Source organism: Promicromonospora iranensis, assembly GCF_028994805.1.
GTDB lineage: Bacteria > Actinomycetota > Actinomycetes > Actinomycetales > Cellulomonadaceae > Promicromonospora > Promicromonospora iranensis.
Map to the genome: position 1 here is coordinate 224,956 of NZ_JAJQQP010000002.1, position 57,491 is coordinate 282,446.

Consider the following 57,491-nt stretch of genomic DNA (forward strand, 5'->3'; position numbering starts at 1 on the left):
GAGGGTCACCCCGGCGGACACCAGGCCGACCACCTCGCCGTCGTCGGCCACCACGGGGACCACGGCGCGCACGGACGGGCCGAGCGTGCCCTCGTAGACCTCCGTGAACGTCTCGCCCCGCAGCGCGGGGGCGGTGGTGCCGACGAACGGGCGGCCGATCTGCCAGTCGTTGCGGTGCGTGTAGCGCGTCCGGTCCGTGTCCAGGACGGTCAGGTAGTCGATGCCGGTCGCCGCCATCACCCGCTCGGCGTACGGCTGCAGCTCGCCCGACGCGTCGGCGACCGAGCCCGCACGGTCCGTCGCCGCGGCGTCGTGCGCCCGGGCCACCGTGTCGATCACCAGCGCCTCCGCCGCGACGGTGGCCGCCAGGTCGGTGCTCTCCTCGGCGGCGTGCGTCTCGGCCGAGGCCCGGGCGTCGAGCGCCAGCAGCCCGAACACGACGACGGCACCGGCGAACAGCAGCGCGGTGTGCACCGCGAGGAACCACCTCGCGATGCTCGCCCCTCGTCGCTGCGTCACCGACCCATTGTGGCGCGTGCCCGCGCGCCCGCCGTCCGCCCGGACGAACGGCTCGAGAACAGAGCCGAGAACACTATGTACGCAATGGTGGGTTCGACCGGGACCGCCAGCACTCTTGCAGCTGACCACACAGCGTTGTGAGAGGAAGAACCATGGCGGTAACGAAGCCCGCCGGCGCCGGGACCACCCCGCGCCGCCGGCTCGACAAGAGTCACTACCTGTACATCGCGGTGATCGTCGCCGTCGTCGCCGGCGTCATCGTCGGCCTGGCGTCCCCCGGCACCGGAGTGGCGCTGAAGCCGCTCGGTGAAGGGTTCGTCGACCTGATCAAGATGATGATCTCGCCGGTGATCTTCTGCACCATCGTGCTGGGCATCGGGTCCATCGCGAAGGCGGCGACGGTCGGCCGGGTGGGCGGCCTCGCGCTGCTCTACTTCCTCGTCATGTCCACGTTCGCCCTCGTGATCGGCCTGGTCGTCGGCAACCTGCTGCATCCCGGCGAGGGCCTGTCCGTCACCGGCACCACCTACGAGGCCGAGGGCGAGGCATCGTCCCTGGTGGACTTCGTGCTCGGGATCATCCCCACCACTCTCGTCTCGCCGCTCACCGGTGAGTCCGTGCTGCAGACCCTGTTCGTGGCGCTGCTGGTCGGCTTCGCCATCCAGCAGCTCGGCGCTCGCGGCCGGCCGGCCCTGGAGGCGGTGCGGCTGATCCAGGCGATCGTCTTCCGCGTCCTGACGATGATCCTGTGGGTGGCACCGGTCGGCGCGTTCGGCGCCATCGCGGCGGTCGTCGGCGAGACCGGCTGGGGCGCCGTCGTCCAGCTGGGCACGCTGATGCTCGGGTTCTACGTGACGTGCGTCCTGTTCATCGTGCTCGTGCTCGGCACCGTCCTGAAGCTCGTGTCCGGCGTGAACATCTTCCTGCTCATGAAGTACCTGGCGCGGGAGTACCTGCTGATCGTCAGCACGTCCTCGTCCGAGGCCGCCCTGCCGCGCCTGATCTCGAAGATGGAGCACCTGGGCGTGTCCAAGCCGGTGGTCGGCATCACGGTGCCGACCGGGTACTCGTTCAACCTGGACGGCACGGCCATCTACCTCACCATGGCGTCCCTGTTCATCGCGTCCGCCCTGGGGACCCCGCTGTCCGTGCCCGAGCAGATCGGCATGCTCGTCTTCATGATCATCGCCTCGAAGGGCGCTGCCGGCGTCACCGGCGCCGGTCTGGCGACCCTCGCCGGCGGCCTGCAGACCTACCGCCCCGACCTGGTCGACGGCGTCGGGATCATCGTGGGCATCGACCGCTTCATGTCCGAGGCGCGCGCCCTGACCAACTTCACCGGCAACGCCGTCGCCACGGTGGTCATCGGCACGTGGACCAAGGAGATCGACCGCGACCGGGTGAGCGCGGTCCTCTCAGGCGGCCTCCCGTTCGACGAGAGCGCGATGGACGACCCGCACGGCGCTCCCGCCGCCGAGGATCCCGCCGGCCGCCGCGCCGACGGGCAGAACACCGGCTCCCGGGAGAAGGTGGTCGAGCCGGCCGCGGTCTGAGGACCGCGGACCTACCGGCGGCGGTCCAGGCACTCTGGGGGTGCCTGGACCGCCGTCCTTCCCGTGCCCGACGGCGGCCGCCGCGCCCGGGCGGCAGACTGGACAACATGCATCCGATCCTGCGACGGCTGGCGCCGCTGGTCGCCTCTGCCGCCCTCGTCCTGACCGCCTGCACACCCGGCGCCGCCGACCCCGCGCCGAGCTCGACGACCCCGGCGTCCTCCGGACCGACGGCCTCGGACCCACCAGCCCCGGCGGTCGACGTCACCGCGGGGATCACCCGCCTCGAGGAGAAGTACGACGCCGTGGTCGGGCTGTACGCGGTGGACACCGGCACCGGGACGGAGGCGACCCACCGCGCGGACCGCCGGTTCGCGTACGCCTCCACGTTCAAGGCGCTGGCGGCGGGGGCCGTCCTGGAACGCAGCAGCCCGGAGGAGCTGGAGCGGGTCGTCACCTACGACGCCGGCGACCTTCAGGAGTACTCGCCGGTGGCCGAGCAGCACGTCGACGAGGGCATGACGATGTACCAGGTCATCGACGCCGCCGTGCAGCAGAGCGACAACACGGCGGGCAACCTGCTGCTCGACGCGCTGGACGGCCCGGCCGGTCTGGAAGCCGCGCTGCGCGCGATCGGGGACGAGACCACGATGCCCGCGCGCTACGAGCCCGAGCTCAACGACGTGGCTCCCGGGGACGAGCGGGACACCAGTACGGCCCGGGCCCTTGCCCACGACCTGCGCGCCTACGGCCTGGGGGACGTGCTCGACGACGACGCAAGGGCAACCTTCGTGGAGACGCTGCGCGGTAGCGTCACCGGCGACGAGGCCATCCGCGCCGGCGTGCCGGACGGCTGGGTGGTGGGCAGCAAGACCGGTACCTCGGGGAACGGCGGCCGCAACGACATCGGCCTGCTCTGGCCGCCCGACGGCGAGCCGGTGGTGCTGGCGGTCCTCACCGAGAGCGAGGACCGCGAGGCGGAGCCCGACGACGCCCTCCTGGCGGAGGTCACAGCGGTCGCCGTCGAAGCCCTCGGCTGACGCCGCTTCCCACCTGGCCGGCGAGCACCAGGTACCTGCACGACGAACAGGGATGGCACCCTGAGCCCATGACCACGCATCTCGTCGTCGGCGCAGGGCCCGTCGGCGCCGCCCTCGCGCACCGGCTGTCCCAGGCCGGGCGCACCGTCCGGGTGGTGACCCGCTCCGGCAGCGGGCCCGACCTTCCCCGTGTCCAGCGGCTCGCGCTGGACGCGACCGACGCCCCGGCGCTCGCCGCGGCCGCCCGCGGCGTCGGTGTCGTGTACAACTGCGCGAACCCCGGGCCGTACCCGGAGTGGGAGCGCGGCTGGCCGCCGCTGGCGAAGTCCGTGCTCCAGGCGGCCGAGGCCTCCGGCGCGGTGCTCGTCAGCCTCGGGAACCTCTACGGCTACGGGCCGGTCGACGGGCCGATGACGCGCCACCGGCCGCTCGCGCCGTCGGGCATCCTGGGCGAGGTCAGGGCGCAGGTCTGGCAGGACGCGCTCGCGGCGCACCAGGCCGGACGCGTGCGTGTCACGGAGGCGCGCGCCTCGGACTACATCGGGCCGACGGTGCCCGCCTCGCACGGGCTGCTGCCCAGGTATGCGGCGTCGACGCTGGCCGGGAAGACGGCGGCGGTCGTGGCGGACCCCGACCAGCCGCACACCTGGACCGCCGTCGACGACGTGGTCTCCACGCTGATCGCGCTCGGCGCCGACGACCGGGCCTGGGGCTCGCCGTGGCTCGTGCCGTCGAACCCGCCGGCATCCGTCCGTGAGGTGCTGCGCGAGCTCGGGTCGCGGGCCGGCACGGGGGAACCCCGGCTGCGGCAGGTGCCGCGCGTCGCGCTGCGGGCCGGCGGCCTCGCGATGCCGCTGGTGCGGGAGGCGCTGGGGGTGCTCTATCAGTTCGACAGGCCGTTCGTCGCGGACGCCGCGGAGACGAGCAGCGTGCTCGGCGTCCGCCCGACGCCGTGGCGGTCCGTGCTGGACACCACGGCGCCCGCCTGGCGCGCCCGCGCGAAGCCCTGACCCGGCTGTTAGCATCGCCGTATGGCGATGACAGAGACATATGGCGATCATGCCCCGGATGGTCCCGCGGCGATGGCGGTGGCGGCCTGCCTGTTCCACGGGTTCTCGGACCCGTCGCGGCTGGCGATCCTGCGGCACCTCGCTCTCGGTGAGCATCGCGTGGTCGACCTGACCGGGCACCTGGGCCTTGCGCAGTCCACGGTGTCCAAGCACCTGGCCTGCCTGCGGGACTGCGGGCTGGTCGAGTCCCGGCCGCAGGGCCGGGCATCCGTGTTCTCGCTGACCCACCCGGAGGCGACGCTCGCAGTCCTCGAGTCCGCCGAGCGGCTCCTCGGGCTGACCGGCGACGCCGTGGCGCTGTGCCCGGTCTACGGGGTCGACGGCTCCGCGGCGCACGCGCCCGTGCCCGAAGGTGCGGTGTCGTGAGCTCGCAGCCGCAGCCGGCTCCCGAGATGCGGCCGCACGTGCAGCCCGACCCGCAGGCGACGGAGCGGCTGACGCGGCGTGGTCTGCGGCTGGCCCAGTTCACCGTCGCCTACAACGTCGTCGAGGGTGTCGTCGCGATCACCGCGGGCGTCCTGGCCGGGCTGGTCTCGGTGATCGGGTTCGGCATCGACTCCGGCATCGAGTCGATCTCTGCGGTGCTGGTGGGCCTGCGCCTGTCCGCGCGGCTGCGGCACGGCGCGGCGGACGAGCGCAAGGAGCGGATCGCGCTGCGGCTCGTCGCGATCACGTTCTTCCTGCTCGCGGGCTACGTCACCGTCGAGGGCGTCCGCAGCCTCGTGGTCGGCGAGACCCCGGAGGGCTCGCCGGTCGCCGTCGGGCTGCTGGTCGCGTCGCTCGTCGTCATGCCGCTCCTGGCCGAGGCCAAGCGCCGTGTCGGAGTGGCCCTCGCCGACCCGCTGATCCTGGCCGACGCCGCCGAGACCCGGATCTGCGTGCTGCTCTCCGTGTCCACGCTGGCGGGCCTCTTCGTCTTCGCGCTGACCGGGGCCGGCTGGGTGGACGCAGTGGCCGGGTTCGTGATCGCGGCGTTCGCCATCCACGAGGGTCGCGAGGCGTGGGAGGGCGAGCTGGAGCATGATCACAGCCAGGGCCATCACCAGCACACCGATCATGACCACGACACCGACCACGGAAAGACTGCCGTCGATGACTGACCACCAGCACCACCACGGCGCCCACGGCGGGGCGGGGGACGAGAGCAGCCGGCGGCGTCTGGCGGTCGCGTTCGGGATCACGGCGACCGTCTTCGTGGCGCAGGCCGTCGGGGCCGTGCTCACGGGCAGCCTCGCGCTCCTCGTCGACACCGCGCACATGCTGACCGACGTCGCGGGCCTGGCCATCGCGCTGTTCGCCGCGTCGCTCGCGCTACGGCCGCCGTCGCCGCGCCGGACGTGGGGGTTCCTGCGGGCCGAGGTCCTGGCCGCGCTGGCCCAGGCCGCCGTGCTGCTCGCCGTCGGTGTCTACGCACTGGTTGAGGGGGTGGGCCGCCTGGTCGGTCCGACGCAGGCGCCCGGCCCTGGCCTCCTGGTGTTCGGCGTCGTGGGCCTGGTCGGGAACGTCGTGGCGCTGCTGGTGCTGGCGGGCGGCAGGTCGGCGTCGCTGAACCTGCGCGCCGCGTTCCTGGAGGTGGTGAACGACGCGCTCGGGTCGGTGGCCGTGATCGTGGCCGCCGTCGTGATCGCGACCACCGGCTGGCAGCGGGCCGACGCCGTCGCCGGGCTGGCCATCGCCGTCCTGATCCTGCCCCGGGCCGCCAAGCTGCTGGTCGACTCGGCGAACGTGCTGCTGGAGTCCACGCCCGCGGGGATCGACCTGGAACAGGTCCGGGCCCGGCTGCTCGAGGTGGAGAACGTCGAGGCGGTGCACGACCTGCACGCCTCCCTCGTCGCCACCGGCGTGCCGACCATCAGCGCGCACGTCGTGGTGCGGGACGCCTGCTTCCGCGACGGGCACGCGCCCCCGGTCCTGGACGCCCTGCAGCGGTGCGTCGCCACCGAGTTCGACGTGTCCGTGGAGCACTCGACCTTCCAGCTCGAGCCGGCCGAGCACGCGCGGCACGAGGCGCCGACGCACGCGTGACGCGGGGCGGGACGACGTCGGACCGGCACCGACCTGGGCCGCGTCGCGACGCCGGTCAGCCCGCCGTCGTGCCCGTCGAACCGCAGACGCGCTCGACCAGGTAGCGCCAGCCCACCTCGAAGCGGGCGGTGAGCGCGGACCGGTCCTGCTCGGGGGCGTCGAGGAGCTGGAGCAGGAGCGGCGCCTCCAGCGCGGACGCGAGCTGGCCGGTGAGCACGTCGACGTCGGCGCCCGGCAGGTCGAGCTCGCGCAGCAGCACCCGGATGTGGATCTGGGACATCGGCGGGCGCCGGCCGCCCGGCCGGCGGCCCTCGGTCGCGGCGCGGGCGATGTCCTCGTTCTCCGTGAGGAAGCGGATGCGGGCGGACCCGTAGGCGGTGAGGCGGTCGACCGGCGCAGCTCCGGGGCCGAGCGGCGGCGGGCCCGAGAGGATCTCGTGCTGCAGCGCACGCTCGTTGTCGTCCAGGAGCGCCTGGAAGATGCCCGCCCTGGTCCCGAACCGCCGGAACACCGTGCCCTTGCCCAGCCCGGAGCGCTCGGCGAGCCGGTCCATCGTGAGGCTGTCCGGTCCCGCCTCGGACAGGAGCTCGCGGGCGGTGGTGAGCAGCCGCTGACGGTTGCGCGCCGCGTCGGCGCGCTCGGGGTGCGGGGGACCCCAGGACAGCGGTGAACTCATTCCCGGATGCTATCGGGAATCGCGTAAGCGGGGTAAAGTCCGCTTATGTCGACCGGCATGGCCGACCGAGACTGTGGAGGATGAGATGGCAGACATGAACAGCGAGGTCATCGACGCGTTCCGCGCCAACGCGGGCGTGCTGGGTGACGACATCGCGGGCGGGCACTTCACCGGCAAGCGCCTGGTGCTGCTGCACCACGTGGGCCGGGTCAGCGGCACGGAGCGCGTGACCCCGCTCGTGGCCGCGACCGACGGCGACGCGTACCTCGTCGTCGGGTCCTTGGGCGGCGCGCCCAAGGACCCCGCGTGGGTGGCGAACATCGAGGACGGTCCCGGCGAGACCACCATCGAGGTTGGCGACACGACGCTTCGCGTGGCCACCACCGTGGTGCGGCCCGGGCAGCCCGACTGGGAGCGCCTCTACGGCATCTGGGCCGAGTACTGGCCGGACGCCAAGGAGTACGAGAAGAAGACGGACCGCCCGTTCCCGGTCATCCGGCTCGAGCCCCAGGCCTGATCTCCCGGTCGGCCCTCGCCTCAGCCGACCGAGCGGACGAACTCCCGCACGCGCGCCGCCATCTCGGCCGGCACCTCGGCGACCGTGAAGTGACCGCCCTCCTCGAGACGGTCGAACACGCGCAGGTCGAGATAGTGGCGGCGTGCGAGCACCTCGGGGTAGGCCGCCTCGTGCCGCTGGATCAGCACGGCGGCGGGCACGGTCGTGGGCGGGATCGGGTCCGGCTGGTCGGCGCCCTCGTAGTACGGCCGGAACGACGATCCGATCGTCTGGGTGGCCCAGTAGATCGTCGCCTCCGTGAGGATGCGGTCGCGGGAGATGCGGCGTTCTACCGCCCGCGGATCGCCCGGCGGCGTGTCGCTCCACTCGACCAGCTTCTCAGCGAGCCACCTCAGCAGGCCCGCGGGCGAGTCGTTGAGTGCCGTCGCGAGGGTGTCGGGCCGGGTGGCCTGCACGTGGCCGTAGGCGCCTTCGGTCTGGTGCTTCGCGGCGATGCCGTCGAAGAACTCCGTGACCTCGGGGTCGTCGAGGGCGGCGCGCTCCTCGCTGGTGGGGAAGTGGGCGTGCGTGGCCACGATCCCTGCCACCTGCTCGGGGTAGCGGGCGGCGATGAGGTCGCTGACGTTCGCGGTGACGTCCTCGCCGTACGTGAAGTACCGGTCGTAGCCCAGCACGTCCGTCATCAGCGCGTGCATGGTGGCGGCCAGCCGCTTCTCCGACATCGGCCCGGCGGCGTACGGCGAGGAGAAGCCGAACCCGGGCAGGCTCGCGACCACCACGTCGAGGTCGGGCAGCAGGTCGGCGAAGTCGAGCTGCAGCGCGAACGTGTGCGGCCAGCCGTGCAGCACCAGGAGCGCCGGGGCATCCGGCCGGTCCGAGCGCAGATGGGCGAAGTGCAGGTCGACGTCGCCGACCTCGGCGACGAACTGCGGGTGCTCGTTCAGCCAGGCCTCTCTCGCGCGCCAGTCCCAGCTGATCCAGTGGTCGACGAGCTCGCGCAGGTACCCCGCGGTCATGCCCGACGCCGGGCGCCGGGGCGAGTCGTCCGGGATCCGGCTCCGGGCGAGGCGCTCACGCAGATCGGTGAGGACCTGGTCGGGGACGTGGACCGTGAAGGGGCGTGGTGCGGTCAGCGGCTCGCTCATGAGGACGACGCTATGTCGAGCCACTGACATCGGCCGGGCGGTCCTGCCGCCCGGGAGGCCCGTGGCCTACGGGGTCGGTGGTGCGGCCCGCTCGAGGAGCGCCTGGGTCGCGGCGTCGACGTTCTTCACGAGCTTGTGCACCCCGTCGAGGAAGATGACGAGGCCGACCAGGAAGAGCACCACCCCGATGATCACGGCCAGCGCTGAGACGGCGGGGCCCCACAGGGCGAGCAGAGCCCCCAGGATCAGCCCGCCCAGACCGAGAGTGATCGGACCGGCGGACCGGTGGGCCGTCGTCGGCCAGGGCTTCGCCGGCTGTGTCGCGTCGGTCATGCCTCACATCGTCGTGGCCGGCGAACGCCCTGGCCAGAGGCTGGACGGGTGAAACCCGCCGGCAGGTCGGCCGCAGTCGCGGCTCTCGCCGGAAGGGCTGGCGTCATCGCCGACACAACCCATCAGGGGGCCTCGTGTGGTGGGTCGGCGGGCGGCAGCTCGAGGGTCCGGACCGGCTCCTCGTTGCCCGCCCGGTCGGTGGCGGTGAACTCGATGACCTGGGACTCGTCGCCCAGAACGTGTCCGGTCCCTTCCACCGGATGCTGTCCACGCCGGAGACGTCGTCCGGGGCGGCAAGGTTGACCTCGACCCTGATCTGGCTGACGACGTGGCGCTCGCGGTCCACGGCCCGCACGGTGACCGTGTGCACGCCGTCGCCGAGCCGTAGCGGCTCCGGCCCGGCCGCGACCCAGGGTCCGTCGCCGACGCGGACCTCGACGGTGGGCTCGCCGGCGTCGGCCCGTGCCGTGAGGGTGAGCTCGGCCGGCTGGTGGTACCAGCCCGAGACGGGTTGCATGTTCCGGAGCAGCGCTCCGTGCTATGTGATGCGTGATATTTTACGTAGGATGACGGCGGTATCGACGGGGTGAATGTAGACGGCGTGTTTCCTTGCATTCAAGCCGCTCCGGGCCCTGTAGGGGCCGTCTGGCCAGGCATGCCCAGGTACCCTCGGGTGCATTGACGATGGGATTCCCGTCTCGTGTAATATACTACTAGCGTTGCCTGACCATCCAGGAGCCATCATGAGCGCAGCATCCCCGACCCCGTCGGTCCGTCGTCTCCCACCGGTCGCGAGCCTGCGCGAGCAGGTGCACCGCGCCCTCGTGGCGGCGATCGTCGCCGGCGAGCTGGAGCCTGGCGAGCTCGTCTCCGTGCCGACGCTCGCCGCCCGGTTCGACGTGTCCGCGACGCCGGTGCGCGAGGCGGTGCTGGACCTGGAGCGCCGGGGGTTCCTGGAGGCGGTGCGCAACAAGGGCTTCCGCGTGACGCGCGTGAGCGACCAGACGCTGCGGCACGTCGCCGCCGTCCGCCTGGTGATCGAGCCGATCTGGATGGAGCGGCTGGCCAGGTCGTTCCCGGTCGGGCAGCTCGCGGAGTTTCGCGCGCTGGCCGACGAGATCGTCGAGGGTGCGCGGACCGGCGACCTGATCGCGTACCTGCAGGCGGACCAGTCGTTCCACCTGCGGCTGATGGGGCTCCTGGGTAACCCGGTGGCCAGCGAGATCGTGTCCGACCTGCGGGACCGGGCACGTCTGCTCGGGCTGTCGACCATGGTCGCGAGCGGCACGCTCGCGAGCTCGGCCCAGGAGCACCACGAGCTGCTCGACCTGCTGGCCGCCGGCGACGGTCCGGGCGCCAAGGCGCTCATGGAGCGGCACATCGGGCACTCGCTCGGTACGTGGGCGGGCAAGCCGGAGGACTGAGCCCGACGAGCAGGCCGGCTGGTGGTGCCGACCAGTGAGGCCGGAGAACGTGCAGCAGCGACCGAGGGGGTGGATGTGGCGGCGGACGTCGTGATCGTCGGCGCCGGGATCGTCGGTGCGGCGTGCGCGCGAGCCCTCGCCCGGGCGGGTGCCCGCGTGACGGTGCTCGACCGTGGGGCGGCCGCCGCCGGCACCAGCGCCCACGGTGAGGGCAACCTGCTGGTCTCCGACAAGGGGCCCGGTCCGGAGCTGGAGCTCGCCACGGTGTCGCTCCGCCGGTGGGCCGCGCTCGCGGAGGAGCTGGCGGACGAGCTGGGTCCGCGGTTCCCGTCCGTCGAGCACGAGGCCAAGGGGGGCCTCGTGGTCGTCACCTCCACCGAGGGCCTGTCCGGGCTGCGCCGGTTCGCCGACGCGCAGCGCGCGTCCGGCGTCGAAGCGGTCGAGATGGGCGCCGAGCAGGCACGCGAGCTCGAGCCCGACCTGGCGCCCGGCGTCGTGGGCGCCGTCCACTACCCGCACGACGCCCAGGTGCAGCCGGTGGCTGCCACCGAGGCGCTGCTCGCTTCCGCGCGCCGCGCGGGCGCCGAGGTTCGCACCGGTGTGGAGGTGACCGGCCCGCTGCTCGGCGCCGGCGGCCGGCTCGCGGGCGTCGTCACGTCGCGGGGCGAGGTGGCGGCCGACGCCGTCGTCGTGGCCGCGGGTCCCTGGTCGGCGGAGGTCGCCGAGCGGCTGGGCTCCTCGATCCCCGTGCGGCCCCGCCGTGGCATGGTGCTGGTGACCACCCCCATGCCGCAGCGCATCCGGCGCAAGGTCTACGACGGCGACTACTTCGCCGCGACGCAGTCGGCGGGCGCGGAGCTGCAGACGTCCGCCGTCATCGAGTCGACGCAGGGCGGGACGGTGCTGATCGGCTCGAGCCGCGAGCAGGTCGGGTTCGACGAGCGCTTCCGCGCCGCGGTGCCCGCCGAGATGGCGCGGCGCGCGGTGGCGGTGTTCCCGTTTCTCGCGCAGACCAACGTGATGCGGTCCTACGTGGGCTTTCGCCCGTACATGCCGGACCACCTGCCGGTGATCGGCCCCGACCCCGTCCGTGCTGGGCTGTGGTTCGCCACCGGCCACGAGGGCGCGGGTGTCGGGCTGGCTCCGGCGACCGGTGACCTGCTCGCCGCGCAGCTGCTCGGCCTCGATCCCGCGCTCGACCCCCGCCCGTACGCCGTCGACCGGCCGACGCTCCTGGAGACCCAGTCATGACCTCGTACCGCGTACCGGCCGCGAGCGACCCGGCCCGGCCGGCCGCCGACCGCCCGCTCACGATCGTGGTGGACGGCGAACCCGTGGCCGGGACCGCCGGGCAGACGATCGCCGGCGTGCTGCTGGGAGCCGGACGGCGCGAGTGGCGTACCACCGCGGCGGGCGGCGCGCCGCGCGGCGTGTTCTGCGGGATCGGTGTGTGCTTCGACTGCCTCGTCGAGGTCAACGGCCTGCGGGACGTGCGCGCCTGCCTGCGGCGCGCCCAGGACGGCGACGTCGTGACCCGTCAGGGCGGTACCCGATGAGGGACGTGGTGGTGGTCGGGGCCGGTCCCGCCGGGCTGGCCGCCGCGCGGGCGGCCGCGTCGGCGGGAGCCCTGGTCACCCTGCTCGACGCCGCTGACGGGCTCGGTGGCCAGTACTGGCGTCACCTGCCGGCCGAGCGGCCGGCCGGTCGCGAGGGCCTGCTGCACCACAAGTGGGCCACGTTCGGCGAGCTCAGCGACGTGCTGCGGGAGCACCCGGCGGTCACGGTGCTCCCGTCGGCCCAGGTGTGGTCGCTCGAACGGCACGACGGCGGTATCCGCCTCAATATCCTGGTCGGAGAGCCCGACGGCGCGGGGCGGCAGGCCCTGGTGCTCGAGCCGGACGCCCTGGTGCTCGCCACCGGCGCCCACGACCGCACCCTGCCGTTCCCCGGCTGGCAGCTGCCCGGCGTCTACTCCGCCGGTGCGGCACAGGCGCTGGCGAAGGGGGAGCGGGTCGCGGTCGGGCGCCGCGTCGTCGTCGCCGGGGCCGGGCCGTTCCTGCTGCCCGTCGCGTCGTCGCTGCTGCAGACCGGCGCCACCGTCGTCGGCGTGCACGAGGCGGGCCGGATCGGCTCCCTCGCGCGCGGCTGGCTGAACCGGCCCTGGGAGCTCGCCGGGGCTGCCGGCAAGGCGGGCGAGCTGGCCGGGTACGTCGGCGACCTGTTGCGCCACCGGGTGCGGTGGCGACCCGGCGAGGCGGTGGTCGCCGCGCACGGCGACGGACAGGTCGACGCCGTGACCGTGGCCCGCCTGGACGAGCGCTGGGCACCGGTCGCGGGCACGGAGCGGCGGGTCGAGGCGGACGCCGTGTGCGTCAGCCACGGCTTCACACCGCGGCTGGAGCTGGCGATCGCCGCCGGGTGCGACCTCTCGTCGAGCCGGTTCGTGCTGGTCGACGACACCCAGGCCACCTCCGTGCGCGGAGTGTGGGCCGCCGGCGAGATCACGGGCATCGGCGGCGCCGACGCGGCGCTGGCCGAGGGCACGGTGGCCGGCACGGCAGCGGCCGGTGGGAACGCCGGCACCGGAACGGCCCGCGCCGCGCTCCGGGCCCGGTCCCGGGCGCGGGGTTTCGCAGCGCGCATCGAGGCGGCGCACGGTATCCGCCCCGGGTGGACCGGCTGGCTGCGCGACGACACGGTCGTCTGCCGCTGCGAGGAGACCACCTACGGGCGCGTGCGCGAGGTGGTCGAGCTGACCGGTTCGCACGAGGCGCGCTCCGTGAAGCTGACCAGCCGGGCAGGCCTCGGCCCGTGCCAGGCGCGGATGTGCGGACGGACGCTCCAGGAGCTCCTGGACGGTCCGGGTGCCCGTGGTCGCGCGGCAGGAGGCGTCGAGGGTGGTCCGGCGCCGACCGTGGACCGCCGTCCGTTCGTCGTCCCGGTCCGGCTCGGCGAGCTGGCGGCTCTGCCGGCGACCTCGACTTCCCGAACAGCCACGTCCCGCACAGCTTCTGCTCTACCGACAGCGTCATTCCCCAGTGCATCCCAACCCGGAGGAGACCGGACATGAACCAGCGTTTCGACCTCGGCGGCGTGATTGTCGCCACCACCCTTGCCTTCAAGCCCGACGACTCCGCACCGGCCGGGCTCGCCGTCGACTACGAGCGCTTCGCCGCGCACTGCGAGTTCCTGATCGACAACGGCTGCCGCGGCGTCGGGCCGAACGGCTCGCTCGGCGAGTACTCGTCGCTCACCGACGACGAGCGGCGCAAGGTCGTGCAGACCGCCGTCGCGACGGTCGGCGACCGCGGTCTGGTCGTCGCCGGTGTGCACGGCGTCGGGTCGCACCAGGCCAAGCACTGGGCCGAGATCGCCCAGGAGGACGGTGCGGACGCCGTCCTGCTGCTGCCGCCCACCATCTACCGCGCGAACCGGTCCGAGGTGATCGAGCACTACACGCGCGTCAACGAGGTGGGCATCCCGATCATGATCTACAACAACCCCTTCGACACGAAGGTGGACCTCACGCCGGACCTCCTCGCCGAGCTCGCCCAGCTCGAGAACGTCGTGGCCGTGAAGGAGTTCTCCGGCGACGTACGGCGTGTGCTGGAGATCAAGGAGCTGGCCCCCGACCTCGACGTCATCGCCGGCGCCGACGACCTGCTCTTCGAGTCGCTGGTGGCGGGCGCCACCGGCTGGTTCGCCGGCTACCCGAACGCGTTCCCGCGCGAGGCCGTCGAGATCTACACGCTGGTCAGCGAGGGCAAGATCGTCGAGGCCCGCGAGCTGTACAAGCACCTCGTTCCCGCGTTCCGCTGGGACTCCCGGACCGAGTTCGTGCAGGCGATCAAGCTCTCGATCGACATGGCCGGGCAGAGCTACGGTGGGCCGACCCGCCCGCCCCGCGGCCCGCTCAGCGCGGAGCACGCGGCGCAGGTGCGCAAGGACACCGAGGCGGCGCTCAGCTACATCGCGTCGCGCTGACCGGCCGGACACAGGCGACCGGACACAGGGAGGGACCATGCGCACGAGCAGGACCATCACCGCCGTCGACTCGCACACCGAGGGTATGCCCACGCGCGTGATCACGGGCGGCGTCGGGCCGATACCGGGCGACACGATGAACGACCGGCGGCTGTACTTCATGGAGCACATGGACGAGCTGCGGCAGTTCCTCATGAACGAGCCGCGCGGGCACGCCGCGATGAGCGGCGCCATCCTGCAGCCGCCGTCGCGACCCGACTGCGACTGGGGCGTCGTCTACATCGAGGTGTCCGGCTGCCTGCCCATGTGCGGGCACGGCACCATCGGCGTGGCCACGGTCCTGGTCGAGACGGGGATGGTCGACGTCGTCGAACCGGTCACCGAGATCCGGCTCGACACACCGGCCGGGCTCGTCGTCGCGAAGGTGGCGGTCAGCGACGGCCATGCGGACGCCGTGACCATCGAGAACGTGCCGAGCTTCGTGACCGCCCTCGACCAGAAGGTCGAGGTGCCCGGCTACGGCACCGTCCCGTACTCGATGGCGTTCGGTGGCAACTTCTACGCACTCGTCGACCTGGACGACCTCGGGCTGCCCTTCGACCGGGCCCGGCAGCAGGACCTGCTGGCGGCCGGGCTCGCGATCATGGACACGATCAACGAGACCGCTCTGCCGAAGCACCCGGCGCTCGACGGCGTGGCGGCCTGCCATCACGTCGAGCTGATCGCCCCCGGCTCGGACGCGCGGCACTCCCGCCACGCGATGGCGATCTGGCCGGGCTGGTTCGACAGGTCACCGTGCGGCACCGGGACGTCCGCCCGCATGGCCGAGCTCTGGGCCCGCGGCGAGCTCGCGCTCGACACCGACTTCGTCAACGAGTCCTTCATCGGCAGCCGGTTCGTCGGCCGCCTGGTCGCCGAGACCACCGTCGCGGGCGTGCCCGCCGTCGTGCCGACCATCACCGGGCGCGCCTGGGTGACCGGCACCGCCAACTACCTGCTCGACCCCAGCGACCCGTTCCCCACGGGCTTCGTGTTCTGAGCCCGCCCGCCGTACCTGCCATCTGCTGAGGAGCCGAACCCATGACCGCCACCGCGGCCCCCGAACACCATGACCGCACCGTCGACGACGTCGCCCGCCGCGCCCAGGAGGTGTTCGACAGCCTGAGTCGCACAGTCCCCGGGGTGCGCGCCGCCGCTCTGCGCGGCGCGGCCACCGCCCTCGCCGACCACGCGGACGAGCTCGTCGCCCTCGCCCAGGAGGAGACCGGCCTCGCGGAGGCCCGGCTCCGCGGTGAGCTCAAGCGCACGCAGGTCCAGCTGCGCCTGTTCGCCCACGTGGTGTCCGACGGCGCCTACCTCGACGTCCGCCTCGACGAGGCCGACCCCGACTTCGTCCTCGGTCCCCGCCCCGACCTGCGCCGCAGCCTCTGGCCGGTCGGACCCGTGCTGAACTTCGCCGCGAGCAACTTCCCGTTCGCCTTCTCCGTCGCCGGCGGGGACACGGCGGCGGCGCTCGCGGCGGGCTGTCCCGTGATCGTCAAGGCGCACCCCGGGCACCCGCGGCTGTCGGAGCGCACGGCCGAGATCGTCGCCGCCGCGCTGACCGAGGCGGGCCTGCCGGAGGGCACGCTGCAGCTGGTCGCATCCCAGGACGCGGGGGTCGCGCTGGTCGAGCACCCGGCGGTCCGGGCGGCGGCGTTCACCGGGTCGCAGCGGGTGGGGCAGCTGCTCGCCGCCCGGGCCGCCGCACGGCCCGACCCGATCCCGCTCTTCGGCGAGCTGGGCAGCGTCAACCCCGTGCTCGTCTCGGCGCAGGCCCTGCACGAGCGCGCCGACGAGCTGCTCGGCGGCTACGTGGCGAGCGTGTCCGGCTCGGCCGGCCAGCTCTGCACCAAGCCGGGCTTCCTCCTCGTCCCCGAGGGCACCGACCACGACGACGCGGTGGCCCACGCCGCCGTGCAGGTGCCTGAGCACCGGCTGCTCAACCCGTCGATCGCCGACGGGTACGAGCGGCGGGTCGCGCAGGTGCTGGGGGTGGACGGAGTGCGCGTCGTGCACGCCGGCGGCGTCCGGCGCGGCGACGCCGGTGACCCGGGCAGCCCTGCCGACGGTGCGGGCCAGGCCTGGGTGACCCCGACGTTCGTCGCCGTCCCGCTCGACCTGCTTCGCCGCGCGGGGGAAGCGCTGCTCGACGAGGTGTTCGGGCCGTTCTCCGTGATCGTGGAGTATCCCGACGGCACGGACCTGGCCGCCGTCGTCGCCGAGCTGTTCCCCGGCAACCTGACCCTGACCATGCACCTGGGGGAGCGCGAGTCCTCCGAGGAGCAGGCCGCCCTCGTGGCGCGCCTGGGCCGGCACGCGGGAAGGGTCCTGCTCGGCGGCTGGCCCACCGGTGTGGCGGTCACGCCGGCGATGCAGCACGGTGGGCCGTGGCCGGCGACGACCACGGACGGGACGTCGGTCGGCACCGCGGCGATCGGCCGGTTCCTGCGCGGAGTCGCCTTCCAGGACGCCCCACAGGAGCTGCTGCCTCCGCCCTTGCGCGACGACAACCCCTGGGGCGTGCCCCGGACGGTGGCCGCGCGTGGTGAGTCGCTGGGCTGGTGACCGCAGGCCGGTTCGAGCGCCCCGGTCGTTCCCGCCCGAGAGCGGCGACCGGGCGCCGATACCGCGATACCGATATGACCACCGATCGAGCTACAGCCCCGTCATGCGGAGCATCGCCTCGCCGTAGCGCTCGCCGCTGACCTGGATCCGTTCGGCACCGGCCGCGATCTCGGCGAGGTCCTCGGCGGTGAGGTCGACGGCGGCCGCCGCGATGTTCTCCTCGAGCCGGCCGAGGCGGCGCGTGCCGGGGATCGGGACGATCCACGGCTGCTGGGCGAGCAGCCAGGCGAGCGCTACCTGCGCCGTCGTGCAGCCCTTGCGGGTGGCGACCTCGCCGAGCAGCTCGACGAAGGCCAGGTTGGCCTGACGGTTCTCCTCGCTGAAGCGCGGCATGCCGGCGCGCATGTCGTCGTCGGCCAGCGTGGTCTCGAGGGCGCCCGTCAGGAAGCCTCTGCCGAGCGGGCTGAAGGGCACGAACCCGATGCCGAGCTCCTTGAGCGTCGGGAGGATCTCGGGCTCGGGATCGCGGGTCCACAGCGAGTACTCGCTCTGCAGCGCCGTGACGGGCTGGACCGCGTGCGCTCGGCGGATGGTGTCGGCTCCCGCCTCCGAGAGCCCGAAGCGGCGCACCTTGCCGGCCTCGATCAGCTCGGCGACGGTGCCTGCGACGTCCTCGATGGGCACTTCCGGGTCGACGCGGTGCTGGTAGAAGAGATCGATGACGTCCGTGCCGAGCCGGCGTAGCGCCGCGTCGGCCACCTGCCGGATGTGCTCGGGGCGGCTGTCCGTGCCGATGCTGCGGCCCTCCTCGTCGATCTTGAAGCCGAACTTCGTGGCGATGACCACCTGGTCGCGCACCGGGGCGAGCGCCTCGCCCACCAGCTCCTCGTTGACGAACGGACCGTAGACCTCGGCGGTGTCGAAGAGGGTGATCCCGCGGTCGACGGCACCGCGCAGGACCGCGATCATCTCCTGCCGGGTTCCCGGGTTGGGGCCGTAGCCCTGGCTCATGCCCATGCAGCCCAGCCCGATGGCGGAGACCTCGAGGCTGCTCGTCCCGGATCCCAGTGTTCGTGTCTCCATGCGTGACTCCTCGGTCGTGGGTGGAACGGCGTCGCCCGGTACCGCTTCACGGTCGGCAGCTGCAGTCTGGCAGGCCTCACTGACACGCTCGGTCGCTCGCTGCGGTCTCGTGCCGGTGTCGTGCCGGTCTCGTGTCGGTGAGGCTGCGTACGGTCGGTGGTGCGGCGCGATCGGACCGTGCTCGAAACTGCTGTGCGGGTTGTCCACAACTTCGGATCTGAAGATGCGGTCCGATGAGATCGAACATAGATTCGATGTGATGCTGATGGACCAGATGCTTAGGAATTGGAAGGAGGGCATGCATGGGGCAGGCGAAGAGCTGGAAGACGGGTGGGAGCACCAGCCTGGAGACAGCTGCGGAACGGTCCCTGCGCCGACTGGTCGCAGCATCGGCAGCCGCGTCGTCCTCCGAGGCGCGTGCGGCGATCTCGGGACCTGTCCTGAGCTGGGGTGCGGTAGCACGTGACCGAGAAGGTGTCCTGCCGTCGGCCACCGTGACCTGGACCGGTCACGGCCGCTCCGGCGCTACCTCGACCGCCACCGCCATCGCCGCCATCGCCGCCACCGCCACTGTCGCAGATGTCGCCGCTCCAGCCATCGCTTCAGATGGTGCTACGGCTGGCACAGCTGCCGGCGATGTGGCTGGAGGTGCTCAGGCAGGGCTCGATGAGATGCCGGTAGGTGCCGGCCTGGTGGGTGTGCTGGCGGATGCCGAGGTCGCTGATCTCGCGGACGGTGTGCTGCTCGACATCGCGGCACGGTGGCAGGACGTCATCTCCTGGGCCACCGCGATGCAGTCACGCGCGCTGGGCGAGATCGCCCGGCGCAGGTCGTGGACCGAGGAGCACACCGCCGCGGCCGCGGAGATCAGCGCCCGCCTGCGGTTACCGCAGCGCGAGGCCAACAAGCATCTCGCCCGTGGCGCGGGCCTGGCCGAGCACCCCCAGGTCATGAACGCCCTGTACGACGGCCTGATCGACACCGCCAAGGCCGACATCCTCCTGCGCAGTGGCAACCCCCTCACGCTCGAGCAGCGTGAGGAAGCGATCACCCGGTACCTGCCCCAGGCGCCCGATCGCACCCGCGAATGGCTGCGCAACAAGATGAACGCGTTCGCCACCCAGCTCAGGGGCGCCTTGGCGACCGCCAAGCATGCGAGAGCTCGCCGTGCCGTCTATCTCGACCCGGCCGACAACACCATGGCTTGGATCAGTGCGAACCTGCCCGCCACCGACGCCGCTGCCGTCTGGGACGCGATCGAGCAGGCCGCCCACGCCCTGCGCCGCGCACCGGGAACGACCCGGACCCTGGCGCAGGCCCGTGCTGACGCACTCGTCGCGATCACCACCGGCCGCCTCATCGTCCCGCCCCATCCCGAGTGCGGCTCCACCAGCATCGCCACCGCGGCCGGCAACGTCGCGACGACCAATGTTGCGACACCGACACCGACACCGACGCCGGCACCGGCACTGACACCGGCACCGGCACTGACGGCAACGGCGACGGCGACGGCAACGCCAACCGCAACGTCAAAGCCGGCAAAGCCGGGAACCGCAAAGACAGGAACCGCAAAGACACCAGAGTGTGTCGTGGCGACGAGGGGCGTCGTGCCGACGGAGGCCGCTGCGCCGGTGGGGCCCTCGCTCGAGGAGGTCCTGCCCCGGACGACCGTCCCGTCCACTGGCTGTACCTGCGGGGGCTGCACCTGCGGTGGCGCGACGATTCGAGTCATCCCGGTCAAGCCGCAGATCCGGATCACGATTGCTGCCACCACACTCCTGGGCCTGGACGACAATCCCGGACACCTGGATACGTACGGCCCCATCCCCGCCGACATCGCCGCGCAGATCGCCACCGACGCGACCTGGCAGCGACTCCTGGCTGACCCCGTGACCGGGATCCTGACCGACTACTCCACCACCACCTACCAGCCCGGCAAGCTCCTCCGCCAGGCTGTCATCGCCCGGGACGGGACCTGCACGTTCCCGCAGTGCGACCGACCAGCCCGATGGGCCGACCTGGACCACATAGCTCCCTTCGATCACCACCTCGACCCAGCCGGTCAGCCCCCGGGCGCTCCCGGACAGACCCGTGCGACCAACCTGCAACCCCTGTGCCGCGCGCACCACCTCGCCAAGACCCACCACGGCTGGACCCCGGTACGCGACCCGGCCACCGGAATCACGACCTGGACCGCACCCACCGGGCACAGCTACATCCGGCTCGCCACCCAGAGCGGGCCGGCGAACCCGGAGGGCCAGGCCGGCCCGAACGGGCGAGTCGGCCAGGTGAGCAACGACATCACCAGCCTGACTGACGACACCCGAGCGCGCCTCGGACAACCACCCATCGACGAGACACGCACCACGACCCCCTCTACCGATGGGTCGCCCTTCGACAGGTCGCCCGCCAGCAGGCCGCCCACCGAAGAGGCCGAGGTCGAACGGCCAACTACTGAGCAGCGGCTACGACGCTTCCCCGATGAACCACCTTTCTAGGGCGCGGGCAGCGCAGCGCCGGGAAGCCGGCCGACCCAGCCGGCCGGCCGCATGACAAGCGGTCACCTGAGTCGGTCGTCCCGCCGCACCAGTTGTTGGACAAGGCCCGTCATCGGGATCGAGCAGCTGACGCATTCGCCTGACGGGGGCGGTTGTCGAGGTTGACCAGTCAGGCCGGTTGCCCGTGCGAGCCGGTCACCAGCCCGGTCACCAGTGCCCGTCGGCGGACCTTTCAGCGAGGCCGGTCACCGGTGCGAAAGCCAGTCACCGGTGCGACGCCGTCGGACGCCTCGACCCGTCGACAGGGCCTCGCAGCCCGCGCCCGAGTCGCGGCCGTCAGGCGGCACTGCCCCCGTCGCGGTACGGGCGGAAGAAGTCGCGCAGCTCCTGCGCGTAGAGCTCCGGCTCCTCGAACGCGGCGAAGTGTCCGCCGCGCTCGGGCTCGGTCACGCGCACCGCGTTCGTGGTGCGTTCGAGCCACGCGCGTGGCGGCCGCACCACGTCACCGCGGAACAGCGAGAATCCGGACGGCACCTCCACCCGGCGCGTGAGCTGCTCCGCGGGGATCTTCGAGTTCGCGTGGTACATCCGCATGGACGACCCGATGGTGCCCGTGAGCCAGTAGATGGTGATGTTGGTGAGGATCTCGTCCATGGTGTAGCCACGCCCGACGCCGCCGTCGCTCCAGCCGTGGAGCTTCTCGACGATCCAGGCGGCCAGTCCGGCGGGGGAGTCGTTGAGCGCGGCAGCGACGGTCTGGGGCTTGGTGCGGTGCATCGCGCCGTAGGCACCCTCGGTAGCGGTCCAGGTCGCGGCCTCGGCGAACCAGGCCCGTTCCGCGGGTGCGAGGGTCGCGGGGTCACCGGCGAAGACGGGCAGCCCGCCGTCGGTGCGGTGGACGGCGGCGACCCGGTCCGGGTGGTCGAGTGCGAGGTACCGGCTCACGTGGCTGCCCATGTCCCCGCCCGCCGCGCCGAACCGCTCGTAGCCGAGCCCTCGCATGAGCTCGGCCCACAGCCCGGCGACGGCGACCGAGCTCAGCGGCTGTCCGGTCGGCCGGTCCGAGTACCCGAAGCCGGGCATGTCCGGGACGACGACGTCGAACGCGTCCGCGGGGTCGGCGCCGTGCGCGCCGGGATCGGTCAGGAGCGGCACGACCTTGGAGTACCGCCAGAACGAGTCCGGCCAGCCGTGACTGAGGACCAGGGGCAGCACCGGGCCGACCGGCGCGACGGCGCGGGCGTGCACGAAGTGGATCCCCAGGCCGCCGACCTGCGTGCGGAAGCGGGGGAGCCGGGCCAGTACCGCCTCCTGCGCCGCCCAGTCGAACCCGTCCGCCCAGTACGTGACCAGCTCGCGGAGGTAGCCGAGGTCGGTGCCGAGGGACCACCCCGCGTCCTCGGGCGCGTCCGGCCAGCGGGTCGTCCGCAGCCGCGCGCGGAGGTCTTCGACCGCCTCGGGGGCAGTCCGCGAGACGAACGGCTCGGGGGCAGCAGGGGTGTCCGACACGGACCTCACCTTACGAGGTCCAGGGGGTGCGAGCGGAGCGTCTCGCCGACGGCGTGCGCGCCGGTCACCGTGCGGGTCACCGTGCGGCCCCGCTGGCCAGGGCTCGTCGAGCACCTTTGTACCGGGCCACCAGCTCGGTACGTCAGGGAGCCAGCTTCTGGGCCGCCTTCAGCAGGGCGCCGGTGCCCTGGATGAGCGCGCGCAGGTCGTCGACGGAGAGCAGCGCCAGGAGGTCCGGGGGCAGCTCCTCGTCGTGCGCGACGAGGCGCCGGATCGCCTCGCTTCCCTTCTCCGTGCTGGTCACACGGCGGACGCGGCCATCGGCCGGGTCCTGCGTGCGGACGGTCATGCCGGCTGCGGTCAGCCGGTCCAGGATCCCGGAGACCGTGGCGGCGGAGACGCCGAGCGCCTCGGCGAGCCGTTGCGGTGTCGACTCGCGGTCCACCTGGACGAGCGCCAGAGCGCGCAGCTGCTGCACCGTCAGGCCGGTCTCCAGCAGGGGGCGCAGCCGCGAGGTCAAGAACTCCTCGCCGAGCCGGCGGTGCAGGTTGGCGAGCTCGGCGACGAGCTGGTCGCGGGTCTGGTCGGTCACGCGCTGACTGTAGTCGGCACTTCACCCGCTCCGAACCGGAGTTGCGGGGTGGGAACCCCAGCAGGATCCTTTGCGTTAGGCAAAATACTGCGCCGAAGGAGTCGTGGGCCCGGCGTATCCCCAGATCTGGAGGCAGTGTGTTTCGTCTTGCCCGCATGTCGCTCGCGAACCGTGCGCTCGTCGCACTCGCGACGATTGCCGTCTTCGTCGTCGGCGTCTTCAGTATGGGGCAGCTCCGGCAGGAACTCATCCCGTCGATGAACGTGCCGGTGGTGGCGGTCACGGCCGCCGACCCGGGCACCTCGCCGGAGATCGTCGCGGAACGGGTCACCGACCCGATCGAGTCGGCGGTCCAGAGCATCGACGGGGTCACGGGCGTGACGTCGACGGTCTCCACCGGCGTCTCGATGACGACCGTCGAGCTGGAGTACGGCACGGACGTCGACGCGGTCGAGCAGGAGATCAGCTCGGCGGTCAACGGTCTCCAGGACCTGCCGGAAGACATCGAGCCGCAGGTCATGGCGGGCTCGTTCGACGACCTGCCCGTGATCCAGCTCGCCGTCTCGGGCGACGGCAGCGAGCAGGAGCTGACGGACGCCATCGACTCCGTGCTCGTGCCGGAGCTGTCGGGCATCGCGGAGGTCCGGGACGTCACGGTCACCGGCGCCACCGAGCAGCAGGTGGTGATCGAGCCCGACGACAAGGAGCTCGCCGCGGCCGGCCTCACCACCGCGCAGCTCTCGTCGCTGCTGCAGGAGAACGGCACGGTGACGCCGGTGGGCGCCGTCACGCAGGACGGTCAGACGAACAGCGTCCAGGTGGGCACGTCCGTCGACTCCGTGAAGGAGCTCGAGAACCTGCCGATCGTCCCCGCCGCCGGAGCGTCTGCGCCAGGAGCCGAGGCACCGCAGGCCCCGGACGCCGGGGCGAGCCCCGCCGAGGTCGTCCACCTGGGGGACGTGGCGGAGGTGAGCGTGCAGGACGTGCCGCCCACCTCCTACTCGCGCCTGGACGGCGAGCCGTCGCTCGCGATCGCCCTGACGAAGACGCCGGACGGCAACACCGTGGACGTGTCGCACGCGGTGCACGACGTGCTGGCCGACGTCGACGACGAGCTGGACGACGCCGGCGTGAGCACCGCCGTCACGTTCGACCAGGCGCCGTTCATCGAGGAGTCGATCGAGGGCCTGACGACGGAGGGCGGTCTCGGCCTGCTCTTCGCCGTCCTGGTGATCCTGGTGTTCCTGGCCTCGCTGCGGGCCACGCTGGTCGCGGCGATCTCGATCCCGCTGTCGCTGGCGGTGACGTTCGCGGCCATGAACCTGACCGGCTACACGCTGAACATCCTCACGCTCGCCGCTATGACGATCTCGATCGGGCGCATCGTCGACGACTCGATCGTCGTGATCGAGAACATCAAGCGGCACCTGTCCTACGGCGAGGACCGGGTGCACGCGATCGTCACCGCCGTCCGCGAGGTGGGCACCGCCATCACCTCGTCGACGATCTGCACGGTGGCGGTCTTCGCCCCGATCGCTCTCGTGGGCGGCATGGCCGGCGAGCTGTTCCAGCCGTTCGCCGTCACCGTGGCGATCGCCATGGGCGCGTCCCTGGTCGTCGCCCTGGTCGTCGTGCCCGTGCTGGCGTACTGGTTCATCAAGGTCCCGGCCTCCACCGACGGCGGCGCCGCCATGCGCGAGGCCGCCGAGCTCAAGGAGCGCCGCGGCGCCTGGCAGCGCGCCTACGTTCCCTCGCTCGCCGCCGCGCTGCGCCGCCCGGTCGGCACGCTCGTCGTCGCGGTGGCGCTGCTGGCCGGCACCGTCGCGCTGGTGCCGCGCATGGAGACCAACTTCATCGGGGAGGCCGGGCAGGACACGCTCTCGGTGACGCAGGAGTTCGCGCCCGGCACGTCGTTGGCCGCGCAGGACGAGGCGGCCAAGGCGGTCGAGGACGTCCTCGCGGACATCGACGGCGTCGAGACCGTGCAGACCACCGTCGGCTCCGCGGACGGGATGGCCGCCGCCTTCGGCGGTGGTGCCGGTGGCAGCAGCGCCTCGTTCGCGATGACGCTGGCCGAGGACGCCGACGGCCAGGCGGTGCAGGACGAGGTGAACGACGCGCTCGACGAAGCGGCCCCGGACGGCGAGATCACCGTGGCCGCCGGCGACGCCGGCTTCGCCAGCACCACCGTGGACCTGGTCGTCACGGCGCCTGACGCCGAGGGCCTGGCCGACGCCGCCGGCGCGGTCGAGGAAGCGGTGACGGCCGTGGACGGCGTCGACGACGTGACGAACAACCTCGCCGCCGAGCAGACAGCCGTGCAGGTGACCGTGGACCGGGACGCGGCGGCCGAGGTCGGCCTCACCGAGGCGACGGTCTCCGGCCTCCTGGCCGGTGCGATGAACGAGTCGAGCATCGGCACGGTGGACCTGGACGGCACGTCGCTCGACGTCGTCGTGGCCGGCGACATGCCGGAGACGACCGCCGGGATCAAGAAGATCGACGTGCCGACGGCGGCCGGCGTGATCCCGCTGAGCGACCTCGTGACGGTCGAGGAGGTGTCGGCCCCGGCGTCGGTGACGCGGGTGGACGGCGAGCGCAGTGCCACCGTGGAGGTGACCCCCGCCGGGCAGGACCTGGGTTCGCTGACCGTGGCCCTGACCGAGGAGATCGACACCATCGACCTGCCGAGCGGTGCCGAGGTGACCATGGGCGGTGTGGCGTCCGACCAGGCCGAAGCGTTCGAGGACCTGGGACTGGCGCTGCTGGCCGCCATCCTCATCGTCTACCTGGTGATGGTGGCGACGTTCCGCAGCATCGGGCAGCCGCTGATCCTGCTCGTGTCCGTGCCGTTCGCCGCGACGGGTGCGCTGGGCGCGCTGCTGCTCACCGGCACGCCGCTCGACGTCGCCGCCCTGATCGGGCTGCTGATGCTGGTGGGCATCGTGGTGTCGAACGCGATCGTGCTGATCGACCTCATCAACCAGTACCGGGCCGACGGCCGGCCGCTCGACGAGGCGGTCAAGGAGGGGGCGCGCCAGCGCCTGCGGCCCATCGTGATGACGGCCGCCGCGACGATCCTGGCCCTGACGCCGATGGCGTTCGGCCTGACCGGTGGCGGGGCGTTCATCTCGCAGCCGCTGGCGCTGGTGGTGATCGGCGGGCTCGTGTCCTCGACCCTGCTCACGCTGTACGTGGTGCCCGTGATCTACACGCTGTTCGAGCGGCGCACGGAGGACCGCACCCCGAAGCGGGCCGCTCGGGCGGCCCGCAAGGCGGAGAAGGCACAGGCGAAGGCCGCGCACGCGGCGAGGGTCGCGCAGGAGCTTGCGGCGGGCGGACGGTAGGCGCCGCGGGTCGTCAGCGGACGCGGTCGTCGACGAGCGCCGGCGTGCCGTGCTCGCCGGCGGACTGGCTGACGAGATCCCACTTCCCGGCGGGCAGGCCGTCGTCGAAGAGACGCGGCCCGCCGCCGAGGAAGACGGGAAAGATGGGCCGCTCGGCCGGATCAGTACGACGCCGCGCGCTGCTCGATCCACTCCTTCGCCTGGGCGGCGGTGTGCCCGGTCGCTTCCCGGTACAGGCGGATGGCCTCGCTGCGCCGGTCGGACCAGAGGCACCTGTCGATCTCGGCCAGGGTCTCCGGCGGGATCCCCGCGGCGGCGGCGACCTCGATGCCGAGGTGCTTCAGCACCAGGTCCAGCTTGCGCTCGACACGCTCGGCGGCGCGGCCCGTGGAGCGCACGGTGCCCGCCATGGCGATGAGGAGCAGCAGGAGCGCGACAACGACGGCGACGGGGACGAGCTGCACCAGGAAGACGGCTGAGGACATGGAGGAACCGTAGCGGTCCGTGACTCGGCGGTTCGTGACTCAGCGGTTCGCGAGCTCGACGGTGGCCGACGACGCCCCGCGCATCCTCGACCAGGCGCCACCACGGGTCCACGTCGCCGGCCGAGACGCCCAGCCATGCGGCGAAGTCCTTGCGGGTGCTCGACCCGTAGCACCGCAGGTACCGGTGCAGCAGCTCGGCGCGAAGCAGATCACCCCCTCCAGGGCGAGGATGCGCCAGGACACCGCGGATCTCGTCGCGGGTCAGCCCGACCGCCTCGGACAGGCTCCGCCCGAGCGTGTCCAGCGCCTGCTCGACGCCCGGGACCAGGTGACGTCGCGCCTCTTCGGGAACCGGTGCGGCGCGCCACGCAGGGACCAGGTCTGCAGCAGGGCCTTCTGCTCCGTCCCGGGCTTGCCCTGAGCCATGTGTTCGAGCCTGGCGCCGGCCGTCTCGATGCTCGACGGCACACTTGACCAAGGTACCCCTCAGGGGTATATGGTCACGCATACACCTACCCCCTAGGGGTAGTCTCCACCCGAGCGGAAGGAAGCGATCATGACGACGAGCGAGTACCAGGTGACGGGGATGACCTGCGGGCACTGCGAGGTCGCCGTCCGCGGCGAGGTGAGCCGGCTTCCCGGTGTCGAGCAGATCGACGTCAGCTCCGCGACCGGCAGGCTCGTCGTGCGGAGCGCCGACGCGCTGGACGACGCAGCGGTACTGGCTGCCGTGGACGAGGCCGGGTACGCGGCGGAGCGCGTCTCATGAACGCCCCCCAGCGCCTGGGCGCCTACGGGGCGGGCCTGGTGGCGCTGTTCGTCGCGGCCTTCGTCGTGGCGGGCGTGGTGGTCCCGCCGAGCGTCGTCGCGGCGTGGTCGTCGACGGCGCGGGATCAGCCGGCGCACGACCAGGCGGCGCACGACCAGCCGACGCGCGACCAGCCGACGCCCGCCGCGACGTCGGTCCGCGGGCTCGCCCTCGAGCAGGACGGCCTGCTCCTCGGCCCGGTGAGTGCCCCCGGCGAGGTCGACGAGGCGGGCACCCTGTCGTTCTCGATCACGACGGCGGACGGCGCGGCCGTGACCGAGTTCGAGACCGAGCACGACAAGAAGCTGCACCTGATAGTGGTGCGCTCGGACGGGTCGCAGTTCCGGCACGTCCACCCGACGATGTCGGCGGACGGCGTCTGGTCCGTCCCGTGGACCTGGGACGAGGCGGGCAGCTATCGCGTCTTCACCGACTTCGTGCCCGGGGCGACGGGGGAGAACCTGGTCCTCAGCCGCACGGTCGACGTCGCCGGGCATGTCTCGCCCGCGCCCGCCACGGCGGTCGCCGGCGGCGACACGGTCGACGGGTACACCGCCACGCTCACGGGAGAGCTGAGCGTGAGCGGCGAGTCGATGCTCACCGCGACCGTCACGAAGGACGGCGAGCCGGTCACGACGCTGGAGCCGTACCTTGGCGCCTCCGGGCACCTGGTCGCACTGCGGGACGGCGACCTCGCCTACCTGCACGTGCATCCCGAGGGCGACGAGCCGGCGCCCGGGTCGACATCGGGCCCCGACGTCGAGTTCATGACCGAGGCGCCCACACCCGGCCGGTACCTGCTCTACCTCGACTTCAAGGTCGACGGGAAGGTGCGCACGGCGCAGTTCGTCCTGGACACAGGCGAGGCCCCGGCTGCCGGCGAGCCCGCCGACGAGCACGGCGACGAGGACCCCGGCCACGGCCACTGACGAACGGCCACTGACAAACGGTCACTGACAAGGAGCATCATGTCCGACACGACATCCGGCACCACGTCCGGCACCACGGTCCGGCCGGACGAGCCGGGAACCACCGTCGACCTCGACATCGGTGGCATGACCTGCGCGTCCTGCGCGATGCGGATCGAGAAGAAGCTCAACCGCCTCGACGGCGTGAGCGCCACCGTCAACTACGCCACGGAGAAGGCCAAGGTCACGACCCCGCCCGGGTACGACCTCGGCGCCGTCGTCGCGGAGGTCGAGAAGACCGGCTACACGGCCGCCCTGCCCGCGCCGAAGGAGGACCCGAGGAGCGGCGGCCCGGCCGTCGACGCGCGGGACCTGGAGCTGCTGTCGCTGCGGAACCGCCTGGTCGCCTCCGTGGTGCTCGCGGTCCCGGTGATCGCGCTGGCGATGGTCCCGGCGTGGCAGTTCACCTCCTGGCAGTGGGCGTCGCTGACGCTCGCGGCGCCGGTGATCCTGTGGGCGGCGTGGCCGTTCCACCAGGCCGCGTGGACCAACCTGCGGCACGGGGCCGCGACCATGGACACCCTCGTCTCGCTCGGCGTCCTGTCCGCGTTCCTCTGGTCCCTGTACGCCCTGTTCCTCGGCACGGCCGGGGAACCGGGGATGACGCACGGGTTCGAGCTGACCATCGCGCCGTCCGACGGCGCGGCCAACATCTACCTCGAGGTCGCCGCGGGCGTCACGATGTTCGTGCTCGCCGGGCGGTACTTCGAGAAGCGGTCCAAGCGCCAGGCCGGCGCGGCGCTGCGGGCGCTGCTCGAGCTGGGCGCGAAGGACGTCGCGGTGCTGCGTGGCGGCACCGAGACCCGTATCCCGGTCGGGGACCTGGCCGTCGGCGACGAGTTCGTCGTGCGGCCGGGGGAGAAGATCGCCACCGACGGCGTCGTCGTCGCCGGTTCCTCGGCGGTCGACGCCTCGATGCTGACGGGGGAGTCGGTGCCGGTCGAGGTGGGGTCCGGCGACACCGTCGCGGGAGCCACCGTGAACGCGGGCGGACGGCTCGTGGTCCGTGCCACGCAGGTGGGCTCCGGCACGCAGCTCGCCCGCATCGCCCAGCTCGTCGAGGACGCGCAGTCCGGCAAGGCAGAGGTCCAGCGCCTCGCCGACCGGGTCTCGGGGATCTTCGTCCCGGTGGTCATCGCGATAGCCGTCGCCACCCTCGGCGTCTGGCTCGGCGGCGGGTTCCCCGTGACTGCCGCGCTGACCGCCGCCGTCGCGGTGCTGATCATCGCGTGCCCCTGCGCGCTCGGGCTGGCGACGCCCACCGCCCTCCTGGTCGGCACGGGACGAGGTGCCCAGCTCGGCATCCTGATCAAGGGGCCGGAGGTCCTGGAGTCCACCCGCAGGGTCGACACCGTGGTGCTCGACAAGACGGGCACCGTGACGACCGGTCGGATGGCGCTCCTCGACGTCGTCCCGGACGCCGGTACCGACCGTGCGGAGCTGCTGCGCCTGGCCGGTGCTCTGGAGGACGCCTCCGAGCACCCGGTGGCGCAGGCCATCGCGAAGGGCGCCACCCAGGAGGTCGGCGAGCTGCCCGCTCCGGAGTCGTTCGAGAGCGTCCAGGGGCTGGGTGTGCAGGGGGTCGTCGACGGGCACGCTGTCGTCGTCGGCCGGGAGGCTCTGCTCGCGGACTGGTCGCAGTACCTGCCGCGGGACCTGGCCGAGATTAAGGTTCAAGCTGAGGGTGAGGGTAAGACCGTCGTCGCCGTCGGCTGGGACGGCCGGGCCCGCGGCATCCTCGTCGTCGCCGACCAGGTCAAGCCGACCAGCGCGGTCGCCGTCGCGCAGCTCGTCGCGCTGGGGCTCACGCCGGTGCTCCTCACGGGCGACAACCGTGCGGTGGCCGAGCAGGTGGCGGCGGCGGTGGGCATCACGGAGGTCATCGCCGAGGTGATGCCGCAGGACAAGGCCGACGTCGTCGCCCGGCTGCAGGCCGAGGGCAAGGTCGTCGCGATGGTCGGCGACGGCGTGAACGATGCCCCCGCCCTCGCGCAGGCCGACCTGGGCCTCGCGATGGGCACCGGCACGGACGCGGCGATCGAGGCGGCGGACATCACCCTGGTCCGTGGCGACCTCACCTCGGCGGCCGACGCCATCAGGCTCTCGCGCCGGACGCTCGGCACCATCAAGGCGAACCTGTTCTGGGCCTTCGGCTACAACGTCGCGGCGATCCCGCTGGCCGCGTTCGGGCTCCTCAACCCCATGCTCGCCGGCGCGGCGATGGCGTTCTCCAGCGTCTTCGTCGTCGGCAACAGCCTTCGCCTGCGCTCGTTCGCGAGCCGCTGACAGATCCACCGACCCACCGACCGACCACAGTTCACCACCGAGGAGAGGACCCACCCATGGGACACGATCACGCACACGGCGAGCACCAGCACGGCGAGCAGGCTGACGACGGCCACTGCGGCGGCCACGCGCACTCGGCCACGACGAGCCACCACGGCAGCAACCTGCTCGGCCCGTCGGCCGAGGAGCTCGCGGAGTGCCCGGTGATGCGCGGGAGCACCGTCGTCAAGGCCGACGCCGAGGCGAAGGGCCTGTTCCGCGACTACGAGGGCCAGCGGTACTGGTTCTGCTGCGCGGGCTGCGAGGCCCCGTTCGACGCCGACCCCGCGAAGTACGCCGCGGCGGTCTGACCTGAGGTGACACCATGGGAACCATGACCGAACCAGGATCCCCCGACCTCGACGTGCACGGGGAGGGTGACGAGCAGGCCACCCACGGCTACATCACCGACAAGGCCAACTATCTCGCCCGGCTCAAGCGCATCGAGGGGCAGGCGCGCGGGATCCATCGGATGGTCGACGAGGAGCAGTACTGCATCGACATCCTCACCCAGGTGTCCGCCCTGACGAAGGCGCTCGAGAGTGTCGCGCTCGGCCTGCTGGACGACCACCTGAAGCACTGCGTGGTCGACGCCGCGCGGATGGGCGGGCCCGAGGCCGACGAGAAGGTCAAGGAAGCGTCCGACGCGATAGCGCGGCTCGTGCGTTCGTAGATCACCAGCGCCGCCGTGGCGGGCCTGCCCCGACAGGCCCGCCACGAGCGGTGTCGCGACGCCAGGCCGCGCACCTCGTCGACACCCAGGGCATCACCATGCACTACGACGACGGCTGGCACTTCACCGACCGCAGCGGACAACCCGTCCACATTGCCACCGCGCACCCCGGCATGTGACCTGGAGCCCTGCCCCGGATCAGACCTGACGGCGACGGCGCGAGATCGTCACCAGCGCTGCGCCTGCGGCCAGGAGCAGCACCGCGCAGCCAAGGATCAGGAGAAGCGCGTTCAGGTCGATTCCGGTGAAGGCGAGGCCGCCACCTGGCCCGTCCTGGTCGTCTCCGCCATCGTTGTCGCCGCCAGGCGGAGGCGAGGGATCCGGACCTGGGCCCGGACCCGGACCCGGCGGGACCGGAGTGGGAGTCGGTGTCGGCGTCGGGGTCGGTGTGGGCTCCGGCGTCTCGTCGTACGCGTTCTCGAACGGCACCCGCGGCCACGGCCTCGGGTCGGCGTCGTCGGACGAGTTGGTGAAGGTGTCCAGCGACCCGTCGCTGCCCGCCACCGTCGTCCGCGCGGTGATCGTCCCGGCGCCGTCGTCCGCCACCTCCGCGCACAGCTCGTAGGTCGTGTCGTCGTAGGCGACGCCCTCCTCGGGCCTCTCCGGCACGATCTCGGAGTACTCGTAGCAGTACGTGTTCCCGGCGTCGGCCTGGGTGAGCAGGATGCCCTCGAGGCGCGTCATGTGCGACGGCTCGCCCTCCGGCGCGCCGTCGGTGTTGGTGAACGTCGCGCCGTCCGTGGGCAGCCCGGCGAACCGGGCCGACTCCTCGTCACCCGGCACCACACGGAACGCGAACTCCTCCGGTGCGAGGTCGCGGCCGGTCATCGTCTTGGTGACGTCGATGCGCCAGCCGTAGGCCGAGGAGTAGGCGTTGTGGAACGTCTGGTTGCCGTCGAGGGCGACGTCGGCCTGCAGCGCGCCGTCGGCGTCGGTCACCGTGACCACCACGTGCGCGGCGATCTCGTCGTAGACCAGGCCGGGGAGGCCCTGCGCCGGCGGCACCTCGCGCACCAGGTACTCGTACCGGCCGGGCGCCGTGTACGTGATCTCGCCGAAGCCGAACGGGTCGGCGGCCGCCTCGTCCGTCACGGTCACCTCGGTCCGCTCCGGCATCGGCACGTCCTGCGGGCTGTCACCCAGCGCCTCGACGGTGAACGTGAACTCGTCGCGCGCCTGCCAGTCGCGGCCCGTCAGCACCTTGGCGAAGCTGGGCTCGACGGTCACGGGCGCCGGTACGTACTCGTTCGCGAAGGGGACCTGCGGCACGGTGCCCTCGCGTGAGTCGGACACCAGATCCCTGGTGCCGTCGGTCAGGGTCGTGAGCGTCCAGAGCGCGCCCGTCGCCTCGTCGTAGCGCGGCTCCACGGTCGCCGACCAGACCGTGTCGTCGTACGTCACGCCCGGCAGGTCGCCCGCGACCTCGGTGAGCGTGTAGCCGAACACCTGACCGAGGTCGTCCTGGGTGAACGCCAGGGTGGGCAGCGTCGTGAGCGTCGGGTCGCCGGACCCAGCACCGTTGGTCAGCGTCACGACGTCGCCACCGAGCTTCCCTGCCGAGGCCTCGTCGGCGGCCTCGACCCGGAAGCCGAACTCGCCCAGCCGCGGCGCGCGGCCCGACAGCGTCTTGACGATGTCCGCGCCCTCGACGAGCGCGGTGGCGCGGTAGCGGTTGGTGAAGGTCGGCGGGTCGACGACGTCGCTGGTCACCTCGAGCGCACCGTCGACGTCGGCGTCGGTGACCGAGACGTCGTAGACCACCACGCGCGTGTCGTAGGTCAGGCCTCCTGGACCGGTCTGCGGCACGCGTTCGGTGACGCGGAACTGGTACCGACCCTGCTGGGCGAACGAGATCTCGCCGAACCGCACGGGGGCGGCGCCGTCGACGACGTCGTCCGCCGTGACGGTGACCTCGGTGGCCGGGAGCACCACGGTGCCTGCCTCGACGGCGTCCGCCGTGGCGTCGTCGTTCGGCGCGAGGTCGAAGGTGAACTCGTCCTGTGCCGTCCAGGGCCGACCGTCCAGGACCTTCGACGCCTCGAGGTTCAGCGTGCCGGGGTCGGCGTCGTACACGTTCAGGAACAGGGGCTCGGTCTCGGCCGAGTAGGTCCCCTCGGCCGGTGTGCAGGTGCCGTAGGGGTCATCGGTCGTCATCGCGGGTGCCGTCGTCTCGCACCGGGTGGACGTCACCTCGATCCCTTCGGCGCCTCCGACCACCTCGAGCCGGTACACGAACGCCGCGTCGTCGTAGTCGACGAAGGACAGCGGTGGATCGGGCGCCTCGGTGACCGCGTAGTAGTAGGTCTGGCCGACGTGCTCGCCCGTGAACGTCAGCCGTGGTGAGGTGACGCTGGACGATCCGGGGGAGTTCGACACCACGGCCTCGGTGGCGCCGTCCACGAAGGTCGGAGCGGGCGGAGCGGGCTCCTCGCCCGAGCCCAGCAGCCAGTAGCGGAAGCTGTGGGACAGTGCCGGTGGGCGGGTCTGGTCGGCGGGGTCACCGGGCAGCGTCAGGTCCTGCACCAGCTTCGCGGACTCCAGCGAGCCGCTGACCTCGGCGGGGTCGTAGGTGTTGGTGAAGCCGGCGGTCGCCGCGCCCGCGCCGGTGTCGAGCCCGTGGTCGTCGCGCAGCTGGGTGAGCTCGCCCGCGGCGCTGAGCGTGCCGGACCCGTCGTCCGTCACGGTGACCGCCCAGCGGTAGGCGGCCGCCGAGAACGACAGGGCGGGATGGGCCGCGCTGTCGTCACGCTCGGTGATCGTGAAGGTGAAGGTGCCGGGGGTGTCGTACGTGACCGGGGCGAAGGGCGCCTCCTGGGCCTGCTCGGTCAGCGTCACGTCGGAACAGCCGCCGCCCGTCTCCGCGGGGCCGCAGAGCTGAGCGACGAACTCGTCCGACGCGGCCCAGTCACGTCCGTCCAGGACCTTGGCCGCCGTCGGCCCGCCGAGGTCGACCGACGCGGGGGAGTAGGTGTTCGTGAACTCCGCCCTCGCCGGCGTCGCGGCGCCGACGTCGATCTGGCCGGTCGCGGGGTCGCCGTCGGCCGGGACGGTCTGGGTGTAGCCGGGGGGCAGGCCGGTCTCGGCGATCGACCAGGTGGAGCCGTCGGGCAGGCCGATGATCCGGATCGTCTGGTTCGCGGCCATGGTCAGGGTGTCGCCGTCGCCGACGGTGCCGCCGTCCACGGGGTTGGTGGTGTCCACCGTGTCGTAGACGTTGTACGGGTACGGGCCTGCGAGCGGTGCGCCGCCGGCGTCCGACAGTGCGACGTCGAACGTGAACGCCTGGTCGGGGACCGGGTTGAGCCCGGTCGAGGCCTGGACGGTCTTGGCGATCGTGAGGTCACCGGGCACGGCGTAGGTCAGGAACCCGTTGTTGCCGAGCCGCGAGGTCACCCGCTCGGGGATCACCGACGTCTGTCGTGCCCAGGGGTCCGTGCCGGTGAGGTTGGCCGCCGTCTCGCCGTCGACGACGGGGTCGGGGCAGGCCGGCGTGTTGTCCGACCAGTCGAGCTCCGAGCACTTGAGGTGGTCGAGGTTGCGGGTGCGCTCCGCGACGTCGGACATGCCCGTCGGGATGGTCATGGCGCCGTCGCGCACGAAGAGCTGGTGCGAGGCGTCCTGACCGTCCAGGAGCTCCTGCTTCGTGATCGGGAAGGCCGCGTCCTCCTTCACGTACCCGCCGTCGGCGAGCTCGCGGTACACGACGCTCGGGTAGTACACCGTGTCGTCCGGCTCCATCGTGTCCCACTGCTCCGGCGTGACCGGAGTGGCGAGTGCGTCCGTCGTGTAGAGCGTGGTGTCGGTGGCGAACCGGTAGAAGTTGTTCTGCTCGGCCGGCACGAAGGTCGCCCGGGTGCGGGCGACGTGGCGGCTCGCGTCGGGGGCGTCCGTGATCGCGTAGTGGTCGGAGTAGAACCGGACCTGGCCGTCGACCGTGTGGGCGGCGATGTGCTGTGCCAGGGCGGTGCCGTCCTGCGAACCGGAGCCGTTGAGCGCGAGCGGGTCCGCGAGGGCGTCGATCACGCCCTCCTTGGGTGCGACCTTGTAGTACAGGTGCACCGGGTGCGAGATCCACCAGCTGATGTCGACGGGATCACCGTTCTCGTCCTCGGTGACACGCGTGTCACGCATCGGCAGCAGCGAGGCCGGGATGCGCACCGTGACGACGTCGCCGGTTGCGAGGCTCGGGTTCTGCGTCACCTCGATGATCAGGTCCTCGATGTCAGCGGGCCCGAACACGTCGTTGGCCGTGTAGGTGCCCTCGAACGTGTACCGCGTGACGTTGCCGTCGACCGTGACGGCGGGGTCCTGGAACGTGGCCTGCTCGCAGTCCTCGGGGTCGGTGCCCTCGACGGTGGAGCAGAACGTGAGGCGGCTCATCTCGGACACACCCATGAAGGCGCCGAGCTCGTCGGTGAACGTCACGTACCCGTCGGTGGTGGCGTTGCCGCTGGAGATGTCGACGGGGTAGTTGGGCGCGGCGTCGATGATCTGGCTCGCGATGTCCTCGAACACCTCGATCATGTCGTCCGTGGTGATCGGGGCGTAGAACCGGTCGTTGTACGTCAGGGTCGCCGGGTCGTACGTCGCTGCGCTGCCGGTGGGATGAGCGACGGTGTAGGTGCTGTTCCGTCCGGTGCCGAAGTTGACGGGCACGGTCACGGACTGCCCCGATGCGTAGGTCCCGAAGTAGTCGGCGAACCTCGCGTCGGTGTCGCTCCGTGGCAGTCCGACGCGCGTGTCAGAGGGATCGAGCGTGGCCAGCGCCAGGTCGCGGGACGCCTGGGGCAGGCCGGCGATGCCCAGGCCAACCGTGTAGATCTTCGTGACGACGTCGACGGGCGGGTCCTCCGGGGCGAACTCACCGAGGCCGTACGTGTCGTCGACGGCGCTCTTGAGGTAGGACGCCGTGAGGGCGGCCTTGAAGCCGTTCCCGTCGTACGGCGTTCCGCTGCCAGGCCCCTCGATCCCCGTGCCCGGGTTCCACCAGCCGGCGCTGGTCGCCGAGTACGTGGGCTCGCCGTCGGTGAACAGCAGCAGGTTGGGGACCCGCTGGTTCTCGCCCGTGACCTCCGCCGTGGGCTGTGCGGCGAGCTGGCGCAGACCGGTGGCGACACCGAGGTGGAGGTTCGTGCCCTGGGAGGCGCCGGCGACGTAGCCGATGGTCATCGATCCGTTCGCCGTGCGGAACGTCATCAGGCCGTTGTCGTCGCGCGTCAGCTGCGCGTAGCGGTCGGTGCCGGGGATCAGCTGCGGCGTGCCCAGCACCTCGAGCGTTCCCGAGCCCGTGCCGAACTGGACGAGGCCCACCCGGTTGGCGGGATTGTCCTCGCCGATGATGCGCAGCGCCGCGTCCACGGCCTCCGCCATCGCCCAGGCACGCGAGTTCTGCCAGCCTGTGGCGCCCGACGCCGCGGTGCACGTGCTGTCGGACTCGACGCAACGCCTCATCGACCCCGAGTTGTCGAGCACGAGCACCAGGTCGACCGGGGCCGCCACCTCGCTCGACACGTGCCGGGTGGAACCGAGCGCCGACAGTGACACCGCCAGCTCGTCGGGCCCGAGCACCAGGTCGCCGACACCCGGCTGCTGATGTGTGGGCTCCACCGGGACGTTCTCGTCGAAAACCGTCTTGTCGGTCCAGATGCGTCCCGGATTGGCACTGGTGTGGAAGTACTCGGCGCTGTTTTCCACGCCGGGATACTCGTGATAAGTGGGCGGGTCGGCGACCTTTTCCGTGGGCGGCTCCGCGGCCGCTGCCGGCGAGGTGCCCAGGCCTGTGGCGCCGGAGCCGACGAGCAGCGAGAGCGCCACGACCAGTGCAGGCAGGCGGTTCTTGGGTGACCTGTGGTTGTGGCGGTCCCTGGTGCTGATGATGACGGCTCCTCGGAGTGAGCGGCTCCGGAGCGACCGACAGAAGGCCTGCGGAATGCGGCCCACAGTGCTCCGATTTCAGATGATGAAATGCCTGGCGACTAACTCGTCGACTAACTCACAGCATTGAATCGCGAAGGTGTTGTCTGCGCTATTCGAGAAGGGCGATTTGTTGAATAGATGCATGAGGATTTAAATGCGTCACCCGTTTGGCCAGGTCGGCGGCGGCCCTTGACCAGGGTACCCCCGAGGGGTATACAGAAGGTATGAGCGCAACACGCAACCACGCGGGTCACGCGGGTCACGCCGGCCACGAAGGCCACGAGGGGCATGCCGCGCCCGCCGGCCACAGCGGCCACCACAGCGGCCACAGCGAGCATGGCGGTCACGGAGGTCACGGCGATCACGTCGGCCAGTTCCGGCGCCTGTTCTGGATCATGCTGGTCCTGGCAGTGCCGGTGGTCGGGTTCTCCGACATGTTCGCGATGCTCCTCGGCTACCCGCTGCCCGACACGCTGCTGGCGAACGCCGTATCGCCAGTGCTCGGCACGGTCATGTACGTGTGGGGTGGCTGGCCCTTCCTCACGGGCGCCGTGAGCGAGCTCCGCTCGCGCAAGCCGGGCATGATGCTCCTGATCGGGCTCGCGATCACGGTCGCCTTCGTCGCCTCGCTCGGCGCGAGCCTCGGCCTGCTGGACCACCAGCTCGAGTTCTGGTGGGAGCTCGCGCTGCTGATCGTGATCATGCTGCTCGGCCACTGGATCGAGATGCGCTCGCTCGCGCAGACGACGTCCGCCCTGGACTCGCTCGCCGCGCTGCTCCCGGACGAGGCCGAGCGGGTCGACGGCGACCGGACGGTCCTGGTCGCGCCGGACGACCTCCACGTGGGCGACGTCGTCGTCATCCGGCCGGGTGGGAGCATCCCCGCCGACGGCCGGGTGGTCGACGGGCGGGCCGAGATGGACGAGTCCATGGTGACGGGCGAGTCGCGCACCGTCTCGCGTGGCACGGGCGACGACGTGACCGCAGGCACCGTCGCCACCGACTCCGGTCTGCGGATCCAGGTGACCGCCACCGGTGACGACACGGCCCTGGCCGGGATCCAACGGCTGGTGACGGAGGCGCAGAGCTCGTCCTCGCGCGCGCAGCGCCTCGCGGACGTCGCGGCAGGCTGGCTCTTCTGGTTCGCGCTGGCCGCCGCGGCGGTCACGGCAGTGGTCTGGTCGCTCGTGGGTCTGCCGGACGACGCGGTCGTCCGGACCGTCACCGTGCTCGTGATCGCCTGCCCCCACGCCCTCGGGCTGGCCATCCCGCTCGTCGTCTCGATCGCCACCGAGCGGGCCGCCCGCGGCGGCGTCCTGGTCAAGGACCGGCTCGCCCTGGAGAGCATGCGCACCGTCGACACCGTGCTGTTCGACAAGACCGGCACCCTGACCAAGGGCGAGCCCACCGTCGTGGACGCCGAGCCGGTCGGTGGCGTCGACCGCGACACCCTGCTGGCGCTCGCGGCGGCCACCGAGTCGGACAGCGAGCACCCCCTGGCCAGGGCCATGGTGCGCGCGGCGCGCGACCAGGGCCTCACGGTCCCGCGGGCCTCGGGCTTCTCCTCGTCGCCCGCGGTGGGCGTGACGGCGACGGTCGACGGCCACGAGATCCGGGTCGGTGGGCCGCGTCTGCTCGAGGAGAGCGGGCAGGACGAGCTGCCGGTGGCCGACGCCTGGCGCCGCGACGGGGCGATCATCCTGCACGTCCTGCGGGACGGGTCCGTCATCGGCGGGATCAAGCTCGCGGACGAGGTGCGTGCGGAGTCCGCCGACGCCGTCCGGCGCCTCCACGCGCTGGACGTCCAGGTGGTCATGATCACCGGTGACGCCGAGGCGGTGGCCCGGTCGGTCGCCGACGAGCTCGGCGTCGACCGCTACTTCGCCGGCGTCCGGCCGGAGGACAAGGCGGCCACGGTCCAGCGGCTCCAGGGTGAGGGGCGCAAGGTGGCGATGGTCGGCGACGGCGTCAACGACGCCCCCGCGCTGGCGCAGGCCGACGTCGGCATCGCCATCGGGGCGGGCACCGACGTCGCCATCGCGTCCGCCGGGGTCATCCTCGCCAGCGACGACCCCCGATCGGTGCTGTCGGTGATCGAGCTGTCGCGGGCCAGCTACCGCAAGATGAAGCAGAACCTCTGGTGGGCGGCCGGGTACAACCTGATCTCGGTGCCGCTCGCGGCGGGGGTCCTGGCGCCGGTCGGGTTCGTGCTGCCGATGTCGGTGGGGGCGGTCCTGATGTCGCTCTCCACGGTCGTGGTGGCGCTGAACGCGCAGCTCCTGCGCCGGCTGGACCTGCGGCCGGGGAAGTAGTCCGGATCCCGACATTGTCTATATTCCCTATAAGGGTATTGACCGGCCGGGAGGTGTTCCCTAATCTGGCGGACGGCGCACCGGGCGCCCGTCGACGTCAAGGGAGACCTCGTGAAGCTGTTCGCTGCGTCCCGTCCTGCCGTACTACTGGTGACAGCGGTATCAGCGGTCGCGCTGGTCGCGAGCGGGCTGGTGCTCGGTGGCGGCGCGGCGAGCGCCGCGCCGGCCCGCGGCGCCGGCACCGCTGACACCACCGACCCGACCCCCGCCACGGTGTCGAGCTGGCGACTGAGCGGCCCGCGCGGCTCGGACCTGGACGGTGTGCTGCGGCTCGACGGCGAGGGGGAGGTGGCGCTGGACGTCGTCGCCGACGGTGACACGGTGCTCTCGGCGACGCGCCTGGGGCTGCGCGGCAGCGACGGGGACCTCACCACCGGCCTGACGTTCGTGGAGCGGAGCGACCGCAGGATCTCCGACTCGTACACCATGACGAGCGGCAAGAGCGTGCGCCGGTCCTACGTGCACACGGAGTCGGTCTTCACGTTCGCGGACGCCGCCGGCGCGCGCATCGGCATCGCCGTGCGCGTCTCTCGCGACGGGGTCGCCTACCGCTACCTGCTCGACGGCGCCGGTGAGCACCGGGTGGACGACGAGTCGGGCGCATGGGAGCCGGCGTCGGACGGGCCGGCGTGGATGCAGAGGTCGTACGCCGTCAACTACGAGGCCGAGTGGACGACCACGACGGCCGCGGCAGGGAACGGCGGCGGCAGCATCGGCTTCCCGGTGCTGTTCCAGCAGGGCGACCGGTACGCGCTCGTCACCGAGGCCGACCTGCACGGCGACTACTCCGGCGCGCACCTGACGCACACGGCGGGGTCGCTGCGCTACGACGTCGACCTGTTCGAGGGCCGGCCCGTCACCTCCACGGGTGCCCTGTCGACGCCATGGCGGGTGGCGATCGTCGGCGACCTGCCCGCGGTCGTCGGCTCGAACCTGGTCGACGACCTCGCCACCCCGAGCGCCCTGGACCCGGGTACGGACTGGATCAAGCCCGGCAGATCGAGCTGGAGCTGGCTCACCGACTGGGACAGCCCGCGCGACGAGGCCCGCCAGCGCGACTTCGTCGACCTGGCCGCGCGCAACGGCTGGGAGTACGTGCTCCTGGACGAGGGCTGGAACGCGAGCTGGGTGCCGCGCACCGTCCGCTACGCCCACACCCAGGGTGTTGACGTCATCGCCTGGTTCCACAGCCGCGACCTGCGTACGCAGGAGCAGCGTGACGAGTGGCTGCCGCGCCTGAAGTCGTGGGGCGTCAGCGGCATCAAGGTCGACTTCATGGACTCCGACTCGCAGGAGATCCACCGCTGGTACGACGACGTCGCCCGGGACACCGCCCGGTACGAGCTGATGATCAACTTCCACGGTTCCGCGCTGCCCACGGGCATGCAGCGCACGTGGCCGCACATCATGAGCTACGAGTCCGTGCGAGGCATGGAGAACGGCATCAGCCCGGAGCGCAGCCTCATCGTGCCGTTCACGCGAGGCGTGGTGGGGTCCATGGACTTCACCCCGGTCGTGTTCTCCCGCGACAACGACAAGACGTCCAAGGCACAGCAGGTGGCGATGAGCGTCGCGTACGAGTCGGCCTGGCAGCACATCTCGGACAAGCCCGAGGGCTACGCGGCCGAGCCGAACGCCATGCCGTTCCTGCAGAACCTTCCCACGACGTGGGACGAGGTGCGGCTGCTGAGCGGCACGCCCGGCCAGGACGCCGTGCTGGCGCGCCGGTCGGGGGACCGATGGTTCGTGGGCGGGATGCGCGCCGGCTCCGGCGCCCCGTTGCAGCTGCCGCTGGAGGGCCTGGCCCGCGGCAAGCGGGTCCTGGTCGACCTGCTGACCGACGACGGCTCGAACGGCTCCGCGACCGTGCACACCACCGTCCGGGCCACGACCGGCGACACCCTCGAGATCCCGACCGCGAACAACGGCGGCTTCGCCGCGGTCGTGTGCGAGGCCACCCGCGGCCGCACCTCCTGCCTGGAACCGGTGGTGGCACGGCCGGACGCCACGCTGGAGGTGGACCCGGCGGAGGCCGACGTCGAGCCGGGCAGCACCGTCGAGGTGAGCGCCACGTTCACCGTCGCGGACCGCGACGTCACGAGCGTGCGGCTGACGCCGGACCTGCCCGCGGGCTGGACCGCCGACCAGGGCACCCGGACCGTCGCGCGGCTCGCCGCCGGCCAGAGCGCCGAGGTCACCTGGCAGGTCCAGGTGCCCGCCGACGGTGACACCGGCACCTTCGAGCTGCCGGTCGACGTGAGCTACCGCGCCGTCGGCGGTCGCTACGTCGCGGCGAGCCAGGCCACGCTCTGGGTCACGCCGCCCGCACTGACCGGCGACCACTATGTCTCCGACCTCGAGTGGCTGGAGGAGTCCAACGGCTACGGCCCGATCGAGCGCGACCGGTCCAACGGCGAGGCGGCGGGCGACGACGGGCGGCCGATCACCATCGCAGGTGTCACCTACGCCAAGGGTGTGGGCATGCACGCCACCGGCTCGCTGACCACGTGGCTCGGCGGCACGTGCACGGCGTTCCGGGCGGTCGTCGGCATCGACGACGAGGTGCTGAACAAGCCGGGCGACACCGGCGTCGGTTCCGTGCGGTTCCGCGTGTACGGCGACGGCGTGCTGCTGACCGAGACACCCGTGCTGTCCAACGACGACGGCGGCGTGCCGCTCGACGTCGACGTCACCGGTGTGCGCCGCCTGCGACTCGTGGCCGACGAGGCCACCGAAGGCAAGAACTTCGACCACGCCGACTGGGCGGACGCCCGCGTCGTGTGCGGGGAGGGCTGACCGGCCCGGAGTGTGCAGGTCCGGAGCGTTCAACAAGTGTTCAACGGACCGCCGCGTCCGCTTCGTCCCCGAGGCTGTCGCCGGGGCGAGAGTCGGTGCATGAACCTACGCATCCGCGCCGGAGCTGTCGTCTCGGCGGCCGCGCTCGTCCTCTCCAGCGCAGTGGTCTCCGTCGTCGCGGCGGAGGCGGGCCCTGCCCGGACGGGCCCCGTGCAGGCGGCGGACCAGGGCGGGCAGGGTCACGGTGGGCCGGTTCACGGCGGGCCGGGTCACCGTGGCACCACGCCCGCCGAACGCGCCTACCGCGACCTGCTCGACCACGGGCCGAAGGCCAAGATCCTCACCGCCGCACATCGCGCGCAGTGGCGTGCCGCCCCCGAGAACAGCGTCCCCGCGATCGTGGCGGCGTTCGAGGACGGTGCGGAGATCGTCGAGCTGGACGTCCAGGTCACCGCCGACGGCGTCCCCGTCCTGATGCACGACACCACCGTGGACCGCACCACCGACGGGACCGGCCGCGTCGACAGCCTCACGCTCGCGCAGGTCGAGCGGCTCCGGCTGCGGGAAGGGCTCGGCGGGAGCCAGGCGGCGCTCACCGACGAGCGCGTCCCCACGCTCGAGGACGCCATGCGGCTCGCGAAGCACCGGGGCCTGGTCAACCTGGACAAGGGCTGGCCGTTCCGCGAGGAGATCTGGGACGTGCTCGTCGAGACCGGTACCGTCCGCAACGGCATCTACAAGTCGGACGCGCCGGTCGAGCAGGTCCAGGAGTTCCGGTCGGCGCACCGCGGTGCCGTGTACATGCACATGGTGACGGACGCGAACATGGCGGCCGTCGAGCAGTTCGGCGACGACCAGCCGGTCGCCTACGAGGTCAACTTCGACAGCACCGCGGACGCCGTCGCGCGTCGGCCGTTCCTGGACCGGGTCGCCGGGAAGAGTCGCGTGTGGAGCAACACGATGTGGAACGGGCTGTCGGAGCGGATGACGGACGAGGCGTCACTGATCGACCCGTTGCGCGGTTGGGAGGCGCTGGTCCGCGGCTACCGCACCACCATCTTCCAGACCGACGACGTGGTGAAGCTCGAACGCTGGCTCGACACCGGCGTCGGCGACCCGCTGCCGCGCGGTGGTGTGCGCGTCCAGGCGGAGGACTTCCTGCCCGGCGAAGGGGTGGGGTATCACGACCTGGATGCCGCGAACCGCAGCAACCTGCAGATGCGGCCTGGTGAGGGCGTGGACATCCAGGACCTGGACGGGGCGGTCAGCCTCGGCTGGATGCGCGGCGGCGAATGGCTCACGTACGAGGTGATGGTCCCGCGGGACGGCGTGTACGAGGTCTCGGTCCGGGCCTCGTCGCCGTACTCGCCGGCCGGCGCCTACACGGTGTCGTTCGACGACGGCACGCCGAGCCCTCCGGTCGCCGTCCGGAACACGACGAGCCACGCGAAGCAGGAGCTCCAGCCGAGCGGCGTGACCCAGCGGCTCAGCCGCGGGGCGCACACGCTCCGGATCAGCCTGCCCGAGGACGCCTACCAGAACTGGAACCTGGACTACGTCCAGCTGGACCCGGTGCGGCGCTGACCCGAGTCCCGATGACCGTGGTGCCAGACAGGTGCCCGTCAGGTGCCAGGTCATCGGCCGGAGTTGCATAGGCTTCAGGCCATGACGACACATCGTTCGGAGACGGGGGCGGCGCCGTGGGCGGCCTGATGGGATTGCTGGACGACATCGCCGCGCTGGCCAAGCTGGCAGCGGCATCGATCGACGACGTCGGGGCCGCGGCCGGCCGCGCGACGGCGAAGGCGGCGGGTGTCGTCGTCGACGACACCGCCGTGACGCCGCAGTACCTGCGCAGCGTGGCGGCCAAGCGCGAGCTGCCGATCGTCTGGAAGATCGCCAAGGGCTCGATCCGCAACAAGCTGCTCTTCATCCTCCCGGCCGCGCTGCTGCTCAGCCAGTTCCTGCCGTGGCTGCTGCCGATCATCCTGATGATCGGCGGCACCTACCTGGCCTACGAGGGTGCCGAGAAGATCTGGCACAAGGTCTCCGGCCACCACGACGCGGAGCTGCCGGCCACGGAGGTCAGCCCCGAGGCCGAGAAGAAGATGATCGCGGGCGCCGTGCGCACCGACCTCATCCTGTCGGCCGAGATCATGGTGATCGCGCTCGCCGAGGTGGCCGACGAGGCGTTCTGGTCACGGCTCATGATCCTGGTGGTGGTGGCGTTCGTCATCACCATCATCGTCTACGGCATCGTCGCGGCGATCGTGAAGATGGACGACGTCGGCCTGCGGATGGCCCAGTACGACTCCGGGTTCGCCAAGACGTTCGGCCGGGGCCTGGTCAAGGCCATGCCGAGGGTGCTCGCCGTGATCTCGGTGGTCGGCACGGTCGCCATGCTCTGGGTGGGTGGGCACATCCTGCTCGTCAACCTGGGCGCGGACGGCACCGGCTGGATACCGGCCCCGTACGAGTGGGTGCACCACCTCGAGGTGGCGATCCACGACGGTGCCGGGGCGCTCGGCGGCACCCTCGGCTGGCTCTTCAACACGCTGTGCTCGGCGATCGTCGGCCTGATCGTCGGCGCCGTCGTCGTGGCGGCGCTGCGCCTCCTGCCCTCGCGGAAGAAGGCGGAGCCGGTCAGCCACTGACCGGAGTGCGCACCGAGCCGAACGCCACGCGCCGGCGCAGCGTGAAGCCCAGGCTCTCGTAGAGCCGGATCGCGCCCGTGTTGCCCGCCGAGGCGTGCAGCATGGCGCGAGCGCCGCGCCGGTGCACGTGGTGGACCACGTCCAGCACGAGGCGCGTGGCCAGGCCCTGCCCGCGGTACCGCTCGTCGGTGGCGACGGCGCTGATCTCGGTCCAGCCGGCGGGCTGCAGGCGCTCGCCGGCCATGGCCGCGAGATGTCCGTCGCGGCGGATCCCGACGTACCGGCCCAGCTCGTAGGTGCGGGGCAGGAACGGGCCGGGCTGGGCACGTGCCACCAGGTCCAGCATCTCGGGGACGTCGGCGGCGCCGAGCACCACCGCCTCGTCGTCCGGCCGGCCGTGCAGGCGTTCGGTCTCGATGAGCTGGACGCCCTCGAAGGGCTCTCCCCGCTCCCAGCCGGGCGGCAGCGCCACCGACTCCGTCGGGCCGGGGAACTCGGCGCCGTGCCCGACCAGGTCGATCACCGCGTCCCAGACGCCGGGGTCGGCCCAGCTGCGCACGGCAGCGAAGGGCGAGACGTCGGCCGGGTACCGGCGGGCGAGGTCGCCGCCCTCCGCCAGGTGCGCGTGCGCGCCCACCAGCGCCGACCACGCGGGATTGTCGAGCACGGGGTCATCCAGCACGGGGTCGCCGGGCACAGGGTTGTCGGGAGCGGGCCGGTCGGCGTCCGTGCTGGCGATGGTCATGCGAGGTCTCCGGACGTGAGGTTCACGTCCATCACCAACTACCGCTCGACCGGACGCATTCCGTCGGGCGGCGCTGGCCGGGGACCCTCGGGACGGCGCCACTTGTCGCCGGATGGTGCAGCTCTAGACCGAGTCCTTGGTGATGCTCCACCCGCCGTCGACCGGCAGCTCGACGCCGGTGACGAACGAGGCGCGGTCGGAGCAGAGGTAGGTGATGGCATCGGCCACCTCGGACGCCTGGCCCAGGCGGCCGAGGGCGGTCGCCCCGGCGGCGCTCGCCCGCTCGGCCTCGCCGACACCGTCCCAGTGCGGCGTGAGGACCGGGCCGGGCAGCACGCTGTTGACCCGTATCGCCGGGGCGTACTCAGCCGCGAGCTGCCGGGCCAGCCCGGTCATCCCCGCCTTCGCCGAGGCATAGGCCGCCCGGCCCGGGAGCCCGAAGCGCGCGTGCACCGACGAGACCATGACGACCGCACCCCGGCCCGACGCCGACAGGTCAGCGAGCAGCGCGCGGGTACCGAGGTAGGCGCCGGTCAGGGAGACCCGGATCTGGTGCTCCCAGCTCGTCAGCGGGGTGTCCTCGAGGGACGCGACGGTGGTGGCGTACGCGTTGTTCACCAGGATGTGCGGTGGGCCCAGCTCGTCCCGGCAGGCGCTGGCGGCCTCGGCCCAGGCCGCCTCGTCGGCGACGTCCGTGACCGACGCCGCGGCGTGGTGCCCGGCATGGCGCAGCTCGTCCCGGAGGTCGAGCACCGCCGGCGAGACGTCGACGAGGAAGATCCGCGCGCCCTCCTCGGCGAGCCGCCGGGCGGTGGCGGCGCCGATGCCCCGTGCGGCACCGGTGACGACGGCTGTCCGTCCGTCGAGTTCACGTGTCATGGCCATGCGGCCATCCTGCCCGATATCCCTACTCCTATTACCCCTATTCCGATACGTTGACATGATGGTAATCCGTTCGTACGCTGCTCGACAGGTCAGGCCAACGCCGGCAGACCGAGGAGGAAACGGACAATGAGGTTCGGGCAATGAAGCTCAGCAGAATCAACGACGACGGCCCGCACGACAGCGCCCTGCACGACCCGGAGGCCCTCGCGGGCCTGGTCGACGCGGTGCGAGACCGGCTCGGCGAGGCGGTGGCGGACGCCGTCGGGCGCTGCATGTCGGACACGCTCGCGCGGACCATCACGCGGCACCCGGACGGCACCGCCTTCGTGATCACGGGCGACATCCCGGCGATGTGGCTGCGGGACTCGACCACGCAGCTCGCGCCGTTCCTGCACCTCGCGGGCACGGACGCCCGGCTCGCGGACACGATCGCCGCCGTCTCGCGGCGGCAGCAGGCCTCGATCCTGCACGACCCGTACGCCAACGCGTTCAACGACGGCCCCACCGGCGGTGGGCACCGGGACCGGACCGGCGACCCGGTCACCGGCCAGTCGCCGTGGGTGTGGGAGCGCAAGTACGAGATCGACTCCCTCGCCTACCCGGTCCAGCTCGCCTACGACCTGTGGCAGATCACCGGCCGGACCGACCACCTCGGGCAGCTCGGGCAGGTGGCACGGACGATCATCGACCTGTGGCGCACCGAGCAGCGGCACGACGAGGCGTCGCCCTACACGTTCGAGCGCACCGACTGCCCGCCGTCCGACACCCTGGTGCGTGACGGTCGCGGCCCCGGGACCACGTTCACGGGCATGACCTGGGCGGGCTTCCGGCCGAGCGACGACGCCTGCCGGTACGGCTACAACGTGCCCGGCAACGCGTTCGCCGTCGTGGCGCTCGGATACCTGGTCCGCCTCGCCTCCGAGGTGCTGCACGACGACCAGCTGGCCGACGACGCCGCCGCGCTGCGCTCGGAGCTCGAGCGCGGCATCCGGGAGCACGGGGTCGTCGTGGGTCCGCAGGGCGAGCAGGTGTACGCGTACGAGGTGGACGGCCGTGGGGGAGTGCTCCTGGCCGACGACGCCAACTCGCCCAGCCTGCTGTCCCTGCCGTTCCTGGGCTGGTGCCGCGCCGACGACCCGCTCTACACCGCCACCCGGGACCTGATCCTGAGCGAAGCCAACCCGTACCACTACAGCGGCACGACGGCGTCGGGGATCGGCAGCCCGCACACGCCCGAGCGGCACGTCTGGCCGATCGCGCTCGCGATCCAGGGGCTGACCAGCACCGACCCGGCCGAGCGCCGTCGGCTGCTGGACCTGATCCTGACCACCGACGCGGGCACGGGCGCCGTCCATGAGTCCTTCCACGTGGACGACCCGGGCACGTACACGCGCGAGTGGTTCTCCTGGGCGAACGCGATGTTCTGCGAGCTCGCCCTCGAGACCGCCGGGCTGCGGAGCTACCGGCGTCCGGCGACCGAGGCCGCCACCGAGGGCGAGGCCGCGCGATGAGCGCCGCCGTGAGCGCCACCCGGCGTCAGCAGACCATCAGCGCGTGGATCTTCCTCGCCGTGCCCGTGGCGCTGTTCGCAGTCTTCCTGCTGCTGCCGGTGCTCATGGCGATCGGGCTGAGCCTGACCGACTATGCCGTCATCGGCGACTTCGAGTGGGTGGGCGTGGACAACTACGCGCGCATCGTCGACGACCCCATCTTCTGGGTGGCCGTGCGCAACACCGCGCTCTACACCGTGCTGTACGTGCCCGCCGGGGTCGTCGTGGCGCTGGGTACCGCCCTGCTGCTCAACCGCAGCAGCCGGGTCTCGCGGGTCTTCCGCACCCTCTTCTACATCCCGGTCGTCTCCTCGACGGTCGCCACCGCGGCGATCTGGTTCTGGCTGCTCAATCCGCAGTACGGCCTGCTCAACGCGGTGCTCGGCTGGTTCGGCATCAACGGGCCGGCCTGGCTGTACGAGTCGCGCTGGGCGATGATCGCCATCGTCATGATGAGCGTCTGGGCCGGCTTCGGCGCCAACATGATCATCTACCTCGGCGCGCTCCAGGGCGTGCCGGGCGAGCTGGTGGACGCCGCCCGGGTCGACGGCGCCGGAGCGTTCCGCGTCTTCTGGCACGTGACCCTGCCGGCCATCTCCCGCGCCACCTTCCTCATCCTCACACTGCTCCTGATCGCCGCCTTCCAGGTGTTCGACCAGGCGTACGTGCTCACCAAGGGCGGGCCCGGCAACTCGACGCTGACCCTCGTCTACTACATCTACGACCGCGGGTTCGGACGCCTGGAGATGGGTTACGCCTCGGCGCTGTCGTTCGTGCTGTTCCTCGCGATCCTCGTGTTCTCGGTCATCAACGCGCGCGTCACCGGACGGGAGAACGACCGATGAGCACCCTCACGACCGCCCCGGCCGGCACGCCGGCGCCGACCGCCACCACCGTGCGCACGGAGACGCGGCCGCCGACCGCCCGTGCGGTGCTCGGCAAGACGGTCTGGACGCTCGCCGTCGTGCTGATCAGCGTCACCACGGTGATGCCGCTGATCTGGACCCTGTCGACGTCGCTCAAGCCGGAGGGCGAGATCCTCTCGTCCTACCTGCAGTTCGTGCCGGAGAACCCGACCCTGGCCAACTACGTGACGCTGTTCACCGACGGGCCCTTCGGGCGCTACCTCGCCAACTCGGCGATCATCGCGCTCGGTGGCGTGGCCACCAACCTGTTCTTCGGCGGGCTGGCCGGGTACGCCCTGGCCAAGCTCAGCTTCCGGGGCCGCGGCGTGGTCTTCTCGCTGTTCCTCGGCTCCATGATGGTGCCGGGCATCATCACGATGGTCCCCACCTTCCTGGTGCTGCGCCGGTTCCCGCTGGTCGGCGGGAACGACCTCTTCGGCGAGGGCGGCGCGGGCTTCATCAACAGCTACGGCGCCGTGCTCATCCCGTTCGCCGCCGGGCCGTTCGCCGTGTTCTTCATGCGGCAGTTCTTCCAGGCCCTGCCGGACGAGCTGGGTGACGCCGCGCGCATCGACGGCGCGAGCGAGTTCCGCATCTTCTGGAACATCTACCTGCCGCTGGCCCGGGCGGGCCTGGCGGTGCTGGGCGTGCTCACGTTCCAGGCCGGCTGGAACAGCTTCCTGTGGCCGCTCATCGCCCTGAACGACCCGGAGATGCTCACGGTGCAGGTGGGTCTGGCCGGATACGTCAACGAGTACCAGACGGAGTACGGGCCACTCCTGGCCGGCACCATCCTGGCGAGCCTGCCGGTACTGATCGTCTTCATCTTCGCCCAGCGCTACATCATCGAGAACTTCGCCCACTCGGGAACGAAGTGAGCGACGAACCAAGACTGCAAAGGAGCAGATTCATGAAGCGTGCTACACGAATCGCCGGGGCGCTCGCCGCGGCGGCGGTCCTGGCCGGGACCCTGAGCGCCTGCGGCAGCGGGTCCGACGGCGGCTCGGGCGGAGGTCCCGAGCAGGTCACCTTCTGGGGCTCCTGGTCCGGTGACCAGGCCAAGCAGCTCCAGAAGCAGGCCGAGGCCTTCAACGCAGCGCAGGACGAGTACGAGGTCAAGTACGTGGGCCAGGAGCTCGTCGAGGAGAAGCTGCTCACCTCGCTGGCCTCGGGCAGCGTGCCCGACGTCGTGCTGTGGGACCGGTACAACACTCCGCTGTACGTGCCCAAGAACGCCCTGGCGCCGCTCGACGAGTACCTGGAGGCCGACGGCGTCGACACGACGCAGTTCTACGAGCAGGCGATGGGCGAGCTCGTCGTCGAGGGCGAGACCTACGGCCTGCCGCTGCTCGTCGACAACCGCTCCCTCTTCTACAACGAGGACCTGCTGAAGGAGGCCGGCGTCGAGCCGCCGACCGACTGGGACGCGCTCAGGTCGGCCGCCGAGGCAACCACCGAGCGCGACGGCGGCAAGCTGGGCGTCGCGGGCTTCGCGCTCGACGACCCGGGCCTGTTCAACATCTGGCTCAAGCAGGCGGGCGGCCAGATGTTCAGTGACGACGGCACGTCCACGGCGTTCAACAGCCCGGAGGGGCTGGAGGTGCTCGAGTTCTGGCAGAGCCTGCTCGACGCCGGCGTGTACGAGCCGGGCTTCGGCGAGGGTGTCGACTCGTTCGCGGAGGGCAAGCTGGCGCTCAAGTACGACGGGCCGTGGGCGCTGACGGCGCTGGACGAGGCCGAGGTGAACTACGGCATCGTCCAGCCGCCCGTCGGGCCCGACGGCGACCAGGGTGCCGGCATGGGCGGGTTCGGCCTGGTCATCCCGCAGGGCGCCGAGAACCCGGACGGTGCGTGGGAGTTCATGAAGTGGTGGACCACCGAGCCCGCCAACGGCGTGGACTTCGCGAAGATCTCCGGCTGGATCCCCGCGAACATCGAGGCCGCCAACGACCCGTACTTCACCAAGGACGACCGGTACCAGGCGTTCATCGAGACCATGGAGTACGCCGAGGTGCGTTCGAACATCCCGGGCGCCTCCGACGTCGAGGGCAAGGCGCTCATCCCCGCGCTGGAGCGGTTCCTGGGCGGCGAGATCGATGCCCAGGAGGCGCTGGACGAGGCGCAGGAGCTCGGCGACCGGCTCCTCGCGGACAACGCGCAGTGACCCACCCGGAGGGGTGACCGACCCGCAGTGACCACCGCGTGCCACGCGTCCCGACCGGGCGCGTGGCACGCGCCACCACCAGCGCGCGCCGCGCGCAGCAAAGGACGCCTCACACCGTCATGGACAACCCGAACTCCGCCGCCCCGAGCCCTGCCGCCCCGGGCGGCCGCCCGAACCCGTGGTCCGACCGTGCCGACCTGGCCCAGCGCAGCCTGGACCACTTCTTCGGCACGGCCGAGCCGCAGCTGCTCGACAACACCTACCCCGTCGGGGACAATTCGACGTTCAACTACTGGTGGCTGGCCCACGTCATCGACGCGCGGCTCGACGCGTTCGACCGGACCGGAGACCAGGAGTGGCTGACGGCCGCCGAGGCGACGACCGCCAACCTGCGGGCCCGGAACGAGGGGTCGCTGTTCAACGACTACTTCGACGACATGCTCTGGTACGCGCTGGCCCTGGAACGGCTGGCGCGCGCCACGGGGCGGACCGAGCCGCTGGACGACGCCCGCGCCATCTGGGAGCACGTCGTCGAGCACGGGTGGAACGACACCCACGGCGCGAGCGTGGCCTGGCGCAAGCAGCAGCTCTACTACAAGAACACGCCGGCCAACGGCCCGTTCGCCATCCTGTCCGCGCGCCTGCACGGGCACGAGCCCGACCCGAAGTACCTGGACCACGGCACGGTGGCGTTCGACTGGATCACCGCCACGCTGGTGGGGCCCGACGGGTTCGTCGAGGACGGCATCAACCGCGAGGGCGACGGCCGCATCGACACCCAGTGGCGCTTCACCTACAACCAGGGCCTGTACATCGGGGCCGCTGTCGCCCTCGACGGCGTGCTGCACGAGCCGGAGCTGGTCGGCCGGGCGCTGCGCACCGCCACGACGGCGATCGCCGAGCTGGCGCCCGACGGCGTCGTCGGCAGCGAGGGCGGCGGGGGCGACGAGGGCCTCTTCAAGGGAGTCCTCTACCGGTACCTGGGCACGCTCCTGGACCGGATCGGCCTGACGTCGCCCGACGCCGCGCCGCTGGTGGACTTCGTCCGCACGAGCACCGACCGGCTGTGGGAGACGAGCCGGCGCGACGGGTACCTGCTGGCGGGTGGTGACTGGCGTCGTCCCGCCGAGCTGCCGGTCTTCTACTCGAGCCAGCTCAGTGCCGTCATGGCGCTCGAGCTGCGCGCCTCGCTGGAGGCGCGCCGGTGACCCGCCGCACCCGGTGGGCCACGGTAGATTCATCTGCCACGTCCGATCGGTGAAGGGGCACGTGTGAGCCAGCCGCTCTACCTCGAGGTGTACGAGAAGCTCCGCGAGGCGATCCATGCAGGCACCTACGGTGTCGGCGACCGGATGCCCGCCGAGGCCGAGCTGACCAAGCAGCTCGGGGTCAGCGCCATCACGCTCAAGCGCGCGATGGACCTGCTGCGCGCCGACGGCTACATCACCCGGCGGCCGCGGCTCGGCACCGTCGTCGTCAGCGAGACCGCCACGAACGCCGTCAGCACCGGGAGCGGGCCCACCCCGCTCGTCGGGTGCGTCCTGACGGACTTCGACGACACCTTCGGCACGCGGGTGCTGGCCGGTCTGCTCGACGCGTCGAGCACCGTCGCGAACCTCGTGGTCAAGCGCAGCCTGGGCAACCGCGAGGCGGAGGACGACATGGTGCGTGCCCTCGTGGCCGACGGCGTCCAGGGGCTGGTCCTCGAGCCGAGCTCGTCGCAGTACGTGGCACCGGCGGTCCTGGAGCTGATCACCCAGTCGTTCCCGGTAACCATCCTCGACCGGGTGTTCGACGGCGTCCCGGTGTCGTCGGTCTGCTCCGACAACGTCTCGGCGGGGCGCCAGGCCGCCGACGTCCTGTTCGCCTCGGGCTACGACCACGTCGGGCTGGTGTCGGCCGCCAGCAACGTCTCGACCGTGCAGGACCGGCTGGACGGCGTCGTCGCCGCCCACGCGACCCGGCACGTCCCGTTCGACCCGGCGCACCAGTTCCGCCAGGTGCGCTCCACGGTCCCTGGCAGTGGCGTCTCGCCCGACGACGACATCGCCGAGCTCGAGAAGTTCCTCGCCACCAACCCCGGCCTGACGGGCCTGGTCGCCACGGAGTACAACATCGCCGTCCTGCTCCGCGAGGCCGCGCAGCGGGCGGGGCGGACCGTCCCCGGTGACCTCGGCATCGTCTGTTTCGACCATCCGGACGCGTTCTACGACAAGGCTCGCTACCGGTTCACCCACATCCGGCAGGACGAGTCACGCATGGGGCACGAGGCGGTCGACCTGGTCCTCGCCCAGATCCGCGGCGCCGGGCAGGTCAGGAAGGTCACGCTGCCGACCGAGCTGGTGCAGGGCAGCTCGACGCGCTGAGGCCCGGTGCTGCCGGGGACGACGGTGCTCGGGCAGTCTCGGCGGACAGGTGCATTTAACCCTTTCCTCCTATAAGTTTTGAGACGAATCCGGGACGCAACGGTGCCCCCGGGGGAGGAGCTCATCGATGACGATGCTGCGTCGCATTCGCCTTGTCCTGATCAGCCTTGCCGTGGTCGTCGGTCTGCAGCCGGTCGTCGCGGTGCACGCCGCCACGCCGCCGGGTGGTGGGGCGCCCTCCGGCTCGATCGCGGTCGCCCGTGCCCGTGTCGCCACCGAGGTGCTGCTGGACTCCTACGACGAGCAGAAGGCGTGGTTCCCGTCGAGCTGGTGGAACTCCGCCGTCGCGCTGCAGACCATGGGCGACTACATGCTGCGCACCGGAGACCGGAGCTACGTCGACGAGCTGGACCACAGCTTCGAGACCAACAAGGGCCCGTTCCCGGCCGGCGAGCGGTCCACCGACGAGATCTACGGCAACTTCACGAGCCGTGCGATCGACGACGCCGGCTGGTGGGCGCTGAACTGGGTCACCGCCTACGACCTGACCGGCGACCAGAAGTACCTCGACATGGCGGGCACCATCGCCGACTTCATGCACGGCTTCTGGGACCCGAGCACCTGCGGCGGTGGGATCTGGTGGAACGAGGAGCGGACCTACAAGAATGCCGTCACCAACGGACAGTGGATCCGGCTGACGGCCGAGCTGCACAACCGCATCCCGGGGGACACGGCGTGGCTGGAGCGGGCCCAGGAAGCCTGGGACTGGTACGCCGCCAGCGGCATGGTCAACTCCGAGGGCCTGGTCAACGACGGGCTGACCGACGACTGCGCCAACAACCGCGACACCGTGTGGAGCTACAACCAGGGCCTCGGCATCGGGGCGGCCCTCGAGCTGCACCGGGCGACGGGCGACGCCGAGCTGCTCAGCACCGCACGGGATCTGGCCGACGCGGCGCTCGCATCTGACGCGCTGGTCACGGACGGGGTGCTCACGGAGTCGTGCGATCCGCTGGGACGGACGTGCGACGACAACCAGAAGCAGTTCAAGGGCATCTTCCTGCGGTACTTCACGGAGCTGGCCGACACCACGACCGACCCACGCTATGACGAGTTCGTGGACCGTCAGGCCGAGTCGATCTGGGCGAACGACCGCGACTCGGCGGAGCGGCTCGGCCTGCGCTGGGCCGGTGCGAGCACCGAGGCGTCACCGAACGTCTTCGACTGGCGCACCCAGGCCAGTGCCCTCAGCGCGCTGATCGCCGACGTCCCTCAGGACGCGCCGAGCCGGTCGCTGTCCGCGACGATGGCGCCGACCCAGCTGGTCGTGATGCCCAGCCCCGGCACGACGTCGTCGGTGCGGACCGCGGTCGAGGTGGCGGCGACGTCGGACGGGCGACCCGTACGAGCCGACGTGCGCGTCAGCGGTCCGGACGGCTGGACGGTGGACCCGGCCCGCAGCCGGGTCCGGCTGGCTCCGTCGGGCGACGGTAGTCCTGCCCGGGCGAGCGTCCCGCTCGACGTCACGGTGCCCGCGGACGCCCGCGACGGTAGCTACCCGCTGACCGTGACGGTCACCGCGAGGCCTGGGCTCGGCTACACCACCAGGGTCACGGTCCAGGTGGCGAGCACCATCGACTTCGACGCCGGGTCGACGGAGGAGCTCGCGTGGCTCTGGGACGCGGGCGGCTCCGGCCTGAGCCACGTCGGGAGCCGGTTCGCCGACGGCACCAGCCATTTCGTCTACAAGTTCCCGTTCCCCGCCGAGGCCACCTCGGCCGAGGCGACCCTGACCATCGACAACCAGTACGTGGTCGAGGTGGGTCCTGACGGCGAGAGCTGGACCACCGTGCTGGCCGAGGACGAGCCGATCAGGGACGGCTCCAACAAGGCCGACCACACCCTTGACCTGACGCCGTACCTCGGTCCGGACAAGGCCGTCTACCTCCGGGTGACCGACGCCTTTCCCGAGGACGGCTGGGGCGGCGGGGTCTATCACGTGTCGGCGCAGTTCGGGACGCTCTGACCGGAGCGGCCGAACGGCCGAGATCCACGACGTCGGATACTTGACAGACGGTGGCAAGTACTTGCTACCGTCTGTCAAGTGAGCACAGAGGAGCACATAGCACTGGCAGGCGAGCTGCTGGGCCTGGTCGAGCGCCGGATCATCGACCCGTTGGAGATCCTGTTCGGTCCGGACGGCTCGGACGGTGGGGAGCCCCAGGCGTACGACGTCGTCGGACCGGTCAGGGAACGAGCGCGCATCGAGGCCGAGGTGTGGGCCGCACAGCTGTTGGGCAGGGACGAGCGGCTCGCGGGACGCACCGCGGCGCGGCTGGTTGCCTCGCTCTTTCCCGCCGACGGCCCGTTCGACCCGCCCGACGAGTGGTGGGGCACGGCCTTCGGCCGGGTGGTCGCCCAGCGGGTCGGGCACCCGGGCCGGACGGCGGTGTCGTTCGCCGTGGCGGGGGCGATGCTCGGCATCACCCGGCAGGGCGTCCACGACCTCGTCAAGCGCGCCAAGCTTGCCCGCCACCCCGACGGCGGAGTGACGACGGCGTCGGTCCAGGCGCGACTCAACCAGCCGAAGGGGTCCCATGTCGCACGTGACGGTCACTGACCACGAGATCCCGATCGCGGTACGGGACTCGGGCACGGACGGGCAGCCCGTCCTCCTGCTCCACGGTCTCGGCGGCACGCTCGACGCGTGGGCGCAGCTGGACCTCGGCGGGTGCCGGACCGTGGCCATGGACCTGCGCGGCCACGGCCTCTCCGGTGACGGCCCCTGGGAGTGGGACCGGGGCCTGGATGACGTCGAGGCCGTGGTGCGGAGCCTCGGTCTGGGCAACCCCGCGGTGGTGGGGCACTCGCTCGGCGGGATGCTCGCCGTGCAGTGGGCCCTGCGTCATCCGGAGTGCCCGGCCGTCGTGGACCTGGACGGGCTGAGGTCCGCGGAGAGTGACCCGCAGAACTACCCCGGGATGGATCCCGCCACGCGGGACCAGGAGCTGGCGAGCCTGAAGGCCTCCTTCGACGCCCAGGCCATGGCGATGGACCAGCCGCTGCCGCCCGAGATGCGGGCCCTGTTCCCGCAGCGGGCGCTGGTCGAGCGGGACGGGCGGACGTACGGCCGTCCCGCCGCGCGGCTCCTGGAAGAGGTCCGGTACACGCCCGAGTTCCGGGACACGGTTCGCCTGCTGCGTCGGGTCGTCTGCCCGGCTCTCGTGGTGATCCCGACCCATGACCCGCCCGGGACGCCGGGCGGGGAGCTGATGGAGGCTTTCCGGCGGGGCATCCGCCGCGACCTCGCGGGGTTGCCGGCCCACGTCCAGGTCAGGGAGCTGGAGGCGAGCCACGGCATGCTCGCCGAGCGGCCCCGGGCGCTCAGCGACCTCATCGGTGGGTTCCTCCGCCAGGCAGGCTGAGCGGTCTGTCCGGCCGTCAGGCCGCCTGGTCAGCGTTCTGCTCACCGGCCCGGTGCGCGTGCTCCTCGAGATCCTGAAGGTGCTCCACCGGCCGGACGCAGCCCAGCGCGTGCGTGAGCGTGTCCTGCGTGATGCCGTCGTGCGCGACGTCGTCCTGCAGGGCGGTCATGACCTGGTCGGCCGCCACACGCACCGGGATGCGGGCCTTGTCCGCGGCGTCGAGCAGGATCTGGGCGGCCTGGTCCTCGTCGCAACGACGCGCCACCACGACCACGCTCTTGGCCCGTTCGATCATCGCCTCACCCACGAGTGCGGGGGACACGGGCTCGTCCACCCGGTCGAGACGGTCGCTGTCGAAGCCGAAACCACCCCCGACGTCGTCGACGAAGGTGCCATGAGGCTGGTTGACGGATGGCATGTGAACCTCCCAGATCCCCTGCGGACCTGGAGCCGCTTCATGACTCCCGAAGTC

At 71.9% G+C, this 57,491-nt stretch carries 49 protein-coding genes (1 of these 49 running past the window's edge); 36 read left to right on the plus strand and 13 right to left on the minus strand.

Going from position 1 to position 57,491, the window contains the following annotated elements; translation table 11 throughout:
- Positions 1 to 519, minus strand: partial view of a sensor histidine kinase gene (locus LUM46_RS03545; protein WP_274992330.1) — the 5' end (the start) only. It extends 1,131 nt beyond the left edge of the window; only the first 519 of its 1,650 coding nucleotides appear in the window; it begins with the start codon at positions 517 to 519; its stop codon lies beyond the left edge, outside the window.
- Between the two features lie 152 nt (positions 520 to 671).
- On the opposite strand from LUM46_RS03545, the gene LUM46_RS03550 reads away from it, so the two are divergent.
- The 6 genes from LUM46_RS03550 (at position 672) to LUM46_RS03575 (ending at position 6,207) form a co-directional block, all read left to right on the plus strand.
- Positions 672 to 2,072 carry a cation:dicarboxylate symporter family transporter gene (locus LUM46_RS03550; protein ID WP_274992331.1) on the plus strand — a complete coding sequence of 467 codons (1,401 nt, stop codon included), beginning with the start codon at positions 672 to 674 and terminating at the stop codon, positions 2,070 to 2,072.
- 107 nt (positions 2,073 to 2,179) lie between these two features.
- Positions 2,180 to 3,112 carry a class A beta-lactamase gene (bla, locus tag LUM46_RS03555; protein ID WP_274992332.1) on the plus strand — a complete coding sequence of 311 codons (933 nt, stop codon included), beginning with the start codon at positions 2,180 to 2,182 and terminating at the stop codon, positions 3,110 to 3,112.
- 68 nt (positions 3,113 to 3,180) lie between these two features.
- A complete protein-coding gene (locus tag LUM46_RS03560; RefSeq protein WP_274992333.1) occupies positions 3,181 to 4,122 on the plus strand; it encodes an NAD-dependent epimerase/dehydratase family protein in 942 nt (313 codons plus the stop codon).
- A gap of 21 nt (positions 4,123 to 4,143) precedes the next feature.
- A complete protein-coding gene (locus LUM46_RS03565; RefSeq protein ID WP_274992334.1) occupies positions 4,144 to 4,548 on the plus strand; it encodes an ArsR/SmtB family transcription factor in 405 nt (134 codons plus the stop codon).
- On the plus strand, positions 4,545 to 5,282 hold the full coding sequence (locus LUM46_RS03570; RefSeq protein ID WP_274992335.1) for a cation diffusion facilitator family transporter: 738 nt from the start codon (positions 4,545 to 4,547) through the stop codon (positions 5,280 to 5,282). Before LUM46_RS03565 ends, LUM46_RS03570 begins: the two co-directional genes overlap by 4 nt.
- Positions 5,275 to 6,207, plus strand: a complete 933-nt coding sequence (locus LUM46_RS03575; RefSeq protein WP_274992336.1) for a cation diffusion facilitator family transporter — start codon at positions 5,275 to 5,277, stop codon at positions 6,205 to 6,207. The genes LUM46_RS03570 and LUM46_RS03575 overlap by 8 nt, the downstream gene beginning before the upstream one ends.
- Positions 6,208 to 6,262: 55 nt before the next feature.
- On the opposite strand, the gene LUM46_RS03580 is transcribed toward LUM46_RS03575, so the two are convergent.
- The gene (locus LUM46_RS03580) at positions 6,263 to 6,883 is read right to left on the minus strand and encodes a TetR/AcrR family transcriptional regulator (protein ID WP_274992338.1); all 621 of its coding nucleotides are present in this window, start codon (positions 6,881 to 6,883) and stop codon (positions 6,263 to 6,265) included.
- A gap of 85 nt (positions 6,884 to 6,968) precedes the next feature.
- Here LUM46_RS03580 and LUM46_RS03585 point away from each other — a divergent pair, with 85 nt between their 5' ends.
- Positions 6,969 to 7,400, plus strand: a complete 432-nt coding sequence (locus LUM46_RS03585; RefSeq protein WP_274992339.1) for a nitroreductase/quinone reductase family protein — start codon at positions 6,969 to 6,971, stop codon at positions 7,398 to 7,400.
- Between the two features lie 20 nt (positions 7,401 to 7,420).
- On the opposite strand, the gene LUM46_RS03590 is transcribed toward LUM46_RS03585, so the two are convergent.
- The 3 genes from LUM46_RS03590 to LUM46_RS03600 form a co-directional block, all read right to left on the minus strand.
- Entirely contained in the window at positions 7,421 to 8,545 is a 1,125-nt protein-coding gene (locus LUM46_RS03590; protein ID WP_274992340.1) for an epoxide hydrolase family protein, read from the minus strand.
- Between the two features lie 66 nt (positions 8,546 to 8,611).
- Positions 8,612 to 8,878, minus strand: a complete 267-nt coding sequence (locus LUM46_RS03595; RefSeq protein WP_274992341.1) for a hypothetical protein — start codon at positions 8,876 to 8,878, stop codon at positions 8,612 to 8,614.
- 122 nt (positions 8,879 to 9,000) lie between these two features.
- Positions 9,001 to 9,135 (minus strand): hypothetical protein, encoded by a 135-nt coding sequence (locus LUM46_RS03600; RefSeq protein WP_274992343.1) that lies wholly within the window; start codon positions 9,133 to 9,135, stop codon positions 9,001 to 9,003.
- Positions 9,136 to 9,621: 486 nt separating this feature from the next.
- Here LUM46_RS03600 and LUM46_RS03605 point away from each other — a divergent pair, with 486 nt between their 5' ends.
- Genes LUM46_RS03605 through LUM46_RS03635 form a run of 7 tightly spaced genes read left to right on the plus strand, consistent with a single transcriptional unit; the run spans position 9,622 to position 16,893 of the window.
- Positions 9,622 to 10,302 carry a GntR family transcriptional regulator gene (locus LUM46_RS03605; protein ID WP_274992344.1) on the plus strand — a complete coding sequence of 227 codons (681 nt, stop codon included), beginning with the start codon at positions 9,622 to 9,624 and terminating at the stop codon, positions 10,300 to 10,302.
- A 21-nt stretch (positions 10,303 to 10,323) separates the two neighbouring features.
- On the plus strand, positions 10,324 to 11,553 hold the full coding sequence (locus LUM46_RS03610; RefSeq protein ID WP_274992345.1) for an NAD(P)/FAD-dependent oxidoreductase: 1,230 nt from the start codon (positions 10,324 to 10,326) through the stop codon (positions 11,551 to 11,553).
- Positions 11,550 to 11,858: a (2Fe-2S)-binding protein gene (locus tag LUM46_RS03615; protein ID WP_274992346.1), complete on the plus strand. Its 309-nt coding sequence runs from the start codon at positions 11,550 to 11,552 to the stop codon at positions 11,856 to 11,858. The genes LUM46_RS03610 and LUM46_RS03615 overlap by 4 nt, the downstream gene beginning before the upstream one ends.
- Complete coding sequence (locus LUM46_RS03620; RefSeq protein WP_274992347.1) at positions 11,855 to 13,372, plus strand: FAD-dependent oxidoreductase; 1,518 nt, start codon at positions 11,855 to 11,857, stop codon at positions 13,370 to 13,372. Before LUM46_RS03615 ends, LUM46_RS03620 begins: the two co-directional genes overlap by 4 nt.
- Positions 13,369 to 14,286, plus strand: coding sequence for a dihydrodipicolinate synthase family protein (locus LUM46_RS03625; RefSeq protein WP_274992348.1), 918 nt, complete (start codon positions 13,369 to 13,371; stop codon positions 14,284 to 14,286). The genes LUM46_RS03620 and LUM46_RS03625 overlap by 4 nt, the downstream gene beginning before the upstream one ends.
- Before the next feature lie 37 nt (positions 14,287 to 14,323).
- Positions 14,324 to 15,325 carry a proline racemase family protein gene (locus LUM46_RS03630; RefSeq protein WP_274992350.1) on the plus strand — a complete coding sequence of 334 codons (1,002 nt, stop codon included), beginning with the start codon at positions 14,324 to 14,326 and terminating at the stop codon, positions 15,323 to 15,325.
- A gap of 41 nt (positions 15,326 to 15,366) precedes the next feature.
- Positions 15,367 to 16,893, plus strand: a complete 1,527-nt coding sequence (locus tag LUM46_RS03635; protein ID WP_274992351.1) for an aldehyde dehydrogenase family protein — start codon at positions 15,367 to 15,369, stop codon at positions 16,891 to 16,893.
- Between the two features lie 90 nt (positions 16,894 to 16,983).
- Here the strand turns inward: LUM46_RS03635 and LUM46_RS03640 are convergent, their stop codons facing one another.
- Positions 16,984 to 17,976, minus strand: coding sequence for an aldo/keto reductase (locus LUM46_RS03640; protein WP_274992353.1), 993 nt, complete (start codon positions 17,974 to 17,976; stop codon positions 16,984 to 16,986).
- Between the two features lie 302 nt (positions 17,977 to 18,278).
- Here LUM46_RS03640 and LUM46_RS03645 point away from each other — a divergent pair, with 302 nt between their 5' ends.
- A complete protein-coding gene (locus LUM46_RS03645; protein ID WP_274992354.1) occupies positions 18,279 to 20,474 on the plus strand; it encodes an HNH endonuclease signature motif containing protein in 2,196 nt (731 codons plus the stop codon).
- A gap of 336 nt (positions 20,475 to 20,810) precedes the next feature.
- Here the strand turns inward: LUM46_RS03645 and LUM46_RS03650 are convergent, their stop codons facing one another.
- Complete coding sequence (locus LUM46_RS03650) at positions 20,811 to 21,983, minus strand: epoxide hydrolase family protein (protein ID WP_274992356.1); 1,173 nt, start codon at positions 21,981 to 21,983, stop codon at positions 20,811 to 20,813.
- A gap of 142 nt (positions 21,984 to 22,125) precedes the next feature.
- Positions 22,126 to 22,575 carry a MarR family winged helix-turn-helix transcriptional regulator gene (locus LUM46_RS03655; RefSeq protein WP_274992357.1) on the minus strand — a complete coding sequence of 150 codons (450 nt, stop codon included), beginning with the start codon at positions 22,573 to 22,575 and terminating at the stop codon, positions 22,126 to 22,128.
- A 155-nt stretch (positions 22,576 to 22,730) separates the two neighbouring features.
- Between LUM46_RS03655 and LUM46_RS03660 the strand changes: the two genes are divergently transcribed.
- Entirely contained in the window at positions 22,731 to 25,922 is a 3,192-nt protein-coding gene (locus tag LUM46_RS03660; protein ID WP_274992358.1) for an efflux RND transporter permease subunit, read from the plus strand.
- Between the two features lie 161 nt (positions 25,923 to 26,083).
- Here LUM46_RS03660 and LUM46_RS03665 read toward each other — a convergent pair whose 3' ends face one another.
- Positions 26,084 to 26,407 carry a hypothetical protein gene (locus tag LUM46_RS03665; RefSeq protein ID WP_274992359.1) on the minus strand — a complete coding sequence of 108 codons (324 nt, stop codon included), beginning with the start codon at positions 26,405 to 26,407 and terminating at the stop codon, positions 26,084 to 26,086.
- 34 nt (positions 26,408 to 26,441) lie between these two features.
- Between LUM46_RS03665 and LUM46_RS03670 the strand changes: the two genes are divergently transcribed.
- The 7 genes from LUM46_RS03670 to LUM46_RS03700 all read left to right on the plus strand — a co-directional run bounded on the left by LUM46_RS03670 (position 26,442) and on the right by LUM46_RS03700 (position 31,360).
- Positions 26,442 to 26,828, plus strand: a complete 387-nt coding sequence (locus LUM46_RS03670; RefSeq protein ID WP_274992360.1) for a hypothetical protein — start codon at positions 26,442 to 26,444, stop codon at positions 26,826 to 26,828.
- Positions 26,829 to 26,963: 135 nt separating this feature from the next.
- Entirely contained in the window at positions 26,964 to 27,176 is a 213-nt protein-coding gene (locus tag LUM46_RS03675; RefSeq protein ID WP_274992362.1) for a heavy-metal-associated domain-containing protein, read from the plus strand.
- Entirely contained in the window at positions 27,173 to 28,144 is a 972-nt protein-coding gene (locus tag LUM46_RS03680) for a heavy-metal-associated domain-containing protein (protein ID WP_274992364.1), read from the plus strand. Before LUM46_RS03675 ends, LUM46_RS03680 begins: the two co-directional genes overlap by 4 nt.
- A gap of 39 nt (positions 28,145 to 28,183) precedes the next feature.
- Positions 28,184 to 30,469, plus strand: a complete 2,286-nt coding sequence (locus tag LUM46_RS03685) for a heavy metal translocating P-type ATPase (protein WP_274992366.1) — start codon at positions 28,184 to 28,186, stop codon at positions 30,467 to 30,469.
- 56 nt (positions 30,470 to 30,525) lie between these two features.
- Positions 30,526 to 30,819: a YHS domain-containing protein gene (locus LUM46_RS26610; RefSeq protein WP_310242918.1), complete on the plus strand. Its 294-nt coding sequence runs from the start codon at positions 30,526 to 30,528 to the stop codon at positions 30,817 to 30,819.
- 23 nt (positions 30,820 to 30,842) lie between these two features.
- A complete protein-coding gene (locus LUM46_RS03695; RefSeq protein WP_274992368.1) occupies positions 30,843 to 31,181 on the plus strand; it encodes a metal-sensitive transcriptional regulator in 339 nt (112 codons plus the stop codon).
- 50 nt (positions 31,182 to 31,231) lie between these two features.
- Positions 31,232 to 31,360, plus strand: a complete 129-nt coding sequence (locus LUM46_RS03700; protein ID WP_274992370.1) for a hypothetical protein — start codon at positions 31,232 to 31,234, stop codon at positions 31,358 to 31,360.
- Between the two features lie 19 nt (positions 31,361 to 31,379).
- On the opposite strand, the gene LUM46_RS03705 is transcribed toward LUM46_RS03700, so the two are convergent.
- Positions 31,380 to 37,055 carry a Spy0128 family protein gene (locus LUM46_RS03705; RefSeq protein WP_274992371.1) on the minus strand — a complete coding sequence of 1,892 codons (5,676 nt, stop codon included), beginning with the start codon at positions 37,053 to 37,055 and terminating at the stop codon, positions 31,380 to 31,382.
- Between the two features lie 326 nt (positions 37,056 to 37,381).
- Here LUM46_RS03705 and LUM46_RS03710 point away from each other — a divergent pair, with 326 nt between their 5' ends.
- From LUM46_RS03710 to LUM46_RS03725, 4 genes are all read left to right on the plus strand, one after another.
- Entirely contained in the window at positions 37,382 to 39,469 is a 2,088-nt protein-coding gene (locus LUM46_RS03710; RefSeq protein WP_274992372.1) for a heavy metal translocating P-type ATPase, read from the plus strand.
- A gap of 111 nt (positions 39,470 to 39,580) precedes the next feature.
- Positions 39,581 to 42,325, plus strand: a complete 2,745-nt coding sequence (locus LUM46_RS03715) for an NPCBM/NEW2 domain-containing protein (protein ID WP_274992373.1) — start codon at positions 39,581 to 39,583, stop codon at positions 42,323 to 42,325.
- A 99-nt stretch (positions 42,326 to 42,424) separates the two neighbouring features.
- Complete coding sequence (locus tag LUM46_RS03720; RefSeq protein ID WP_274992374.1) at positions 42,425 to 43,909, plus strand: glycerophosphodiester phosphodiesterase family protein; 1,485 nt, start codon at positions 42,425 to 42,427, stop codon at positions 43,907 to 43,909.
- Positions 43,910 to 44,037: 128 nt separating this feature from the next.
- Positions 44,038 to 44,979, plus strand: a complete 942-nt coding sequence (locus LUM46_RS03725) for a DUF808 domain-containing protein (RefSeq protein ID WP_274992375.1) — start codon at positions 44,038 to 44,040, stop codon at positions 44,977 to 44,979.
- Here the strand turns inward: LUM46_RS03725 and LUM46_RS03730 are convergent.
- Together LUM46_RS03730 and LUM46_RS03735 are read right to left on the minus strand one after the other, a co-directional pair.
- Entirely contained in the window at positions 44,969 to 45,718 is a 750-nt protein-coding gene (locus tag LUM46_RS03730; protein ID WP_374726995.1) for a GNAT family N-acetyltransferase, read from the minus strand. The two genes, LUM46_RS03725 and LUM46_RS03730, sit on opposite strands and share 11 nt — an antisense overlap.
- Positions 45,719 to 45,847: 129 nt before the next feature.
- Positions 45,848 to 46,609: an SDR family NAD(P)-dependent oxidoreductase gene (locus LUM46_RS03735; protein ID WP_274992377.1), complete on the minus strand. Its 762-nt coding sequence runs from the start codon at positions 46,607 to 46,609 to the stop codon at positions 45,848 to 45,850.
- Between the two features lie 140 nt (positions 46,610 to 46,749).
- Between LUM46_RS03735 and LUM46_RS03740 the strand changes: the two genes are divergently transcribed.
- The 9 genes from LUM46_RS03740 (at position 46,750) to LUM46_RS03780 (ending at position 57,019) form a co-directional block, all read left to right on the plus strand.
- Positions 46,750 to 48,120 (plus strand): glycoside hydrolase family 125 protein, encoded by a 1,371-nt coding sequence (locus LUM46_RS03740; protein ID WP_274992378.1) that lies wholly within the window; start codon positions 46,750 to 46,752, stop codon positions 48,118 to 48,120.
- Positions 48,117 to 49,004 (plus strand): carbohydrate ABC transporter permease, encoded by an 888-nt coding sequence (locus LUM46_RS03745; protein WP_274992379.1) that lies wholly within the window; start codon positions 48,117 to 48,119, stop codon positions 49,002 to 49,004. The genes LUM46_RS03740 and LUM46_RS03745 overlap by 4 nt, the downstream gene beginning before the upstream one ends.
- The gene (locus tag LUM46_RS03750) at positions 49,001 to 49,942 is read left to right on the plus strand and encodes a carbohydrate ABC transporter permease (RefSeq protein ID WP_274992380.1); all 942 of its coding nucleotides are present in this window, start codon (positions 49,001 to 49,003) and stop codon (positions 49,940 to 49,942) included. Before LUM46_RS03745 ends, LUM46_RS03750 begins: the two co-directional genes overlap by 4 nt.
- Positions 49,943 to 49,974: 32 nt before the next feature.
- Positions 49,975 to 51,228: an ABC transporter substrate-binding protein gene (locus tag LUM46_RS03755; RefSeq protein ID WP_274992381.1), complete on the plus strand. Its 1,254-nt coding sequence runs from the start codon at positions 49,975 to 49,977 to the stop codon at positions 51,226 to 51,228.
- Positions 51,229 to 51,347: 119 nt separating this feature from the next.
- Positions 51,348 to 52,436: a glycoside hydrolase family 76 protein gene (locus LUM46_RS03760; RefSeq protein ID WP_274992382.1), complete on the plus strand. Its 1,089-nt coding sequence runs from the start codon at positions 51,348 to 51,350 to the stop codon at positions 52,434 to 52,436.
- A gap of 63 nt (positions 52,437 to 52,499) precedes the next feature.
- Positions 52,500 to 53,594: a GntR family transcriptional regulator gene (locus tag LUM46_RS03765; RefSeq protein WP_274992383.1), complete on the plus strand. Its 1,095-nt coding sequence runs from the start codon at positions 52,500 to 52,502 to the stop codon at positions 53,592 to 53,594.
- A 127-nt stretch (positions 53,595 to 53,721) separates the two neighbouring features.
- The gene (locus LUM46_RS03770) at positions 53,722 to 55,620 is read left to right on the plus strand and encodes a glycoside hydrolase family 76 protein (RefSeq protein WP_274992384.1); all 1,899 of its coding nucleotides are present in this window, start codon (positions 53,722 to 53,724) and stop codon (positions 55,618 to 55,620) included.
- A 78-nt stretch (positions 55,621 to 55,698) separates the two neighbouring features.
- A complete protein-coding gene (locus tag LUM46_RS03775) occupies positions 55,699 to 56,214 on the plus strand; it encodes a hypothetical protein (protein ID WP_274992385.1) in 516 nt (171 codons plus the stop codon).
- Positions 56,201 to 57,019, plus strand: a complete 819-nt coding sequence (locus LUM46_RS03780; RefSeq protein ID WP_274992386.1) for an alpha/beta fold hydrolase — start codon at positions 56,201 to 56,203, stop codon at positions 57,017 to 57,019. The genes LUM46_RS03775 and LUM46_RS03780 overlap by 14 nt, the downstream gene beginning before the upstream one ends.
- Before the next feature lie 16 nt (positions 57,020 to 57,035).
- On the opposite strand, the gene LUM46_RS03785 is transcribed toward LUM46_RS03780, so the two are convergent.
- Positions 57,036 to 57,437 (minus strand): ANTAR domain-containing protein, encoded by a 402-nt coding sequence (locus LUM46_RS03785; RefSeq protein ID WP_274992387.1) that lies wholly within the window; start codon positions 57,435 to 57,437, stop codon positions 57,036 to 57,038.
- Positions 57,438 to 57,491 lie beyond the last annotated feature (54 nt).

Bases quoted from the DNA above. Each gene is read 5' to 3' on its own strand.
- LUM46_RS03550 (WP_274992331.1), top strand. From the start codon at position 672: ATGGCGGTAACGAAGCCCGCCGGCGCCGGGACCACCCCGCGCCGCCGG.
- bla (WP_274992332.1), top strand. From the start codon at position 2,180: ATGCATCCGATCCTGCGACGGCTGGCGCCGCTGGTCGCCTCTGCCGCC.
- LUM46_RS03560 (WP_274992333.1), top strand. From the start codon at position 3,181: ATGACCACGCATCTCGTCGTCGGCGCAGGGCCCGTCGGCGCCGCCCTC.
- LUM46_RS03565 (WP_274992334.1), top strand. From the start codon at position 4,144: ATGGCGATGACAGAGACATATGGCGATCATGCCCCGGATGGTCCCGCG.
- LUM46_RS03575 (WP_274992336.1), top strand. From the start codon at position 5,275: ATGACTGACCACCAGCACCACCACGGCGCCCACGGCGGGGCGGGGGAC.
- LUM46_RS03580 (WP_274992338.1), bottom strand. From the start codon at position 6,883: ATGAGTTCACCGCTGTCCTGGGGTCCCCCGCACCCCGAGCGCGCCGAC.
- LUM46_RS03585 (WP_274992339.1), top strand. From the start codon at position 6,969: ATGGCAGACATGAACAGCGAGGTCATCGACGCGTTCCGCGCCAACGCG.
- LUM46_RS03590 (WP_274992340.1), bottom strand. From the start codon at position 8,545: ATGAGCGAGCCGCTGACCGCACCACGCCCCTTCACGGTCCACGTCCCC.
- LUM46_RS03595 (WP_274992341.1), bottom strand. From the start codon at position 8,878: ATGACCGACGCGACACAGCCGGCGAAGCCCTGGCCGACGACGGCCCAC.
- LUM46_RS03605 (WP_274992344.1), top strand. From the start codon at position 9,622: ATGAGCGCAGCATCCCCGACCCCGTCGGTCCGTCGTCTCCCACCGGTC.
- LUM46_RS03615 (WP_274992346.1), top strand. From the start codon at position 11,550: ATGACCTCGTACCGCGTACCGGCCGCGAGCGACCCGGCCCGGCCGGCC.
- LUM46_RS03620 (WP_274992347.1), top strand. From the start codon at position 11,855: ATGAGGGACGTGGTGGTGGTCGGGGCCGGTCCCGCCGGGCTGGCCGCC.
- LUM46_RS03625 (WP_274992348.1), top strand. From the start codon at position 13,369: ATGAACCAGCGTTTCGACCTCGGCGGCGTGATTGTCGCCACCACCCTT.
- LUM46_RS03630 (WP_274992350.1), top strand. From the start codon at position 14,324: ATGCGCACGAGCAGGACCATCACCGCCGTCGACTCGCACACCGAGGGT.
- LUM46_RS03635 (WP_274992351.1), top strand. From the start codon at position 15,367: ATGACCGCCACCGCGGCCCCCGAACACCATGACCGCACCGTCGACGAC.
- LUM46_RS03640 (WP_274992353.1), bottom strand. From the start codon at position 17,976: ATGGAGACACGAACACTGGGATCCGGGACGAGCAGCCTCGAGGTCTCC.
- LUM46_RS03645 (WP_274992354.1), top strand. From the start codon at position 18,279: ATGGGGCAGGCGAAGAGCTGGAAGACGGGTGGGAGCACCAGCCTGGAG.
- LUM46_RS03660 (WP_274992358.1), top strand. From the start codon at position 22,731: ATGTCGCTCGCGAACCGTGCGCTCGTCGCACTCGCGACGATTGCCGTC.
- LUM46_RS03665 (WP_274992359.1), bottom strand. From the start codon at position 26,407: ATGTCCTCAGCCGTCTTCCTGGTGCAGCTCGTCCCCGTCGCCGTCGTT.
- LUM46_RS03675 (WP_274992362.1), top strand. From the start codon at position 26,964: ATGACGACGAGCGAGTACCAGGTGACGGGGATGACCTGCGGGCACTGC.
- LUM46_RS03680 (WP_274992364.1), top strand. From the start codon at position 27,173: ATGAACGCCCCCCAGCGCCTGGGCGCCTACGGGGCGGGCCTGGTGGCG.
- LUM46_RS03685 (WP_274992366.1), top strand. From the start codon at position 28,184: ATGTCCGACACGACATCCGGCACCACGTCCGGCACCACGGTCCGGCCG.
- LUM46_RS26610 (WP_310242918.1), top strand. From the start codon at position 30,526: ATGGGACACGATCACGCACACGGCGAGCACCAGCACGGCGAGCAGGCT.
- LUM46_RS03695 (WP_274992368.1), top strand. From the start codon at position 30,843: ATGACCGAACCAGGATCCCCCGACCTCGACGTGCACGGGGAGGGTGAC.
- LUM46_RS03710 (WP_274992372.1), top strand. From the start codon at position 37,382: ATGAGCGCAACACGCAACCACGCGGGTCACGCGGGTCACGCCGGCCAC.
- LUM46_RS03720 (WP_274992374.1), top strand. From the start codon at position 42,425: ATGAACCTACGCATCCGCGCCGGAGCTGTCGTCTCGGCGGCCGCGCTC.
- LUM46_RS03725 (WP_274992375.1), top strand. From the start codon at position 44,038: ATGGGATTGCTGGACGACATCGCCGCGCTGGCCAAGCTGGCAGCGGCA.
- LUM46_RS03735 (WP_274992377.1), bottom strand. From the start codon at position 46,609: ATGGCCATGACACGTGAACTCGACGGACGGACAGCCGTCGTCACCGGT.
- LUM46_RS03740 (WP_274992378.1), top strand. From the start codon at position 46,750: ATGAAGCTCAGCAGAATCAACGACGACGGCCCGCACGACAGCGCCCTG.
- LUM46_RS03745 (WP_274992379.1), top strand. From the start codon at position 48,117: ATGAGCGCCGCCGTGAGCGCCACCCGGCGTCAGCAGACCATCAGCGCG.
- LUM46_RS03750 (WP_274992380.1), top strand. From the start codon at position 49,001: ATGAGCACCCTCACGACCGCCCCGGCCGGCACGCCGGCGCCGACCGCC.
- LUM46_RS03755 (WP_274992381.1), top strand. From the start codon at position 49,975: ATGAAGCGTGCTACACGAATCGCCGGGGCGCTCGCCGCGGCGGCGGTC.
- LUM46_RS03760 (WP_274992382.1), top strand. From the start codon at position 51,348: ATGGACAACCCGAACTCCGCCGCCCCGAGCCCTGCCGCCCCGGGCGGC.
- LUM46_RS03770 (WP_274992384.1), top strand. From the start codon at position 53,722: ATGACGATGCTGCGTCGCATTCGCCTTGTCCTGATCAGCCTTGCCGTG.
- LUM46_RS03785 (WP_274992387.1), bottom strand. From the start codon at position 57,437: ATGCCATCCGTCAACCAGCCTCATGGCACCTTCGTCGACGACGTCGGG.